The following is a 42,230-nucleotide window of genomic DNA, read 5'->3' as shown; positions in this document are numbered from 1 at the left end:
CACATCGGCGACATTCTGTATGCCAAATTCAAATCCGAGTTCCCGGCCATTGTCGACCGCGTGCAGGTGACCATCTACACCGACGAACAAAAAGTGCTGGAAATGCGCGAAGAGGCACGCAAAGCCTACAAACGCCGGGACGACCGCTTGAAGCAGCTTAAGGACGAAACAGTGGACACCTTCTATTCCTGCACGCTGTGCCAGTCCTTCGCCCCCACCCACGTCTGCGTGGTGGCCCCCGAACGGGTCGGTCTGTGCGGCGCGGTGAGCTGGCTGGACGCCAAGGCGGCCTATGAAATCAATCCGCACGGCTCCAACCAGCCCATTCCCAAGGACGGGCTGATCGATGGCGTCAAAGGACAGTGGAAGACGTTCAACGATTTCGTCTTCAACAACTCGCAGCGTACCATCGAAGCGGTTAACTTCTATACGATCATGGAATATCCGATGACCTCCTGCGGGTGCTTTGAAGCGATCCTGGCCATGGTGCCGGAATGCAACGGCTTTATGGTGGTCAACCGGGAGCATGGCGGCATGACCCCCTCGGGCATGACCTTCTCCACCATGGCCGGCACCATCGGCGGCGGCGCGCAGATGCCCGGCTTCATGGGCATCGGCAAATCCTACCTGGCTTCCCGCAAGTTTGTACCCGCCGACGGCGGACTGGGCCGGCTGATCTGGATGCCCAAATCGCTGAAGGAACAGCTGCGGCCGATGCTGGAGGAGGCGGCGGAGGAAGCCGGTCTGGGCAAGGACTTTGTGGACAAGATTGCCGATGAGACGGTAGGTGTCAGCGGCGAGGAAATCCTGCCCTTCCTGGAAGAGAAGGGACATCCGGCGTTGACCATGGATTCCCTGATCTAGCGCCGGGACCCGGACAGCACAGAAAAATACTTTGAGCACAAGCGCAAGTAGTTAACCGGAGGACACCGGGCATAATACAGGTGTCCTCCGGGATATGTCTTGCTCAAGGATCATAGAAAGGAGAACAGGAGAATGGGTTTAACAGGTTTGGAAATTTTTAAACGGCTGCCTAAAACAAACTGCAAAGACTGCGGGCAACCCACCTGCCTGGCTTTCGCCATGGCCATGGCCGCCGGCAAGGCCGGTCTGGATCAGTGCCCCCACGTCAGCGACGAAGCCAAGGAAGCCCTTGGCGCCGCTTCGGCCCCGCCGGTGGCGCTGGTTAAAATCGGAACCGGCGAGAAGCAATGGGAACTGGGCAATGAAACTGTATTATTCAGGCATGACAAGCGTTTCGAACATCCCACCGCAATAGCCATTTCCGTGTCCGACACCATGAGTGCCGATGAAATCTCCGCCAAAGTAGCAAAAATAAATAAACTGGTCTTCGACCGGGTCGGGCAGACCCACAGTGTCAACCTGGTCGCAGTGGAAAACGCCTCCGGCGAAGCGGATAAATTTGCCGCCGCTGTAAAAGTGGCTTTCGACAATACGGAATTACCGCTGTTACTGATCAGCGAAGACACCGCGGCCATGGAAAAGGCACTGGAGGTGGCCGGGAGCAAGAAACCGGTGATCTGCGGCGCCACTGCAGCCAATTACGAAGCGATGACCGCCCTGGCCAAAAAGTATGACACCGCCCTGGTGGTGAAGGGGACCAATTTGAGCGAACTGGCCGATCTGTCGGAAAAGGTGATCGCCCTTGGTCACAAGCAACTGCTGCTGGACTCCGGCGCCCGGGAAGTAAACAAGGTGCTGGCCGACCAAACCCAGATCCGCCGTCAGGCCTTGAAGCGCTTCCGCCCCTTCGGCTATCCCACCATCGCCTTTGTCACCAGCACCGATCCGTTCCAGTCCGTGGTGGACGCCGGCATCTACATCACCAAGTACGCCGGCCTGATGGTCATGTCCAGCGCCGACCCGGCGGACATCCTGCCGCTGGTCACCCTGCGCCTGAACATTTACACCGACCCGCAAAAACCAATCGCCGTGGAATCAAAGATTTACGAAATCGGCACCCCGGGGGCGGATGCGCCAGTATTCGTCACCACCAACTTCTCGCTGACTTACTTCTGCGTGGCCGGCGACGTGGAGTCGGCACGGGTGCCGGGTTATATTCTGCCTGTGGACACCGACGGCATTTCCGTACTCACCGGTTGGGCGGCCGGCAAATTCACACCGGAAAAGATCACCGAAATGCTGCAGGGCTGCGGCATTGCCGACAAGGTAAACCACCGCAAGGTAATCATCCCCGGCGGCGTAGCTGTCTTGAGCGGCAAGCTGCAGGAGCTTTCCGGCTGGGAAGTGCTGGTCGGACCGCGTGAATCCGCCGGCATCGCTTCTTTCTTGAAACAACGCTGGAGCGCGTAAACGCCCGGGTCCGGTATCACCTGGAGGCACAATCCTGCCAGTCCGCTCCCGCGGCAATAAACGCAATAACAAACGGAGAAGGAAGGGAATCCAATGGCCTTTACCATTGCCATCGCCGGCAAGGGTGGTACCGGGAAAACCACCCTGGCGGCGCTTCTAATCAAGCTACTGATCGAGGCGGGAAAAGGACCGGTGCTGGCCGTGGACGCCGATGCCAACGCCAATTTAAACGAAGCGATCGGGGTGGAAATCGAGGACACCATCGCCGATATGATGGCCCGGATCAATAACAACATCGAACCACTGCCCGCCGGCATGACCAAGGATCAGTACGTGGAATACAAAGTGCACCAGTCCCTGGCCGAAGGGGACGATGTAGATCTGCTGGTCATGGGCGGCCCAGAGGGGCCGGGCTGTTACTGTTACGTCAACAACCTGGTACGGGGATTTATGCAGGAGTTGAGCAACAACTACCCGTATGTGGTCATGGATAACGAAGCCGGGCTGGAACACCTGAGCCGGCGCACCACTTCAAACGTGGATATCCTGTTCGTAAGCAGCGACGCCAGCGCCCGGGGCATTCGTTCGGCCGGACGGGTCAAAGAACTGGTCGATTCGCTGCAACTGGATATCAAAAAACTGTATCTGGTGGTTTCCAAGGTCACCGAAGGAACACTGGAGGCATTGAAAGAGGAAATCGAGCGCACCGGACTGGAGTTGATCGGCAGCATACCGATGGACACCCAGGTCTTTCAGTACGATCTGGAAAGTAAGCCACTGATTGCACTGCCCGGTGATTCACCGGTGGTCGCCGCAGTCCGGGAAATCATGACCAAAACGGGCATCCTTTGAAGGCACTGATCCAAGGCACTGATCTATAGAAAGGAGCGGAAATTATGCCTGTCACCATCGCCAAGGAAAGATGGACCAGCAAAGTCGGTGAGCTGGTTCTCGGCACCGAGCCCAATACAGTTAAAATCGGGGGCGAAAGCACCCTGCCCTTCCTGCATTTTGAAGGAGAAATGCCCAACCGGCCGCAAGTGGCCCTGGAGGTTTGGGACATGGAACCCGCCGGTTGGCCGGAAATACTCACTGCGCCTTATGCGGGCGTGTTGAATGACCCGGTAGCCTGGGCCAAAAAATGTGTTGAATACGGCGCCGATCTGGTCTGCCTGACCATGATCAGCGCCCATCCGGACAACAAAAACACCAGCCCCGCGGAATGCGCCAAAACGGCCAAAGCGGTGGCCGACGCGGTGGACGTACCGCTGATTATACTCGGCTGCGGAGTGGAAGAGAAGGACGCTCAGGTCCTGGAAGCGGTGGCCGAAGCGCTGGCCGGCAAAAACTGCCTGCTCGGCTGCGCCACCCCGGAAAACTACAAGACGATCACGGCCGCCTGCATGGTGCACGGCCACAACATCATCGCCTCCAGCCCGCTGGATATCAACCTGGAAAAACAGTTAAACATCCTGATTACGGAAATGAACCTGTCCGCCGACCGCATTGTGATTGACCCGTCCGTAGGCGCCCTGGGCTACGGCATTGAATACGCCTATTCGATCATGGAGCGCACGCGCATCGGCGCCCTCACCGGCGACAAAATGATGGCCATGCCCGTAATCTGCCTGGTCGGCCAGGAAGTCTGGAAGACCAAGGAGGCCAAGAGCAGCGCGGAAGAAGCGCCCGAATGGGGCGAACAGGCCAAACGGGCCATTTTGTGGGAAGTTATCACATCGGCCACCTTCGCCCAGGCCGGCGGCTCACTTTTTGTGATGCGTCATCCCGATTCCCTGAAACAATTCCGGGTACACATCGACAAGATGATGGAATCCAACGCATATTAATTTACTTTTAATATAGAAGGAGGCAAATTGCATGATCCTGATTGGCGAGCGGATTAACGGCATGTTTAAAGACATCCGGGAAGCCATCCTGAACAAGGATCCCGAACCCGTCCGTTACTGGGCCAAACGTCAGTATGAAAACTGCGCGTCCTACCTGGATGTCAACACCGGTCCCACTGTAGAGGCCAAAGATCAGCCCGCGGTGATGGAATGGCTGGTCAAGATCGCCCAGGAGGCCGCCCCCCTGCCGTGCTGCATCGACTCCACCAACCCGGAGGCCATCGAAGCCGGGTTGGCGGCACACAAGGGCAAGGCGATGATCAACTCCACCAGCGCTGATCAGTGGAAAATGGATATTTACATGCCGATGGCCGCCAAATACAGCGCCGCGTTGATCGGCCTGGCCATGAACGAAAAGGGCGTCCCCAAAAGCGCCGCCGACCGGGCCGCGCTGGCCATGGAAATTGTGGTCAACGCCGACGCCAACGGCATTCCGATGGAAGATCTGTATATCGATCCGCTGGTACTGCCCTGCAACGTCGCCCAGGAGCACGGCCCGGAAGCGCTGGAGGCGCTACGCCAGATCAAAATGCTGGCTGATCCGTCCCCCCGGACCACCATGGGCCTGAGCAACATTTCACAGCGCTGCAACAACCGCCACCTGCTCAACCGCACCTTCCTGATCATGTCCATGGCCTGCGGGCTGGATTCAGCGATTGCCGATGTGGAGGATCAGGAACTGCTAGACGCCGTGGCTGCTGCCAACATCATGCTGAACAAGGATATCTATTGTGATTCCTTCCTGAAAACATTCAGACAGAGATAAAACCTTCCGGACGGAACGGTTACTTCCCGGTACCGGCCCGGACCGGTTTGAAAAGGCGGCAGTGCGCACCTGCCGCCTTTTTGCTAAAAGTCAAAATAATTGACAGTCCAGTTGATAAATATTATACTAGGGACAAGGTGCGCAACGATTGCAGTTGCCGTCAAATCCGGCTTTTAGAGTGCCCTTTTCTTTCCTGGGCGTCAGATCGGTAACTGTTTTGCCATCCATTCCCTTTCAAACGGAGGTGAATATGCCAACCTCTTTTGGAATGACACTGCTTCCCGGCCGACTATAGAAAATCACACAGGGAGAAGAGGAAGGTTAATTATTAGTGAACATTGCTCCCGCAACTTCAAGCAAACCAGTTGAAAACGCCGGCACACCGAAATTAGGAGGACGGATGTGATGCAAAGATGACAGCCAACAAACCCGGACAAGTCGGGGCAGTACTGGTCGTAGGAGCCGGCATCGCCGGCATTCAGGCCTCCCTGGATCTGGCGGAAAGCGGCTATTATGTCTATCTGGTGGAAAAATCCCCGGCCATCGGCGGCACCATGCCTATGCTGGATAAAACTTTTCCCACCAACGACTGCTCCATGTGTATACTTTCCCCCAAGCTGGTCGAATGCGGCCGGCACCTGAATATTGAAACCATCACCAATGCCGTGTTGGAAGACCTGCAAGGCGAACCGGGTCATTTCAAGGCCACTATCGTGAAAAAGGCCCGCTACGTAGATCCGGAAAAGTGCACCGGTTGCGGTTCCTGCGCCGAAGAGTGCCCCATGGAGACCAAAGATGAATTCAATCAAGGACTGGGTGAAAGAAAGGCCATTTACAAGCTTTATGCCCAGGCCTATCCCAATGCCTATGCCATCGACAAGGATTTGTGCATTGAATGCGGCGCCTGCGTTGATGCCTGCCAGGCCGGGGCAATCGACCACGATATGGCGGACGAAACCGTGGAAGTGGAAGTGGGCTCGGTTATTTTAAGCCCCGGCTTCCAGAAGTTTGACGCCTCGGCACTGGAATATTACGGCTACGGCAGATATGCCAATGTGCTGACCAGCCTGGAGTTCGAACGCATATTAAGTGCCTCCGGTCCCTTCGGCGGTCACCTGGTCCGTCCGTCGGACAAAAAGGAACCGCAAAGAATCGCCTGGATCCAGTGTGTCGGCTCCCGCAACTGCAAGATCGAACACGGCTATTGTTCTTCCGTTTGCTGCATGTACGCGATCAAGGAAGCCGTCATTGCCAAGGAACACGCCGGTCATCCGCTGGACGCCACCATCTTCTTCATGGATATGCGCACCTACGGCAAGGATTTTGAGAAATACTACGAGCGGGCGAAAAAAGAAAGCGGTGTCAACTTCATCCGTTCCCGCATCTATGACGTTAACGAGGCCAAAGACGGCAGCGGCAATCTGACCATCCGCTACGCCAATGAAGACGGCAGTATTTCCAACGCGGAATTTGACCTGGTAATTCTGTCCGTTGGTCTGGAACCATCCGCTGATGTGGTGGAGCTGGCCAACAAATTGAATATACAATTAAACCAGTTCAATTTTGCCGACGTGCCGGCACTTACCGGCGTGGGCACCTCCCGGCCGGGTGTTTATGTGGCCGGTGCCTTCAGCGGTCCGCGGGACATTCCGGAAACCGTGATGCAGGCCAGCGCGGCGGCGTCCGATTCGTCAGTGATTCTTTCCGCGGCGCGGGGCTCGCTGGTGAAGAAAAAGGAATATCCGCCGGAAAAAGATGTCACCGGTGAAATTCCGCGCATCGGCGTTTTTGTCTGCCACTGCGGCATCAACATCGGCAGTGTGGTCAATGTGCCAGAAGTAGTGGCCTATGCTCAAAAACTGCCCGGGGTGTCCCTGGCCGAAGAAAAGCTGTACGCCTGCTCACAGGATACCGCCGGTCAAATCAGGGAAGCAATTGAGAAATACAATCTGAACCGGATTGTAGTAGCCTCCTGCAGCCCGCGCACACATGAACCGCTGTTCCAGGAGACGCTGCGCGAAGCCGGTTTGAACTCCAACCTGTTTGAAATGGCCAACATCCGGGATCAGTGTTCCTGGGTGCATATGAACGAACCGGAAAAAGCGACGGCAAAGGCCAAGGATCTAGTTAAAATGGCCGTTTACAAAGCCTCCCTGCTTCAGCCCATCCAGAGCGTCAGCCTGGGCATGAATCACGACGCACTGGTCATCGGCGGCGGGGTGTCCGGCATGACGGCGGCCGTCAGTCTGGCCAAACAGGGCTACAAAGTGCACCTGGTGGAAAAGGAGCCCCAACTGGGCGGCACCGCCCGGCGCATCCATACCGGTATGCGCGGCGAGGATGTGCAGGCCTTCCTCGGTGACCTGATTGCACAGGTGAACGGCAATGAATTGATCAAGGTTTATACCGGTACGGAAGTGGCCGATGTCAACGGTTTTGTGGGCAACTTCGTCACCACACTGTCCAACGGTGAAGAGATTCAGCACGGCGTGGCCATCATCGCCACCGGCGCCGAGGAATACAAACCGGCGGAATATCTGTACGGACAAAACGACCGGGTGATGAGCCTATTGGATATCGAAGGCGCCCTGTCTGCCGGCGATGCCAGGGTAAGCGGCGCCAAAAACTTCGTTTTCATCCAGTGCGTGGGCTCACGGGATGATGAACGGCCCTACTGCAGCCGCATCTGCTGCACCAAGTCCGTCAAACTGGCCCTGAAGATCAAAGAAGCCAACCCCAAGGCGCAGGTTTACGTACTTTACCGCGACATCCGCACCTACGGCTTCTTCGAAGAAATGTACCGCGAAGCGCGGCGCAAAGGCGTTATTTTTATCCGCTACGCGGTGGACAACAAACCGGTGGTTGAGGCCGACGGGGAAAAGGTGAAAGTTACGGTCACCGACCATGTGCTGGGCGTGCCCGTGATCATCAAAGCCGATGTGGTCGGCCTGGCGGCTGCCATCGTACCCCCGGCCGGCAACGCCAAGCTGTCCAAGTTCTTCAAGGTGCCGTTGAACCAGGAGGGATTTTTCCTGGAAGCGCACATGAAACTGCGTCCGGTGGACTTTGGTACCGACGGCGTGTTCATGTGCGGGCTGGCCCACGGACCGAAGAACCTGGAGGAAAACATTTCCCAGGCCAAAGCGGCTGTAGCCCGCGCCTGCACCGTGCTGGCCAAGGAGTCCATTGCCGTGGAAGGCAAGTGTGCCTTTGTCGACAAGCGAAAATGCGTAGCCTGCGGCGTCTGCGAATCGGTCTGTCCGTCCAAGGCCGTATCCGTGGACATGAAAGAAAAAGTGGCCGTGGTCAACGAGGCCCTGTGCAAGGGATGCGGCGCCTGTGCTTCCTCTTGCCGCAGCGGAGCCATCAACATCAAGGGATGCACCAACGAACAAATCGTAGCCATGATTAACGCGCTTTAGCAACAGGGGGAGGGAATCAGGTTATGGATTGGGAACCAAAAATAGTTGCCTTCCTGTGCAACTGGTGTAGTTACGCGGGGGCCGACCTGGCCGGTGTCAGCCGGATCCAGTATCCCCCGAATATCCGGGTGGTCCGGGTGCCCTGCTCCGGACGCATCAATCCGTTGTTCATTTTGAGCGCCCTGCGCCACGGGGCGGACGGCGTGCTCACCTCCGGGTGACACCCGGGCGACTGCCACTATGTTAGTGGCAACCTGGTGGCCAGAAGAAAATTCGCCCTGTTAAAGAACCTGCTGGAATACATGGGCGTGGAAGAAGGACGGGTCAACTTCTCCTGGGTTTCCGCCGCCGAAGGCGGCCGGTTTGCCGAAGTTGTAAAGGAAGTAACGGATAAAGTGAAGGCACTGGGGCCCAACAAGGGTCGAGTCGAAGCGAAGAATGCGGGGTGTTGTGGATGCCAGAACTAGCCGGTGCCATCCAGGAAGCGGCCAGGAAGCTGCTGGAGGAAAAAAAGGTGGACGTGGTGATCGGTTTTGCGCCGGGCACCCTGCCGCTGCGCAGCACCCCCTGCTTTGTCCACCGGCCGGAGGATGCGGCCGGACTGACCTGGAACCGTAGTTGTGAAAACAACCTGGCCAATTATCTGCGCAAACGGACGGATAAAGTGGCCGTGGTGGCCAAGGGTTGTGACAGCCGTTCGATTATCGAACTGATCAAAGAAAACCAGATCAACCGGGAAAACCTGGTTATTATTGGTGTGCCCTGTGCCGGCATGATCGACCGCAAAAAAGTTGATCGCCGTCTGGCCGGCAAAGAACTGCTGGCCGCTGAAGAAAGCGGTGACTCCATTGTGCTCAAAGGCGACGGCTTCACCGAAACAATACCGGTGAACGAGCTGTTGCACGACTCCTGCCTGAGCTGCCGCCATCCCAACCCGGCGCTCTATGATCTGCTGGTGGGCGAACTGCTGCCGGAAAAGGGCGGAGATGACTTTGCCGATGTAGCTGCTTTCGAAGCCAAAGCACCAGCCGAGCGGCGTGCCATCCTGACGGAGGAGTTCAGCCGCTGCATCCGTTGCTACGCCTGCCGTCAGGCCTGCCCGATGTGCTATTGTGAAGAGTGCTTTGTGGATTGTTCCACGCCCCAGTGGATCGGTAAATCTTCCGACGCCCGGGACAACATGCTCTTTCAGGCGGTGCGGGTATTGCACAGCGCCGGCCGTTGCGCCGACTGCGGCGCCTGCGAGCGCGCCTGTCCGATGGGTCTTTCCCTGCGCAACCTGACACGCAAGATGGTCAAGGATGTACAGGAATTGTTCGGTTACGAGGCCGGGGCCAATCTGGAAGACAAACCGGCGCTGGCCGACTTCAAGGCCGAGGATCCGCAACCATTTCTAATCGAGGAGTGAGGTGAAAAGGATGCTCATCAACAAAAACGAACTGGCCGGCTTCCTGGATCAGCTGATGTCCCGGTATCAGGTGTTTGCCCCGGTAAAAGAGGCGGACTATACCAACTTCAAGCAAATCAGCAGCGGCACGGAAGCAACTCTGGACTACAGCAATACCAAAATCCCGCCCAAGGGAATCCTTTTCCCTCAAACCGAAAAACTGTTCAGCTACAGTTGCGGGACGGAAGGTGCGCAGGTACAGGAATGCATCGACCAGCAAAAGAAAGTGGTTTTCGGAATACGTCCCTGTGACGCCAAAAGCCTGGTTCTGCTGGATAACGTCTTCAATAACGACAAATACCAGGATCCCTATTACCTAACCCGGCGGGAAAACACCATCCTGGTCGGTCTGGGCTGCAACCGGCCGGCCGGCACCTGCTTCTGCACTTCCCTGGGCGGCGGTCCCTTTGACACCACCGGACTGGATGCGCTGCTGGTGGACACCGGCGACAAGTACGTAGTGGAAATATTGACCGAACGGGGACGGGAGCTGTTCAGCGGCACCACCCTGCCGGAAGCCGGCGAAGCTGATCGGGCGGCGGCCGCCGCAGTGAAGGAAACCGCCACTGTGTCCTGCACAGTCAACCTGGACGGGGTCAAAGCCAAACTGGACACTGATTTCTACGATCCAATCTGGGACGGCCTGCATGAAAAGTGTCTCGGCTGCGCCGTTTGCACCTACACCTGTCCTACCTGCCACTGCTTCGACATCGTTGATGATGCGGTGGACGCCAACGGATGCCGGGTCCGCAACTGGGACGCCTGCATGTTCCCCCTGTTCACACTGCACGGCTCGGGTCACAACCCGCGCCCCACGGGCAAGGAACGGTTCCGGCAACGGGTCATGCACAAGTTCAAATACTTTGTAGACAACTATAATGTAATGGCATGTGTCGGCTGCGGTAGGTGCATCAAAAACTGCCCCGTTAATCTGGATATCCGCGCGATATTGGCGGAAATTCAGGGGTCGGAAGCGAGGTTGGATAAATGATGAGAAACCCGTATCTACCGCTGCCCATGAAGTTGGTCAAAAACTTCACCGAAACCGACGACAAGCTGGTGCACACTTTCACCCTGGAGTATTTGAATGCAGCCGACGAAGCCGGATTTAAGTACTCCCCGGGCCAGTTCGCCGAGCTGTGCGTCTTTGGCAAGGGCGAAGCTCCCTTCGGTATCGCCTCCTCGCCCACCGAACCCGGCCACCTGAAGTTTTCCGTGGCCAAAGTGGGCGTGGTTTCCACCGCCCTGCACCTGATGGAAGAAGGCACTATGGTGGGCGTACGCGGTCCGCTGGGCAACAGCTTCCCGCTGGAAGACTTCAAGGGTAAAAACCTGGTCATCATCGGCGGCGGGTTTGCTTTCACCACCTTGCGGGCACTCACCGCCTACATCCTGAACCCGGCGAACCGGGGGGACTTCGGCAAACTGACGGTGATTTACGGCGCCCGTACGCCCGGACTGCTGCTCTATAAAGACGAACTGGCCGAATGGGAAAAACGTGACGACATCGATCTGGTCTGCACCATCGACCGGCCGGCGGAGGGCTGGAACGGCCGGGTGGGCTTCGTGCCGGCGGTGACCAAGGAAGTGGCTCCCGGCGCCGACAACGCCTACGCAGTAATCTGCGGCCCGCCGGTGATGATCAAATTCACCATGCCGGAACTGGAAGCCCTGGGCTTCCCGCCGGAGCGGATCATCATGTCCCTGGAAAACCGCATGAAATGCGGTATCGGTATGTGCGGCCGCTGCAATGTAGGCAACAAGTATGTGTGCAAGGACGGCCCGGTCTTTACCCGGGCGGAGTTGAACCAGTTACCCAACGAATATTGAAACCGGACCTGGTTGGGGGCGCCCGGCCGGGGGCGCTCCCAATTTGGCTTGCTTGGAGGCATTGCTTGATAGAAACAACACCCGCGAGGGGAGGAGACACCATTTATGGAGACTATCCTGGCCGAAAACCTGGATCCCGATTTCCGGGACGAACTGGCGGAAAGATTGAAAAGCCTGGATTTCGCCAATTGCCTGACCTGTGGTATGTGCACCGCCGGCTGCCCGTATTCCGATATCCATGAAAGCAACGACCCGCGCAAATTCCTGCGCAAGATCAACCTGGGTATGAAAAAGGAAGTATTCGAGGACCCCTATATCTGGTACTGCACCATGTGCGAACGTTGCACGATCGAATGCCCGATGCAGATAAACGTGGCCACCGTGGTCAGGTCGCTGCGCGGAACCTGGGACAAGGATAAAATTCCGGGCTACCTGCAGACCATTGCCAATGAGCACATTGCATCAGGCAACCAGATGAACGTATCCCAGATCGACTACGAAGAAACCCTGGAGTGGATTCAGGATGAACTGCGGGACGAACTGGGGGATCCGGAATACACCATTCCCCTGAACAAGCAGGGCGCAAAGTACTTCTATGGCTTCAATGCCCGGGATATCAAGATCTATGCCAACGAACTGCAAACTACGCTGAAATTATTCTATGCCGCCGGCATCGACTACACCATCAGCACCAAACGTTGGGATGCCACCAACATTGCTCTTTTTACGGGACAAAATGACGATTTTGTCGCCATCTCCATGCCCATTTGGGAAGAGTTCACCCGGTTGGGCTGCCAGGAATTCATCGTCACGGAATGCGGCCATGCCTTCCGTTCCATGAAGTGGGGCCAGCGGACCTTCTGGAAGGGTGAGATGTTTCCGATCCGCCATATACTCGAACTGCTCCTCGACCTGGTTAAGGATGGCAGTTTGAAGCTAGATCCGGATGCCGTTACAGAAGTGGTCACCTACCACGATCCATGCAACACAGCCCGCAAGGAGGGAGTTTGGGAAGCCCCCCGCGAATTGATCAGAAGCTTTGTCAAAAATTTCGTGGATATGAACCCCAACGGCCGCTGGAACTACTGCTGCGGAGCCGGCGGCGGCGGGATGGCCATGCCGGAGTACAATGAAATCAGGAAGGCCAAGGGCAAACGCAAGGTCGATCAAGTTGTCGCCACCGGAGCAGAAATTGTGATCGTTCCCTGCCACAACTGTATCGACCAGTTCAACGACCTGAACAAGTGGTATCCCGACACCAAGGGCAAATCCAAGAATATGCACATGTGCGACCTGATCGAACGGGCACTGATCATGCCGGAGAAGAAACCAAAAGCCTGAAGTCCCGGGGGATTCTGTTTCCCGGCCGGCCGGTTTGACGCCAACCGGCCGGCCGGGTGACCGTATTGTGGAAATATAAAAACGAGTCCCAAAATGGAGAGGACGGGTGTGAATTCTCATGAGCAAGGATAAAGTAGGGGCGGTAATGGTGGTGGGCGCCGGCATCGCCGGGATCCAGGCCTCCCTGGATCTGGCCGAGTCGGGATACTACGTTCACCTGGTGGAAAGCTCCCCGGCTATCGGCGGCACCATGCCCATGCTGGACAAGACTTTCCCCACCAACGACTGCTCCATGTGTATCCTGTCACCCAAACTGGTGGAATGCGGCCGTCACTTGAATATCAACACCCTTACCTGCGCACAGGTTGAACAGGTAACCGGCGAAGCAGGCGATTTTACTGTCACCGTAAGGCAAAAGCCGCGTTACGTGGATATAGACAAATGCAAGGGCTGCGGCGAGTGCGCCCAGGCCTGTCCGGTGGAAGTGAAAAGCGAATTCAACCAGGGCCTGGGTCCCCGCAAGGCCGTTTACAAGCCCTATGCCCAGGCCTATCCGAACGCCTTCGCCGTGGACAAAAAAGGGGTTTCCCCCTGCCGTGCCGCCTGTCCGGCCGGCGTCAACGCCCAGGGATACATCCAGTTGATCAAACTGGGCAAATTCAAGGAAGCATGGGAAACCATCTACCGGGATTTGCCCTTCCCGGCGGTCTGCGGCCGGGTGTGTACACACCCCTGTCAGAGCCAGTGCCACCGTTCAAAAGTGGATGAGCCGGTACAGATCATGAACCTCAAGCGGGTGGCCGCCGATTACGCCTACGCCAACCCGGACGAATTGCCCCTGCCCGCTCCCGCCGAGCCGCGGAAGGAAAAGGTGGCCGTCATCGGCGCCGGCCCGGCCGGGTTGTCCTGTGCTTATCAACTGCTTAAAAAGGGCTATCAGGTAACTGTTTTCGAGGCCCTGCCCGTGGCCGGCGGCATGATGCGGGTGGGTATTCCGGAATACCGTCTGCCCAAGAAATGGGTCCAGCTGGAAGTGGATCTGTTAACCAAAATGGGCGTGGAAATCAAGTACAACACCCGCCTGGGCACGGACATCACAGTGGACGGCCTGCTGGCCGGGGGCTATAAAGCGGTGTTCATCGGCATCGGCGCCCATAAGGGGACGGCCTTGAACGTGCCGGGCGAGGACCTGGACGGCGTGACCCACGGCCTGCCTTTCCTGCGCCGCATCGCGCTGGGCGAAAAGGTGGCTGTCGGCAAACGGGTGGCCGTCATCGGCGGCGGCAACACGGCCATGGACTGCGCACGCACGGCGGTACGCCTGGGCGCGGAAAAGGTGATGATCGTTTACCGGCGCACCGAGGGTGAGATTACCGCCCTGCCGGAGGAAATAGCCGAAGCCAGGGAAGAAGGCATCGAGTTTGTCATGCTCGCCAGCCCGAAGGCTTTTCACGGCAAAGACGGCCGGGTGGCCGGCATGGAATGCCTGCGCAACGAACTGGGTGAACCGGACGCCAGCGGCCGGCGCCGCCCGGTCCCGGTGGCGGGCAGCGAATTCAGACTTGAAGCGGATACAGTCATTCTGGCCGTGGGGCAAAAACCCGACCTGGACGGCCTTTCTTTGAACCAGGCCAGAGGCGGCACTCTTGAAGCGGACGCCGAATCCCTGGCCACGGCCGTACCGGGCGTGTTTGCCGGCGGCGACGCGGTGACCGGGCCGAAAACGGTGATTGCAGCGGTGGCGGCCGGCAAGGAAGCAGCCGAATCCATCCACCGCTACATCAACGGCATTGATCTCAAACTGAACCGGGAATTCCGGATACCGGAAGATAGAATCGCCCCCTTCCGCTTCAAAGACGGTGAAGTGCCGCCGGCAGCCGCGGAAAAGGCGGAGTTGGCGGGCGTGGAAACACGTACCGGCAGTTTTGGTGAAGTGGCTTTTGCCTTCACCCCCGAGCAGGCAAAAAGGGAAGCGGAGAGGTGCCTGAACTGCGGCGTCTGCTCCGAATGTATGGAATGTGTACGCGCCTGTACCGCCGACGCAATAAACCACTGCATGGGCGAAGAAACAGTGGAACTGCAGGTGGGCGCCATCGTGCTCAGTCCGGGCTTTGACAAATTCGAAGCCGGGGAACTGGAGTATTACGGTTATGGCAAATATCCCAACGTCCTGACCAGCCTGGAATTTGAACGCGTCCTGAGCGCCTCCGGCCCCTTCCAGGGCCACCTGGTACGTCCCTATGATCACCGGGAGCCGGAAAAAATCGCCTGGATTCAATGCGTCGGTTCGCGCAACTGTAAGATAGAGCATGGCTACTGCTCGTCGGTCTGCTGCATGTATGCGATCAAGGAAGCGGTAATTGCCAAGGAACACAGCCACGACCAACTGGACACCACCATCTTCTTCATGGACATGCGCACTTACGGCAAGGGCTTTGAAAAATACTACGACCGGGCCAAAGAGCAGGGGGTGCGCTTCGTGCGCTCCCGGATTTATGCCGTGGAGCAGGCGGACGATGAAAGCAGGAACCTGCGCATCCGTTATGCCAATGAAGACGGTTCGATCAGCACAGAGGAATTTGACCTGGTGGTGCTTTCGGTGGGCATGGAACCCGGCGCGGGCATAAAGGATCTGGCGCAGAAAATGGGCCTGGAGTTGAACCAGTTCGGCTTTGCCGAGCCGGCCGCCCTCACCGGCGTGGGCACCAACATACCGGGCATCTACGTGGCCGGCGCCATCAGCGGTCCCAAGGACATCCCGGAAACGGTGATGCAGGCCAGTGCCGCAGCCGGCGCCTCCGCCGCCATGCTGTCCGAATCCCGGGGCACACTGGTCAAGGAACGGGAATTCCCGCCCGAACGTGACGTTTCCGGCGAGGAACCGCGTATCGGTGTCTTTGTCTGTCACTGCGGGATCAATATCGGCGGCGTGGTGGACGTACCAGCGGTGGTGGAAATGGCTAAAACACTGCCGCATGTAGTTTTTGCCACCGACAGCCTGTATACCTGCTCACAGGACAGCCAGAACAACATGAAGGAAAAGATCCAGGAGTACAACCTGAACCGGGTAGTCGTAGCTTCCTGCAGCCCGCGCACCCACCGGCCGCTCTTCCAGGAAACCGTCCGGGAAGCGGGTTTGAACCGCGCACTGTTTGAAATGGCCAACATTCGCGACCAGTGTTCCTGGGTGCATATGCACGAACCGGCAAAAGCCACGGCCAAGGCCAAGGATCTGGTTAAAATGATTGTAGCCAAGGCCGCCCTGCTGCAGCCGATCCAGCAAGTATCGGTGGGCGTGACCAAAGCCGCCCTGGTCATCGGCGGCGGCGTTTCCGGCATGACTGCCGCTGAATCCCTGGCCGGACAGGGCTATAAAGTACACCTGGTGGAAAAATCGGACCGGTTGGGCGGTGTGGCCCGGCGTTTGAGGCAAGGGTTGTACGGGGAAGATATTCCGTCTTTTGTCAACGAACTGGTTGAACATGTGCAAAACAACGACCGGATCAACATATATACCGGCGCCGGGATCAAAGAGGTCAGCGGTTATGTGGGCAATTTTGTAACCACGTTGACCACCGGGGCGGAAATACAGCACGGTGTAACCATTGTCGCCACCGGCGGGGAGGAATACAAGCCGGCTGAATACCTGTACGGGCAACATGACCGGGTGATGACCCAGCTGGAACTGGAAGAATCACTGGCCGCCGGTGACGCCAAACTGCAGGGAGCCAAAAATTTCGTCCTGATCCAGTGCGTGGGCTCCCGCGAACCGGACCACCCCTATTGCAGCCGCGTATGCTGCGCCAAGTCGGTAAAACTGGCTCTCAAGCTAAAAGAGCAGGATCCGGCACGCAATGTGTTCGTGCTTTACCGGGATGTACGCACATACGGCTTCATGGAGGAAAAATACCGGGAAGCCAGACGCAAAGGCGTGATTTTTATCCGCTACAGTGTCGAAAACAAGCCGCAGGTGGAAGCAGCGGCTGACGGCCTGAATGTGACCGTCACCGACCATGTGCTCGGTGTGCCGGTGCAGATCCAGGCCGATGTGGTCGGGCTGGCCGCGGCCATTGTGGCGCCGGAAAGCAACAAACAGCTGTCCCAACTGTTCAAGGTGCCGCTCAATGAAGACGGCTTCTTCCTGGAAGCACACATGAAACTGCGTCCGGTCGACTTTGCTTCCGAGGGAACGTTCATGGCCGGACTGGCCCACAGTCCGAAAAACATGGATGAAAATATCGCCCAGGCCAAAGCGGCCGCCGGGCGCGCCGGCACTATTTTGAGCAAGACCAACCTGGAATCCCACGGTGTCACCGCCGTGGTGGACCCCAACAAGTGTGCGGCCTGTCTGACCTGCGTACGCTTGTGTCCTTTCAACGCGCCGCGTATCAGAAATTACGCGGCCAGTATCGAACCGGTGCTCTGCCAGGGCTGCGGCACCTGCGCCGGCGAGTGTCCGAACAAGGCCATTACACTGCAGGGCTACAATGACCGGATGTATATGAGTATGGTCCACGGTTTGTTCAAGGGGGTGTCGTAAATGGCCGAGGAATTCGAACCGAAAATCGTCGCCTTTTGCTGTCATTACTGTGCTTATTCGGCGGCGGACCTGGCCGGTTCCATGCGTCTGCAGTACCCTTCCAACATACGCATCGTGGAGATGACCTGCTCGGGCAACATTGACCACCGCGTGATTCTGAACGCCTTTGAAGAAGGGGCGGACGGCGTCTATGTGGCCGGTTGCATGGAAGGGGACTGCCATTTCCTGAAAGGCAATTACCGGGCAAAAAAACGGGTCAACCATGTGAAACAGATGCTGGACGAAATCGGTTTCGACAGCCGGCGGCTGGAGTTCTACAACCTGTCCGCCGCCATGGGGCCGCGCTTTGCCGAGATTGCCAATGAAATGACCCAGCGTATCAAGGAACTGGGACCCAGTCCACTGAACAAAAAAGAAGGTGACACAAAGTGATTATCGCCCAGCAAAAACCGATTCAGGAAATCGCCGAGATGGTCAAGGACTGCCGCAAGGTACTGGTGGTGGGTTGCGCCGGCTGTGTGACCGTCTGCCTGTCCGGCGGTGAAAAGGAAACTGAAATCCTGGCCTCGGAACTGCGCATCATGCGCCAGTTGCAGGAGAACCCGCTGGAAACGGTGACCTTCGTCTGCACCCGGCAGTGCGACCCGGAATACATCGCCATGCTGGACAACCTGGTGGAAGACGTGGACGCCGTTATTTCCCTGGCCTGCGGCGTGGGCGTGCAATATATCGCCGAGCGCTATCCATCCAAATGGGTGCTGCCGGCGCAAAACACCAATTTTATCGGCGGTTCCATTGAACACGGCGTCTGGGAAGAGCGGTGCGGCATGTGCGGCAACTGCATTCTGCACCTGACCGGCGGCATCTGCCCGATCATCCGTTGTTCCAAGAGTATTTTAAACGGCCCCTGCGGCGGTTCCCAGTACGGCAAGTGCGAGGTGAGCAAGGACACTCCTTGCGCCTGGCAGTTGATTTACGACCGTATGCAATCTCTCGGCAAGCTGGATAAATTGCTGGAATTGCAGCCGCCCAAGGACTGGTCCACGTCACGGGACGGCGGGCCGCGTAAAGCCGTCAGGGAGGATGTGATCATCGGGTGAAAACAGAAAGCAAATTGGAAAGCATTTTAAACAAAGGCGAATTTGCCGTCACGGCGGAAATAGGGCCGCCCAAACATTCATCGCCGGAAGCGATCAAGCATCATGCTGAAATGATGCGCGATTACGTCGACGCTACCAACATTACCGACTGTCAGACGGCCATCGTACGCATGTCCAGCATTGCGGCCGGACTGCACGTAATGAAAAACGGCATTGAACCGATTATTCAAATGACCTGCCGGGACAGGAACCGCATCGCCATGCAGAGCGACCTGCTGGGAGCCTACAGTCTGGGCGTGCGCAACGTGCTCTGCCTTTCCGGCGACCACCAGAAATTCGGCAACCATCCCACCGCCAAGAACGTGTACGACATCGACTCCATGCAGTTGATCAACATGGTGCGGCGGATGCGTGACGACAAGGTGTTCCTTTGCGGCGAGGAAATCAAACAGGCCGAACCGCGCTTCTTTATCGGCGCCGTGGCCAACCCGTTCGCGGATCCTTTTGAGTTCCGGGTGGTCCGGCTGGAGAAAAAGATCAACGCCGGGGCGGAATTCATCCAGACCCAGTGTATCTTTGACATGGAGCGTTTTGAGCGTTTCATGGAAATGGTCCGGCAGCGGGGGCTGCACGAGCGGGTGCACATCCTGGCCGGGGTCACGCCGCTGAAAAGCTGGCGGGCGGCCAAGTACATGCAGACCAGCGTGTCCGGCATGATTGTACCCGATGAAATCGTGGAACGGCTGAAGAAGGCGGAGGATCCGAAGAAAGAGGGGATTGAGATCTGCATTGAGCAGATCAAACACATTCGCAACATCCCCGGTGTGCACGGCGTACACATCATGGCCATCGCCTGGGAGGAGATTGTGCCGGAAATCGTCCAGCGGGCCGGTCTTTACCCGCGGCCGAAGGCGGAATAAAGGTTCCGGGGGGAATAAAAGCCGGGGTCAAACCAACCCCCGGCTTTTTTTTTACTGAAAAGCAACCGCACCGTATTTTGTTGCCGGGCCTACACCATCCGCCCTTCCGGTAAGGCAGTCACCTTCCAGAACGCCCATTAAAAAAACACACCGCAAGCGAAGCGACTGGCTCCGCCTGTGGTGCGCTTACTTGATCCGGAACCGGTGTCTCAAGGGATTTTAACCCACTTCCCTCAAAAACATGCCATGCACCCGGGCCATCTGCTGTTCATCGTTATAACCCATCAGCTCAATGGCCTTGTTCGGGCATTCGCCGGCGCAGGTGCCGCAGCCCTGGCACTGTACGGCCTCAATTTCCGCCCGGTGTGTTTCCGGATTGATATGCGGCGCATTGAAGGGGCACAGGCGCACACAGGTCAGGCAGGCGGCGCATTTTTCCTGGTCCACATGGGCGCGTACGCCCCGGGATTCCAGCCTGTCACGGCTTAATATGGTCCCCGCGCGTCCGGCAGCCGCCTTGGCCTGGTTGATGCTTTCCTCGATGTTCTTGGGCGCGTGGGCCAGACCGCACATATACACGCCCTCGGCCGGAAAGTCCACCGGCCGCAGTTTCATATGCGCCTCCAGGAAGAAACCGTCGGCGTTCAAAGGCACTTTATACAGCTGGGACAGCTTGCCGTTGTCCGGGGCCGGCACCACGGGCGGCGCCAGAACCAGCAGGTCGGCATCAATACAAACCGGCTGTCCCAGAATGGGATCGGTGAGCGAAACCTGCAACCGGTCATCTTGCCTGGTCACCACCGGTTTTTGTTCCACCTCGTAGCGAATGAATATGACACCCTGCTCCCGCGCCTGCCGGTACAGGTCTTCCAGGAAGGCGTAGGTACGCACGTCCCGGTAAAGGATGTAGATGTTGACCGCCGGGTTCTGTTCCTTCAGCCGCAAGGCCAGCTGGACCGATTTGCTGCAGCAGATGCGGCTGCAATAAGGACGGTTTTCCTCCCGGGAGCCGACGCACTGGATCATCACGATGTTCCGGGCGTTTTTCACCGCCGCATCGCCGGCCGCTATTTTTTCATCCATTTGCAGTTGGGTGAGCACGCGGCCGTCTTCCCCGAAAAGGTATTCTTCCGGCTGGTGCTCCTCGGCACCGGTGGCGATGATGGTGGCACCATGTTTGACTATTTCCCCGTTGCTCAATTTACTGGTAAAATTGCCCATATATCCGCTGACTTCCGTAATCTCACTGTTTAGGTGCAATTTAATCCGCGGATGGCCGCCCACCCGGGCGGTCAGGTCATTCAGGAAGGCGGTGATATCCTCGCCGTTCAACCCCTGCGGGATACGGCGGGCAATACCGCCCAACTGATCCGTCTTTTCAACTATTTCCACATTATAACCCTGTTCGGCCACGGAAAGGGCGGCCGTCAAGCCGGCCACGCCGCCGCCCGCCACCAGTGCGGTGGGTACAACGCCCACACTGACGGCATCGATCGGTTTCAACAACGCCGCTTTGTAAACGGCGGCCCGGGTTAGATCGATCGATTTGGCGGTGGCCTTCTCCGGCTCATGGCTGTGCACCCAGGAACACTGGTCGCGGATATTGGCCATTTCAAACAGATGCGGGTTCAATCCGGCGTCACGCAAGGTTTCCTGGAAAAGCGGCCGGTGGGTGCGCGGGCTGCAGGAAGCCACCACCACCCGGTTCAAGTTTTTCTCTTGAATGATTTCACGCATGGCGGCCTGGCTGTCCTGCGAGCAGGCATATAGGTTTTCCTGGGCGTGCACCACATAAGGCGCATTTTTGATGTCTTCCACCACGGCGGGCACATTCACCACACTACCAATGTTGATGCCGCAGTGGCAGACAAAAACGCCGATGCGCGGTTCCTCGCCGCCGGTTTCCCGTTCGGGCGGAAATTCCCGGGCAGCCACCAGCGTGTTGCGGGCCGGGGCGAGCAGTGCGGCGGCATCGCCGGCGGCGGCGCTGGCCTGCATGACAGTCTCCGGAATGTCCTTGGGACCACAAAAGGCGCCAGCCACATAAATCCCCGGCCGGGAAGTAATTACACCGGTCAGTGCACCCGGCTGGCAAAAGTTATACTGGTTCAGCTTTACACCCAGCGTTTCAGCCAGGGCGACGGCTTCAGCCTTTGGTTTCAAGCCGACGGAAAGCACAACCAGATCAAAATCCTCGTCTAGCAGGCCGTTGTCTTCGGCGCGGTAGCGCAAACGTAGTTTTTTGCTTTGCTGCAGTTCCTTGACGGTGGAGATCATACTGCGAATGTATTTAACCCCGTAATTGTCCTTGGCCCGGTTGTAATACTTCTCAAAATCCTTACCGTAGGCACGGATGTCCATATAGAAAATGCTCACGTCCAGATTTGGCTCGTGCTCCTTGGCAATGAGCGCCTCCTTGGTGGCGTACATACAGCAGACGCCGGAACAGTAACCGTTGCCCCGGGCAATGTCCCTCGAGCCAACGCACTGGATAAAAGCAATCCTTTGCGGCACAGCGCCGTCGGAAGGACGCTTGATGTGTCCGCCGTACGGACCGGAGGCGCTGAGCATGCGCTCGAACTGCAGGCTGGTGATCACATTTTCATAAACGCCATAGCCGAATTCCCCCCGCAGTTCGGCGTCAAAAAGCTCAAAACCGGGGCAGAGGATGACGGCGCCGACTTCAATGCTGACCTCTTCTTCCTCCATATCGTGGTCGATAGCCCCGGAAGGGCAGGCGTCCACGCAGGCCATACACTCCAGGCAATGTTCCTTGTCTACTACATAAGCGTTGGGATAGGCCTGGGCATATGGTTTGAAGATTACCTTGCGCGGGTTGAGACCCTGATTGAATTCATCGGGTATGTCTTCCGGACATTCGGCGGCACAGGCACCGCAACCCACGCATTTGGTGGTGTCCACATAGCGCGGGTGTTTTTTCACATCCACGGTGAAACGGCCCGGCTCACCGCTCAATCCGGTGACTTCACTCAAAGTAAGCACTTCGATATTCCGGTGGCGGCCGCACTCCACCAGTTTGGGCGACAGCGTACACATGGCGCAGTCGTTGGTGGGGAAGGTTTTATCCAGCATGGGCATGGTGCCGCCGATGGCCGGTGATCTTTCGATCAAATAAACCCTGTAGCCGCTTTCAGCCAGGTCCAGGGACGCCTGCATGCCGCTGATGCCGCCCCCGACGACCATTACCGCCCCGGTGGTTGATTGCTTTTTTTCTTTCATCAGCCTGTTAACCTCCATTCACGGTGAACAATCCTTATGCAAGCCGGCAATTCCGGTAAAGTTCCCCAGGCCCCGGCCACAGCCGGACAGTCATAGATTTTATCGGGCATATCAATATTTGCTCAGTGCACGGTTCATCCTGTGCAGCGGAATCTCAACCGGCCAGGGACAGGTTCTGCAATAGCGGGCCGGGGTCGACCAGGTGCTTGACAAACCAGTCTTTCCGTGCCGGTAGATCCAGGGCAATGCCAATCAATTCGGTAAAGTAAAAAACCGGGATGGTGATATCCGGGCTGCGGCGCATCTCCAGGGCGGTCTGACATAACGGGCAGGCGGTAACGACAGCGTCGGCGCCGGCCTCGGCGGCCATCCCCAAAATACGGTCCACCACCCGCCGGGCGATCCCGGCATTGACCAGGCCCTGATTGGAACTGCAACAATCGGTCTTGTAAGACCAGGGCCGGGCTTCCGCACCCAGGGCATTAACCAGCCCGTCCATGATCATGGGGTTTTCCGGCCGTGCAAAACCGGTTACCTCAGGCGGCCGCACAATCAGACAGCCATAATAACAGGCTGCTTTCAAACCGGCAAGCGGCTTTTTTACCTGGGCGGCAATATTGGCAGTGCCAAATTTTACGGTCAGCGCCTCCAGCAGGTGATAGACCTGAACGCTGCCGTCAAATTTAAAACCCAGCGCCTGTTCTATTTCCCGGCGTTTTTCCTCGTTATTGCGCAGCACATAGTCGGTTTTTTTCAACCGGCTGTAGCAGGCGGAGCAGGGTACGGCGATATCGTAACCCATTCGCTGGGCGATGAAAAGGTTACGGGCGGGCAGCAGTTCAGCCAGCAGCCGGTTGGTATTGTGGGCTGAAGTGGCTCCGCAACAACTCCAGTCTTCCAGTTCCAGCAGTTCTATGCCCAATCCCCGGCAAACCGACTGTGCCGACAGGTTGTATTCCTTGGCGCTGGATTCCAAAGAACAACCCGGGTAATAGGTAAATTTCATCTCCCGCTCTCCTTTTGACTTTATTTGCCGCTGGCGCGGTGGAATATTTTTTTAACTTCCCCTTTATTCTTGATGCTACGGGAAAGAATGGGCAGCTTACCCTTCTGAAACATTTTAAGACCCACATCTAAATCAGAAAAAAGATCGCCGCTTTTAAGTTTATAATTCATCATCATTAATGTTTCATGGACGCGTCCGCGGTTTTTAACCGAGTTCAAGAACGCCTGGTGGAATATGGGAGCGTTTTTAATCCCGGGCGGCACTTTTTCGGCCAAAGCCATTTCCCGCAATGTATCCATTACTTCAGCAATGTTAATATCGTTGGGGCAGCGTGCACCGCATGTTTCGCAGCTGAAGCACAGCCAGATACCCTTGCTTTTTAATACTTCTTCCTTCCGCCCGAACTGGATTAACCGTAAGATCTGATTAGGATAATAATCGGTAAATTCACCCATCGGGCAGCCTGCCGCGCATTTCTGGCACTGGTAACATAACTGAATGGACTGACCGCTTTTTTCGCCCACTTCCCGGGCAAACCCGTTAAGGCCGCTTAATGTTGTGCATTCAGCCGCTGCGCTCATTATAATCCCTCCGCGATCTAATTGGTTAACTCTTTTGAAAATTATATATCCTAATTACACTTGCACTATTTATTGGCCTATGTGCAAAAACTAGACAGCATGGACATCTTTGTTTTACGATTTATTATAAACGCTACCATTCATATATTCAATAGCTGATTAACATTTAGTGCGCGGGTATTAAAATAAAAAAGCCCTGCGCAGCGGCGGGGCTTTGAAAGCAGGCCTTCTGCTTTTATATTCCTTTACTGGCAACGTAATTTATGGTGTCCACCACCCGGTTGGAATATCCCCATTCATTATCATACCAGGAAATGACTTTGGCCATAATGCCGTCAATGACCATGGTCGAAAGGGCGTCGATAATGGATGAATGCGGGTTGCCGTTGAAGTCCCGGGAAACCAGCGGCGCCTCGCAATAGTCCAGGATGCCTTTTAATTCCCCCTGCGCGGCTTCCTTGAGCACGCCGTTGATTTCTTCCCGGCTGACGGGCCGGGCCAGTTCGGCCACCAAATCGACCACGGAAACATTTGGGGTGGGCACGCGCATGGCCATACCATGCAGCTTGCCCTGCAATTCGGGCAGCACCAGGGCCACCGCCCTGGCCGCGCCGGTGGTGGTAGGAATGATGGACAGTGCGGCCGCCCGCGCCCGGCGCAGATCCTTGTGCGGCAGATCCAGGATCTGCTGATCATTGGTGTATGAATGCACAGTGGTCATCATGCCGCGTACAATGCCGAAACGGTTGTGCAGCACCTTGGCGAAGGGAGCCAGGCAGTTGGTGGTGCAGGAAGCGCAGGAGATAACGTGGTGGTTTGCCGGGTCATATCTGTCCTGGTTTACTCCCATGACAATAGTGATATCTTCATTTTTAGCCGGTGCGCTGATCAACACCTTTTTGGCACCGGCGGCCAGATGGCCAGCAGCGCCTTCCCGGGAGGTGAAACGCCCGGTCGATTCCACCACTACCTGCACACCCAGTTCCGCCCAGGGCAGTTTGGCCGGATCCTTTTCGGCCAGTACCCGCACCTGCTTGCCGTTGACGGAAAAACTGTGCTCGTGGGCGGCCACTTCCCCCCGGCAAATACCATGTACCGAGTCGTATTTAAGCAAGTGGGCCAGTGTTTTGGCATCGGTAAGATCATTCACCGCCACCACTTCCAGTTCCGGGTGGCTCAAGGCGGCACGGTAAACATTGCGGCCGATGCGTCCGAAACCGTTGATGCCGATTTTCATAATCCATTCACCCCTTAGTTATGCTTTATCGTTATTTTCCCACTTCCTCCTTCAACCCATACGGTAAAAAGTAGCATATGGAAGGCATTGGTGCCACGTGAAAATAGTAGCATATTTTTTTATTCCGGGCAACCGGCTAATGTAACATATTGCCCGGCGCCAAATCCGGTGAACAAAAATATTTGCTAACTTTTTTCAAAAACAGTGTTAAAATAAACACGAAGTGCAACAACAAATCAGCAGGCAAAAAAGTTACAACCAGTAATGGGGGCAATGATTAAAACGGCATGAAAAAAAATCTGGACTATCACGTTCACCCAGGCTTCTCCATCGACGCGGAACCATGCAGCATTGATGAATACTGCCGGCAGGCGCTGGCCGCCGGCGTGGATGAAATTTGCTTCACTCCCCATCTGGAAGTGGATCCGGTCCGTCGTCACCGGGACTGGTTTGTGCGGATGAACGGAGAGCGTCACCCGATGAACGATTTACGCTGGCTGAACCGTTATTTTGCGGAAATTGACCGGGCCAGGTACCGTTACGCATCCACCGGTCCGGTGATCAAGGCCGGATTGGAGGTGGGCTTTGACCGGGGTCTGGAGCGGACCATAGAAAACATAACCACTGCCTTTCCCTTTGACTTTGTTCTCGGCTCTGTTCACTGCCTGGAGCATCATGCCATTTCATCATGGGAAGAAAGCAGGGCTTATTTCCCCACCCGAACACTGGCCCAGGTTACCCGGGAATATTTTACAACCCTGGACGAAGCCGTACAAAGCAGGCTTTTTGATTGCATCGGCCATCTGGATCTATACTGCCGCTACGGCCACCGCTTTTTCGGCCCGGCCGTGTTCAGCGCCTACCGGGGTCAAGTGGAACCAATTTTCAAACAAATGGCTCTTTGCGGCACCGGCCTGGAGATCAATACATCCAGCCTGCGCCGGGGTCTGCAGGATTTCCATCCGGCCCGGGAAATCCTGATCCTGGCCCGGGATCAGGGCATCCGGACATTTACCGTCGGTTCCGACGCCCATCGCCCGGCGGATCTGGGCGATCACACCGTGGCGGCACTGGATCTGTTGCATAACCTGCATCTGCAAGCCGCTATTTTCTCCGCCCGCCGTCCGGTAGCGGCCGTCTGAAGAAACTTTCCGGCTTGGTCTGCAGCGGCCGGACAAACATGGACATTTTTACTCCTGGACAAACTTCCTCCCTTACCATAAAATATAGTGGAAGGCGGGAGGGAGGCCGGGGTGAATACAAAAACCTCAAAAACAGTGAAAAAAAACCGGGAAGGAAACATCACGGCCGCTTTCGGGGCGGATATGCTTCTGCAGGGACAGACCTGCATCCCCAACCTGTTGTTGCGTTTTTACAAGCAAATCGGGATCACTGATGAAGAGATGATGGTCATAATCCAAATCCTGCGTTTACGCGGGGAGGCAAAGGATCTCTTTCCGTCGTCAGCCGCTCTGGCCAGGTATTTGTCCGCTGACGGCACACAGGTGGAAGTAATAGTCTCTTCCCTGATCGACAAAGAATTACTCACGGTCAGCCAGTATTACGAAGAATCGCGCGATGAGATTTTAATGGGGTTTGACTTTGAACCGCTATTTGAAAAACTTTCCGAAGCCTGGGCCTGCGCCAAAGTGAAAGAAATAGAAAGAACGCGCGCCCTGCTGGACAAAAAACCGGCCATCCCGCCGGTTTCCGGCAGCGAGGGTGCCTTGCTCCGCTCCTTTGAGCAGGAATTCGGGCGGCCGCTTTCACCGATGGAAATCGAACAAGTCCAGCAGTGGACGGGGGAAATGGATGTTTCCCTGGTTCAGGAAGCATTGCGCCGGGCCGTGTTAATGGGCAAGCACAACTTTAAATACATCGGCGGTATATTACTGGAATGGAAAAAGAACAACCTGCGCACATTACATGAAGTTGGCGCCTATGATCAGCAGTTTCAAAAAAATAAGGCCGGCCGGCCGGCCAGGGAAAAAACGGCTGAAAACGGACCCGACGAAAGTAAAAAAGCAATGTTGAAGGCACTTTATCTTCGTTAGTTAAAAGGTGAGCAAGTTGGAATTCTGCCCGATTTGTCACGACCGGGGCGTAATCATACGCGGTGAGGCCGCCGTACCCTGCCGTTGCCGGCGGCAGAGGGCACTGGCCAACCGTTTCCGGGATTCCGGACTGCCGGCCGGATTGTGCGAACATAAATTTGAACAGTTTAATTTTGAATACTATGATCATCTCAAAACCGGCGGCGCGTCCGGCGAACCAACGGGTTTTGAGCTGGCCCGCCGGACTTTTCAAGCCGCCCGTGATTTTGCCAACAACTTTCCCGGCAATCCACACCAGGACGGACTGCTGATCAGCGGGCCGGTGGGCAGCGGCAAAACATTTTTGGCCGCCTGTGTGGCCAATTTCCTGCTGCAGGCGGGATATGCCGTTTTGTTCGCCGTTGTACCGGATTTGCTTGACCGTTTACGGGCCACCTATGATCCGGGCCGGCAGGATACGGCCTACCGGGAACAGGATATCATGGACGCGGCCAGGGAAGCGCCCCTGTTGGTGCTGGATGATCTGGGGGCGCACAACTACACCGACTGGACGCGCAACCGGATTTATTCCATCTTAAATTACCGGTTAAACCACCGTTTACCGGTGATTATCACCACCAACATCAATCTGGAGGATCTGGAAGCCTGCCTGGGTGAGCGCACCACTTCCCGGATCTGCCAGATGTGCTGGAGCTGCCGGTTGGCTGTACACATGGATATCCGGGTAATACAACGCCGGGAAAAGCTGAAATACAACTGAAAAACAGGGGACAGGTCCCGTCAACGGGGTAAAAGGGAAGTCCGGAAGGCAGCTGATTTTTGCCGTGCCGGCGCGGTCCCGCCACTGTGACCGGGGAGGAAACCGCCACAAGCCACTGGGCAAGGCCCGGGAAGGCGCGGCAATCCAATGAACCGGGAGCCAGGAAACCTGCCTGTTCCGTCGTCCCGCCCTGTCTTCGCGTGAGAGATATGCGGATGTGTCTTAACCGGACACCTCTCTTTCCGGAAGAAGGAGGGGTGTCTTTTTTACCGGGAGGTTGAAATGTCAAAAAAGAAAAAAGAGTTGCGCAGTGGCATCACCACCGGGGCATCGGCGGCGGCGGCAGCCAAGGCCGCCACGGCATTGCTTTTTGAAGAGCAGTTTCCCGCTGTGGTCACCGTATTCAATCCGGCCGGACAGGCCATTGCCGTACCTGTCGCCCGCCTGGAAAAGACAGCCGCCGGTACACGCGCGGTGGTGATCAAAGACGGCGGCGACGACCCGGATGTGACCCACGGCATGGAAATAGTGGTGAACGCCCGCCCGGCCGGGGAAGGGATAGACATCCGGGGCGGAACCGGAGTGGGCCGGATGACCAGGCCCGGCCTGCAGGTACCGGTGGGGGAGGCCGCTATCAATCCGGTACCGCGGCGGATGATCATGGCGGCCGCCGCCGCACACTTGCCGGCGGACCGGGGGGTAACTCTGACTGTAAGCATTCCCGGCGGGGAGGAGGCGGCCCGGCGCACATTGAACCCCCGCCTGGGCATCACCGGCGGTCTGTCCATCCTGGGCACCACCGGTATTGTCCGCCCCATGTCCGAAGAAGCCTTCAAGGATTCCCTGGTGCCACTGGTGCGTTTGGCCGTGGCCCACGGCCACCGGCAGGTGCTGCTCACCCCGGGGCGCCTGGGTGAGCGCATGGCGGTGGAAGGTTACGGCTTTCCGGCGGAGGCGGTGGTGGAAATGAGCAACTTTGTGGGCTTCATGCTGGACACCTGCGTGGAACAAGGTATAAAGGAAGTTTTACTCTGGGGCCACCACGGTAAACTGATTAAGGTGGCGGCGGGCATTTTTCACACCCACAGCCGCCTGGCCGACGGCCGCCGGGAAACACTGGCCAGTCACGCCGCCCTTTTGGGCGCCGGACCGGACCTGGTGGCATGCATTCTGGAGGCAAACACAGTAGAAAGCGTGATCGAGGAATTAAAACAGCACCAATTGATGGATGTTTTCAAGCACCTGGCCGGACGGGCCAGCCGGCGGGCGGAAGAATACGTCCGCGGCCGGTTGAAAGTGGGCACGGTTATGTTGAGTATGGACGGCCGGGTACTCGGTCTGGACGAAACTGCATTGATGATAGGGAGGGAACTGGGATGCCGGCAATTGGCGTGATTGGCATCGGCCCCGGTCCGGCGGATTACCTGCCACCGGCGGCCGCCCGGATGCTGGCGGAGGCCCGGGCCGTAGTGGGAGGCGAACGCCACCTGAATACTTTTGCCCGCCCCGGCCAGGAAACCTTTGTTTTAAAAAACAACATGCCGGCCGCGGTGGAGTTTATCCGCAGCCGGCGGGACAGGGGAGTGGCCGTGCTGGCTTCGGGCGATCCCGGCTTGTACGGGGTGCTCTCTTATTTGCGCCGCCATTTCCCGCCCGCCGCCTTAAAAGTGTTTCCGGGGATCAGTTCCGTACAGGTGGCCTTTGCCCGGCTGGCCATGCCCTGGCAGGACGCGGTCATTCTCAGCGCACACGGCCGGGACCTGGCCGGCATGATCGCACTGATCGCCCGTCATCACAAAGTGGCCCTGCTCACCGATCAACACTCCACGCCATCCCTGGTGGCGCGGCAAATGGCCGCTGCAAGCCTCGGCCACCGGCGCCTGTACTGCTGCTGCAATCTGGGTTACCCGGACGAAACAATCACCACCGGGACCGCGGACGAATTGAGCGGCCGGAACGCGGACAGCCCTGCCAATTGTGTGCTGGTGATTACAGATGAATAGCCGCTGGCCGTTTTTGACGCCGGGCATACCGGACGACTTGTTTGTCCGGAATAAAGTGCCCATGACCAAGGAGGAAATCCGGGTGGTCACCCTGGCCAAGGCCAGACTGGCTCCGGACCAGATTGTCTGGGATGTGGGCAGCGGCACTGGATCGCTGGCCGTGGAAGCGGCCCGGTTGATTGGCAATGGCATGGTCTGCGCGGTGGAAAGAAACCCGGACGGGGTAAAGCTGATTGAAGCAAACGCCCGCCGCTTCGAGCTGCACAACATCCGGGTGGTTGCCGGCGCCGCCCCGCAGGCGCTGCACGGTTTGCCCGCCCCCGACCGGGTGCTGGTGGGCGGATCGGGCGGGCAGCTGGCCGCCATCGTCACTGTTGTGGATCAGGTGCTCCATCCCGGCGGCCGGCTGGTCATAAACGCAGTCACCCTGGAAACACTGGCCGGCGCCCTGGCCTGTCTAAACCAGCCCTGGCGGGTGGAAGTGGTGCAGGTGAGCGCGGCCCGGGCGGAACAGACCGGGAAAAGTCATCTGCTCCGCGCCCTGAACCCGGTTTTCATTATCAGTGCCTGGAAAGGAGATGCATAAATGCCCGGCAAATTTTACGGCATCGGTGTCGGTCCGGGTGATCCAGAGTTGCTCACCCTAAAAGCCCGGCGCATTTTGGAGTCGGCAGACCTGGTCTGTGTACCGCGTTCGGCGGCGGACCGGGAGAGCCTGGCCCTCTTTGTAGTCAGCAGGGCATTGCAGAAGGAGGTACCCGTGCTGGAACTGTCCTTCCCCATGACCAAAGACCGGTCGACACTGCTGGACAGCTGGGCGCGGGCCGGGGAGACAGTGGCCGCCCGGGTGAGGGAGGGAAAGCAGGTGGCCTTCATCACCATTGGCGATCCGATGTTTTACAGTACCTACGGCTACCTGCTGCGCCACCTGCAAAGGCATCATCCGGACATGGAAACAGAAACCGTACCGGGGGTTACCGCCATGAGCGCCTGCGCGGCCGCATTACAGGAACCGCTGACCGAAGGGGAGGAAACGCTGGCCGTCATTCCCGCTGCTTATGGTGTGGAACAATTGTCCCCGGTGCTGGAGCGGTTTGACAATGTGGTGCTGATGAAAGTGCACCGGCATTTTGATCAGGTGTTGTCCCAGTTGGAATCGCAGGGCCTGGCCGCCGGCGCGGTGCTGGTCAGCCGGTGCGGTTACCCGGATCAAACGGTGCACCGGGAGTTGTCTGCCTTAAAAGGACAAAAGCTGGATTACATGTCCCTGCTCATGATCCGCAAGAGAAAGGGGGAAGCCAGGTGATTTATTTTATCGGCGCCGGTCCCGGCGATCCGGAGCTGATCACAATCAAGGGGGCGCGTTTGCTGGCCGCGTCGGATGTGGTCATTTATACCGGTTCTCTGGTCAGCCCGCGCATTCTGGAGTACTGCCGCCCCGGCGCAGCAGTGCATAACAGCGCCGCCATGACCCTGGAGGAAGTAATGGCGACGATGCGCCGGGCACATACCGCCGGTTTGACAGTGGCCCGGGTACATACGGGGGACCCGGCACTGTACGGAGCCATCCAGGAGCAGATGGACGCCCTGGACAATGAACAGATCCCGTACACCGTGGTGCCCGGGGTAAGCTCCTTCCTGGCGGCAGCGGCGGCCATACCCCATGAACTGACCCTGCCCGGGGTCAGCCAGACAGTGATCCTGACCCGTCTGGAAGGCCGTACCGCGGTGCCGGAAGAAGAAAAATTGAGCGCCCTGGCCCGGCACGGGGCGACCATGTGCATTTTTTTAAGCGTCGGGCAAATGGAGCGGCTGGTGGCGGAATTGCTTGCCGGCGGATACACACCCCAAACCGCCGCGGTGGTGGTGGAGAGGGCCTCCTGGCCGGAAGAGCGGGTCATCCGCGGGACACTGGCGGACATCGCCGGACGCGTAAAGGCGGCAGGTATCACACGCACGGCACAGGTGCTGGTGGGGGATGTTTTTGCCGCCCCCTATCAGCTCTCCCGGCTCTACGATCCGCAGTTCGCCCACAGCTACCGGGGATGCCGGGAATGAGACTGTCGGTGATCGCCGTCACCCGCCACGGCGCCGCCCTGGGCCGCCGGGCGGCCGGATGCCTACGGCAGCAGGGCCATCCGGTGCGCCTGCTGGTGCCGGCACGCTTCCGGGACGGTACCCCGGGGGAGGAGGCCTTCTCCGGACCGCTGGCAGGGGTAATCGCCGCTGAATTTGAACGGGCGCAAGGGCTGGTTTTAATCATGGCCCTGGGCATTGTAATCCGCCTGCTCGCCCCGCTGGTCCGGGACAAGCGCACGGACCCCGCGGTGGTGACGCTGGATGAAAAGGGACAGTTTGTGATCAGCACATTGAGCGGCCACCTGGGCGGGGCCAACGATCTGGCCCGTAGCCTGGCCGCCGGACTGGGGGCGGCGGCGGTGATCACCACCGCCACCGATGTCCGGGGCCGGCCGGCGGTGGACGTGCTGGCCCGGCAATACGACCTGGCCATGGAACCGTTTGCCGCCGTGCGGACGGTGAACGCGGCGCTGGTCAACGGTGAACCGGTCACTTTCTGCAGCCAGTTTACCCTGCCTTTGCCGCAGGCGGACGGCATACACCGCCTGCCGTGGGAGCAGTTACGCACTGGACGGATCAATGGCTGGCTTGTGCTGATTACCAACCGGACGATTGCACCCCCGGCGGCAAATACACTTTTCCTGCGTCCGCGCAATCTGGTGGCCGGCATCGGCTGCCGCCGGGGTATTGACGCACAGCCGGTCCGGGAGGCGCTGGAACGGGCGCTGGCCCTGGCCGGATGCAGTCCGCTCAGTTTGCAGGCGCTGGCCACCGTGGACCTGCGGGCGGAGGAAGCGGCGTTGCAAATTGTGGCCGGGGAAAGGGCGGTCCCCCTGTTCAGTTTTTCCCGGGCGGCAATCCAATCTGTTTATGACCGGAAGGAACATAATTTAAATTTTTCCCACTTCGTTTACGAAAAGATAGGAGTTGGTGGCGTATGCGAACCGGTTTCCCTGCTCACGGCACCGCGGGCCGTGCTGATTCTGCCGAAAACCAGTCACCGGGGGGTCACCGTGGCCCTGGCGGAGGTAAACTCTGGGTGGTGGGAACCGGCCCGGGCGATGCCGCGGACTTAAGCCCCCGGGCTTTACAGGCACTGCAGGAAGCCCGGGTGATTGTGGGCTATAAAACATATATTCAACTGCTCGCCCCCCTGCTGACCCCGGAAAAGGAAGTAATCAGTACGGGCATGACCGGGGAGGTGGACCGCTGCCGGCAGGCCATTGACCGGGCGCGTGCCGGAAACAGCGTGGCCCTGGTGTCCAGCGGGGATCCGGGTGTGTACGGCATGGCCGGGCTGGCCCTGGAACTGCTGGAGCAGGAAGGTTTACTGGAAACGCTGGCGGTGGAAATCATTCCCGGCATCACCTCCGCCACCGCCGCCGCGGCCCGGCTGGGGGCTCCCCTGATGCATGATTTTGTTGTGATCAGTTTGAGTGATCTGCTCACGCCCTGGGATCTGATCGAAAAACGCCTGGCACTGGCTGCGGCCGGGGACTTCGTGATTGTGCTCTACAATCCGGCCAGCCATAAAAGAACGGGGCAGCTGGCCCGGGCCAGGGAAATCATGCTGCAGCACAAACGTCCGGACACCCCGGCCGGCATTGTGCGCAACGCCTACCGGGCGGAGGAAAGTGTCACCGTCACCAACCTGGAACACCTGCTGGAATGTCCGGTGGACATGCTCAGCATCGTCATTATCGGCAACCGGGAAACACGGCGGGCGGGCCGCTTCCTGGTCACCCCGCGGGGATACCGCCTATGATCCTGGTGCTGTGCGGAACGGCCGACGGACGGGAGATAGCAGCCGCCCTGGCCGGGAAAGGTTATTCCGTGCTGGCTTCGGCGGCCACCGCTTACGGCGGTCAATTGCTGGCCGGATACGGCGGGGAGGTAATCACCGGGCGCCTGACGGCGGAGGAAATGCTTGATTTAATGCGGCAAAGAAAGGTGCGCCTGCTGGTGGACGCCACCCATCCTTATGCGGAAACGGCCTCCGCCGTGGCGGCAAAAGCCTGCCGGCTGGCACAGGTACCCTATATCCGTTACCAGCGTCCGCCCGCACCGCTGCCCCGGCACCCGCTGATTCAAAAGGCCGGCGGCTATCAAACGGCGGCAGCGCTGGCCGCCCGGCTGGGTGAAACCATTTTCCTGACCACGGGCAGCAAGACCCTGCCCGTATTTATCAAGGCAGCCCGGGAACTGGGACGGCGGGTGGTGGCCCGGGTGCTGCCGGAACCGGCGATCATCGAAAACTGCCGCCGGTTGGGACTGACGCCGGCCGACATCATCGCCCTGCAGGGACCCTGCAGCGAGGAATTAAACCGCGCCCTGCTGGTGCAATACAAGGCCGCCGTGCTGGTGACCAAGGAAAGCGGCGCCCCCGGCGGCACCACCGCCAAAATCGCCGCCGCCTTGAGCCTGGCTGTGCCCGTGGTGGTCGTTGAACGGCCGCCGGCGCCCCCGGCGGCGGTGGATACATTAAGCGGGCTGCTGCAACGGATTACCGCCATAAGAAATGCGAGGTGAATAATAAATGAAAACGGGCATTATTTTGTTAAGCCACGGCAGCCGCCTGCCGGAAGCACAAATCACCCTGCGCCAGATTAAAGAACAAATTATTCAAAGCGGCAATTACGAACTGGTGGAAGGTGCCTCCCTGCAATTCAACCAGCCCGACCTGCCCACCGTACTGTGCGCCATGGCAAGATGCGGCATGCAGCGGGTCGTGGTGGTTCCGATCTTCATCTATCAGGGCATGCATATGAAAAGGGATATTCCGGCCGTCCTGGCCGCCGAACAGTCCAGGTACCCGGAGATGGAGATCGTGCTGGCCAAGAATATCGGCGCCGACCGCAAACTGGCTGAAATCATCATGGACCGCATCCAGGAGGTGAGCTGAAATGTCCATTGTCGTGGACCCCGCGGCGATCGAACAAAAAAGTATGCATATCATCGAGTGCAGCCTGCCGGAACTGGCCGGCCTGCCTGCGGGTGAAAAAGCGATTGTCAAAAGGGTGGTGCACACCACCGGCGATTTGAGCTGCGCCGCTCTGGTCCGCTTTCACCCCCGGGCGGTGGAAGCCGGACTGGCGGCCATCCGCGCCGGCCGGCCCATTCTCACCGATGTGAACATGGTCCGTACCGGTTTGATTAAAAGCCGCTTACAGGCTTTCGGCATTGAATCTCGCTGTTTAATCAATGATCCGGAAATCGCGGCCGCTTCCCGTACGGAGGGAGTAACCCGTGCCATGCTGGCCATGAAACGGGGGGCACCCGCGGCAACCGGCGGCATTATCGCCATCGGCAACGCTCCCACCGCCCTTTTCACCCTTTGCGACTTGATTGACCGGGGCGAAGCCCGGCCGGCGCTGGTGGTCGGCACGCCGGTCGGTTTTGTTGGTGCGGCCGAATCCAAAGAAACGTTGACCGAATGTGCCGTACCTTACATCACCATGCCCGGCACCCGCGGCGGAAGCACCATTGCCGCAGCAATCATCAATGCCTTGTTACTTATGGCCTGACGTTTTATTACGCAAATTATGTATAACTGCTCCTCCTGCCGGTCAAAAATATTAATCGAGCCAGAAAGGAGGCTAGCATGAACAAGTTGGTCAAATTCGCCGGCCTTTTGACCGCGGTCCTGCTTTTGACGGGCGGGGCGGCGGTAAACCGGGTGGAGGCGGGCGAAAAAAACCCCGCGCAATATGCGGAATTATCCGCATACCGGCACATGATTTGCTATACCGTATCGGCGGGAGATACCCTGGACGGCATTGCCCGTCAGATGAATGTCCCCCTGGTCAGTCTGCTAGAATATAACAAGCTGCATTCAACGCTGATCAGGCCCGGTGATATTTTAATCATTCCGGGCCGGAGCAGCGGGGATGTGCCGGCGGCGTTGTCCCGGGGCGGTATTGACCGGGAGGATTTAATGCTGCTGGCCAGATTGATCCATGCCGAAGCGCGGGGCGAAAGCTTTACCGGACAGGTGGCGGTGGGGGCGGTTATTCTGAACCGTCTGGCCAGTCCCGGATTTCCCAAGACCATCCGGGAGGTCATTTTCCAAAGCAACGGTCACGTCTGCCAGTTCAGTCCGGTAAAGGACGGTTCAATCAATTTGCAACCGGATGAAAAAGCAATCAATGCGGCATTACAGGCATTGCTGGGCCTGGATCCGACCGGGGGAGCGCTGTTCTTTTACAATCCCCAAACCGCTTCCGACCGCTGGATCCGCACCCTGCCGGTGATCACCCGCATCGGCAACCATGTATTTGCCGATAAAGTCTGAGCGCAAGAGTCCCAATATAATAATAGAGCCGGTACTAACCAGTACCGGCTTCGTTTTGCCGGCGTGGATCCAAACTGATGTCCTTGACCAGAATGTGCACCGCCACCACCTGTAAACCGGTCATTTCCTCGACCCGCCGGCGCACCGACTCCTGCACCAGACGACTGACCTGATACATAACCTGCCCGTAATAAATGGTCAAACTTAAATCGATGACCACCCCGTCGTTGCGGCGCAGAATGTTGATCCGCCCGGCGTCTTTCACCCCGGGCACTTCTTTTGCCGCCCGGGCCGCAATGGCTGCCAGGGCGCCTTGGGCGATAGATATTTTTCCGTAATAAGTAAAGGTCGGACGGACCACCGATTGCTCCAGCCAGCCGCGCGCCCCCTGGGGTTCCTTGCGGCGCATGAACACCTGCAAGGGATCGATGATCGTGTCCGGAAAGCTTTTCTTGACCTCCACCGTTGGGGCCGGAATAACGTGTTTGCTGTACTGGGTGCGCATGATCCGGGCCTTGCGTATTTCCCGGGGGGAAGCCAGTTCTTCGATGGCAATATATTTTTTCACCGGCGGCAAACCAAGCCGCCCGGTGATTTTTTCGGCCATCTCATGGGAAGTGGCCAGCACCAGCACCCGCTCCGGCTTCAAGGCGGCCAGCGCGTCCCGCGCCTGCTGCACATGCCCCGGCTCCATAAAGAGGGCGGTTTTGATCGCCCCGATGCGGGTGGGCTGCCGCTTGGCGGACTGGCCGGCCAGAATGCGGTTGCCGTTAATCAGCAAACCGTCGTCAATAATTACTTCGGCCTGATACTCGTGCGCCGTATTAATCGCCCGGAAACTTTTGCCGGTGCCGCTCGGACCGACCAGAGCCAAAACTTCCACCGTACTCCCTCCAAATCATAACCCAGTATATTCGCCGCCGCGGTCCGGGTTTCCTGTTTTCCGGGCTGGACAATCCATATAAAATGGCCAGAATCTGGTACAATAATATTATTACCGCCCGCGCCCCATGCCAAAAAAGGATTTTGCCTGGAAAGCGGCGAAATTATGGCATTGTGGAATTATTTTTTCCCATCCGGGCAAAGAAAGGGGGCAGTATTGTGTCCACCCGCTTTGCAGCCATATTGACGGAAAAATTTCAACTTCCGGCGGAGGAATCAAAATTGTTGGGCAAGACCACCCGGCAGTTGTCCCGGCTGGAACGGCGCCTGTATTTTGAAAAAATAAAGCCCCGCTGCCGGGAATTCAAGCTGTTTTTACAGGGCGAGTATGCTTTGCTCAATGAAACGGAACGCGCCGGCTGGCGGGAAATTACCGCCGGCAGCCTGCTGGAGAAAGGCGGCGAGCCGGATCTGGCCGACAGCCTGGTCATGGACGTGGCCGGCCGGCTGGAAGTGTACCGCCGTTTGCGGGAAAGGGCGGAAAGCGAGGGTGTCCGGCTGAAAGCAATGACCAGCTTCGGCGGACTGTCCATGGTATTGTTTCTGGTGGTGGTTGTCACTGCAGCGGTTTTATACTTGATCAACCATTGACCGGGGAAGCGGCATCATAACTGAAACTGCACGGCATTTCCGTGGCTGGTGCTATCCCCAAAATGACCGCAACAGCCCGGCCGGGGCGAGCCTGTCATCCGTTTCTGCCGGGCAGGCTGTCCGTCCGGCGAAAACGGCCCGGAACCGGCTCCGTCCGGTCATATACCGTCAAGCGGGTAACGGCCGGCTCATCAACTGATAAGGGGGAAAACAGGTTGTGCAATATAATCAACGCCTGCGGTGAAGCGGCCCGGCAACTGGCGGCACTGGAACCGGAAGACGTGGTCATGCGCTCCGGCGCCGCATACGATGAGAAGCGGAAAACCTACCGGCTCAAGTATTTCGGCGCCTGGTATGAAATAGACTGCCAGGGGCGGGTGAGCCTGCCCGGACATGGCGAAGAAATTCCTTATAACGACCGCACCCTGATTATGCAATACCTGTGCTCGGCCAGCGGCCTGCCGCCGCGCAACCGCTGGCTGTCCTTCCTGGAATTGCCCGAAGGCGCCCACCACCACGGACCATTTCATGTAGACGCGCTCAATCCGCTGGCGGCCGCTTTTTCCTCCCTCCCCGATCAATTTTTACGGGCGGCCACAACGCTTGACGGCGAACCGCTGCCCATGGGAGATGCGGCGGCACGCTTTATGGCCTTTCCCCGGCTGCCCCTGGCCGCTGTTTTATGGGTACAGGACGAAGAATTTCCTGCCCGCGCGAACATCCTTTTCGATGCAGTTTCGCCCACCCATCTTAGTACGGCTTCGCTGTGGGTACTGGGAGTGGAACTGGCCACCAAACTCCGGACCTGTTTAAACCCGGCCGTCACCGGAGCGGTCAACTGGCTGGGCAAAGAACAGCGAAAGGAAGGCTGACGGTGAAAAAACATTTCAATCCGCTAGTGACCAAATTCCTGCTCTTCGCCCCGGTAATGGGTATTTTACTGCCTGCGTTCAGCAAAATGAGCCTGGCCGAGGCAGTTGTCACCGCCGTTATTTCCGTACCCGTTGTTTATGTGCTGGCCGATCTGCTGGTCCTGCCCAGAAACGGCACCTGGGCGGCAATCAGTGTGGACGCACTGGCCACCGTGCTGATTACATGGGAGGCATCCTCCTTTCTGCACGGACAGGTACCCGCCCCCCTGGGCACGGTGCTGGTGGCCGCCACTATCGCCACCGGCGAGTGGTATTTTCACGAATACTTGATGCGCACGCTGTTCAAAAAAGGAGGCCGGGGCTGAGCAGCGCGTCCGGCCGTAAAAGCAGGGTTCCGCCCCGGCGCATATATGTATGCTGTATCCTTCAAAGCCTGCGTGCAGTATTCCGGAAAGCCGGGCGGATGCGTGCAGGGAAGGCCGCCCGCGGAGCACCCCGGCAGCAGAAGGGGGCCTCGCGCGCTTCGCCGCATCCCGCTTACAGGGTGATAACATCAAGTCCGCCGGCACACACATAATTATGTTCTTGACTTTTCACCGCAATTGTAGGATAATACTTGTTGCAGCCGGGATGTAGCTCAGTTTGGCTAGAGCGCACGGTTCGGGACCGTGAGGTCGCAGGTGCGAATCCACGCATAATACCCGTAAGCTCAATAAAAAAATGTTTGGATCAATGTCGGGGCATAGCTCAGTTTGGTAGAGCGCACGGTTCGGGACCGTGAGGTCGCACGTTCAAGTCGTGTTGCCCCGACCATTTTATTTTTAAAAGAACATTACGTGGTCGGTAGAGTAAATGGGATAAATCTCCCGGGTAAAAAAATTGCCATCCAATGTTAAGTGATCCTCGTGCACGAGGATCTTTTTTATCACAGCCCGGAGGGCGGCCCGGCTTTCAACCAAGTCCAACTCCTGCCACGCTTCGGCCAGGTTTTGTATAGTTGCCTGGAAGGTATCAATGTTGGCTAAAACCTCCACCTCCGGAGTATCCATAGTAATCAATTTTCTCTTCAATTCCTCTAGATCGGCAAGGTACTGCTTATTCAGACGGGCGAATTGTTCAGCGCTGATTACCTGCTTCCGGTAGCGGTCGTCCTCCAGTTGGTGCAATGCCTGTTCGAGGGTTTTTATTTCCTTTTCCATGCGTTTTCTGTCCAGCGTTGGAGCAGCCTCCCTGGACAGGGCCAGATATTGCGATCTTATTTCACCCCAGAAATCATCGTCCTGGGCAAGGGTAAGAACCTCTGTAACAATGCGTTTTTCTACACTTCCCCCATCCAGCATCTTTGAGTTACATGCTGTTGGGCCACGCAATTTGCGGATTTTGTTAATGTACCGGGGCGGATGATCTTGGTCTTGCGTCTTAACCTGATAGGGCGCACCGTTACGAGCGTCGCAAATTAAGCCGGAAAGTAAATGGGGACTGCTTTTAACCCGGCTGTGCCGGGCTTTGTCCGCCAGTATGACACGCTGTGCCTGGTTCCACAATGACAACGGAACAATCGGGGAGGGTATTGCCCAGTAATCACGTTTAAGTGCTCCCTCCACTTGCGCCCGGGCATCTTCTGGCGATAACTCATGTTTTCTAATCAGATAATCTTCCCAGTTACTGTACTCTGTTCCGTCCAGGATGACAGGGCAATTTATTCTTTCACCGCCGTAATATAACCCGCCTCGTTGCAGCAACCCAATGTATTTAACATTTGACAAAAGGTAGGCCACTGATGTGCCGTCCCACCATTCACCGCCCGCCGGAGATGGCACCGAACTGAAACAACCGAACACTTCCGGGGAATTATGAAGCATCTTAACCAGTAATTCCCGTCCGTAACCATCAACCCGCTTTTTAAATAAAGTCAGAACTACCCGGGCATTCACGGGATCTTTCTCAAATACTTTTTGTTCCGGGTTCCAAACCGCTCCATAAAATTCACGACCGCCATTAAATCGTCCATTTAATATATTTGTTTCCTGACTATCTGTTATCCACTCACTGGTATCCTCGCTGTAAAACTGATTGATTACTCCAATCATGTTTCGAAACATCCGCCCGGCCGGTGTAGAGATGTCAATATCCTCCCGGACCGATACCACATCACAGCCGGCTTCTTCAAACTTATCCACCAACTCTTGAAAGTACTTCCGGCCAAAACGGGAAAACTTATAAACAAGGAGTTTTTTAATTTTTCCCCGTTGAGCCATTTCAAGAAGTTCCATCAGCCCTTTGCGCCTGCTATAGTGGATACGGAACGCTGACTTGTTCAGGTCGTACTTTATGTGCTCTGGCGGGAGGATCCACCCTTTATGCTCGGCGTAACGGGTAAATTCTTTTTCCTGCATTTCGGGGCTGACTTTTTCTTCGTCCCGTTCCACCCGGGAACTGCGTACATACCCACCGCAAACAATTGCCGGTTCCTGTAATGGTGCGATCTTCTTTAACGTTCTGGCCATGTACTCATCTCCTAAAAAAAATAGAGACCCCTGGGTTAACAGGGGCCTCTTGGGCCTCGAAAGTATATGTATGGCTCTCTGGCGCTCAATGGCGCTCCGGTGCTCTTGCGATATGTTAATTCTACGTTGGAGTCTTTATTCCTTTTTTTGATTCGGATCTCACTGCTCACGCCATACTGGGTCCGGTTATACCTGGCCAGGTATGCAAACGGCGACCGCCAGGCATGGCCGTCTTTCTGTGGAATAAGAATTGATATTTGCCGCAGCTTGTTTTACAATATTTTGGGAAGGAGGCGACAAAGGTGAGTTTCCTGGACGGCCTGGATAACGACATTCGCAATAACCTAATAGCCCAGATCCGCGACCTTTGGACGCATGCTTCTACCGCAATCGAAGGGAACTCTCTTACATTGGGGGACACGGCTTTCGTCCTTGGAGAGGGTCTAGTTAGCAGTTGACT

The 42,230-nt window shown here is 57.4% G+C and carries 37 protein-coding genes, 2 tRNA genes, 1 pseudogene and 1 riboswitch; of the genes and pseudogenes, 34 read left to right on the top strand and 6 right to left on the bottom strand.

Translation table 11 applies throughout. The features are described 5' to 3' along the window. From A6M21_RS14490 to A6M21_RS14420, 15 genes and pseudogenes are all read left to right on the top strand, one after another. Window positions 1-864 (top strand): annotated as a pseudogene (locus A6M21_RS14490) (acetyl-CoA decarbonylase/synthase complex subunit alpha/beta); the annotation flags it as partial. A 132-nt stretch (window positions 865-996) separates the two neighbouring features. Next, entirely contained in the window at window positions 997-2,334 is a 1,338-nt protein-coding gene (acsC, locus tag A6M21_RS14485) for an acetyl-CoA decarbonylase/synthase complex subunit gamma (protein WP_066670175.1), read from the top strand. A gap of 93 nt (window positions 2,335-2,427) precedes the next feature. Continuing rightward, the gene (locus A6M21_RS14480; RefSeq protein ID WP_066670172.1) at window positions 2,428-3,186 is read left to right on the top strand and encodes an ATP-binding protein; all 759 of its coding nucleotides are present in this window, start codon (window positions 2,428-2,430) and stop codon (window positions 3,184-3,186) included. A 44-nt stretch (window positions 3,187-3,230) separates the two neighbouring features. Further along, the gene (locus A6M21_RS14475) at window positions 3,231-4,181 is read left to right on the top strand and encodes an acetyl-CoA decarbonylase/synthase complex subunit delta (RefSeq protein WP_066670165.1); all 951 of its coding nucleotides are present in this window, start codon (window positions 3,231-3,233) and stop codon (window positions 4,179-4,181) included. 31 nt (window positions 4,182-4,212) lie between these two features. Further along, window positions 4,213-5,007 carry a methyltetrahydrofolate cobalamin methyltransferase gene (locus A6M21_RS14470; protein WP_066670162.1) on the top strand — a complete coding sequence of 265 codons (795 nt, stop codon included), beginning with the start codon at window positions 4,213-4,215 and terminating at the stop codon, window positions 5,005-5,007. A 413-nt stretch (window positions 5,008-5,420) separates the two neighbouring features. Continuing rightward, window positions 5,421-8,429, top strand: coding sequence for a CoB--CoM heterodisulfide reductase iron-sulfur subunit A family protein (locus A6M21_RS14465; RefSeq protein ID WP_066670160.1), 3,009 nt, complete (start codon window positions 5,421-5,423; stop codon window positions 8,427-8,429). A gap of 23 nt (window positions 8,430-8,452) precedes the next feature. After that, window positions 8,453-8,896 carry a hydrogenase iron-sulfur subunit gene (locus tag A6M21_RS14460; RefSeq protein WP_161486087.1) on the top strand — a complete coding sequence of 148 codons (444 nt, stop codon included), beginning with the start codon at window positions 8,453-8,455 and terminating at the stop codon, window positions 8,894-8,896. After that, window positions 8,884-9,837 carry a Coenzyme F420 hydrogenase/dehydrogenase, beta subunit C-terminal domain gene (locus tag A6M21_RS14455; RefSeq protein WP_066670158.1) on the top strand — a complete coding sequence of 318 codons (954 nt, stop codon included), beginning with the start codon at window positions 8,884-8,886 and terminating at the stop codon, window positions 9,835-9,837. Before A6M21_RS14460 ends, A6M21_RS14455 begins: the two co-directional genes overlap by 13 nt. A gap of 10 nt (window positions 9,838-9,847) precedes the next feature. After that, complete coding sequence (locus A6M21_RS14450; protein WP_066670156.1) at window positions 9,848-10,867, top strand: 4Fe-4S dicluster domain-containing protein; 1,020 nt, start codon at window positions 9,848-9,850, stop codon at window positions 10,865-10,867. Beyond that, window positions 10,867-11,706: an FAD/NAD(P)-binding protein gene (locus tag A6M21_RS14445; protein WP_066670179.1), complete on the top strand. Its 840-nt coding sequence runs from the start codon at window positions 10,867-10,869 to the stop codon at window positions 11,704-11,706. Before A6M21_RS14450 ends, A6M21_RS14445 begins: the two co-directional genes overlap by 1 nt. 105 nt (window positions 11,707-11,811) lie before the next feature. Next, on the top strand, window positions 11,812-13,047 hold the full coding sequence (locus tag A6M21_RS14440) for a (Fe-S)-binding protein (RefSeq protein WP_066670154.1): 1,236 nt from the start codon (window positions 11,812-11,814) through the stop codon (window positions 13,045-13,047). Window positions 13,048-13,165: 118 nt separating this feature from the next. After that, window positions 13,166-17,587 (top strand): NAD(P)-binding protein, encoded by a 4,422-nt coding sequence (locus tag A6M21_RS14435; protein ID WP_066670151.1) that lies wholly within the window; start codon window positions 13,166-13,168, stop codon window positions 17,585-17,587. Next, entirely contained in the window at window positions 17,588-18,019 is a 432-nt protein-coding gene (locus A6M21_RS14430) for a hydrogenase iron-sulfur subunit (RefSeq protein WP_066670146.1), read from the top strand. Further along, window positions 18,016-18,687 (top strand): methylenetetrahydrofolate reductase C-terminal domain-containing protein, encoded by a 672-nt coding sequence (locus A6M21_RS14425; protein WP_066670134.1) that lies wholly within the window; start codon window positions 18,016-18,018, stop codon window positions 18,685-18,687. Before A6M21_RS14430 ends, A6M21_RS14425 begins: the two co-directional genes overlap by 4 nt. After that, on the top strand, window positions 18,684-19,607 hold the full coding sequence (locus tag A6M21_RS14420; protein WP_066670130.1) for a methylenetetrahydrofolate reductase: 924 nt from the start codon (window positions 18,684-18,686) through the stop codon (window positions 19,605-19,607). The genes A6M21_RS14425 and A6M21_RS14420 overlap by 4 nt, the downstream gene beginning before the upstream one ends. 219 nt (window positions 19,608-19,826) lie before the next feature. On the opposite strand, the gene A6M21_RS14415 is transcribed toward A6M21_RS14420, so the two are convergent. From A6M21_RS14415 to gap, 4 genes are all read right to left on the bottom strand, one after another. Next, window positions 19,827-22,847, bottom strand: a complete 3,021-nt coding sequence (locus A6M21_RS14415) for an FAD-dependent oxidoreductase (RefSeq protein ID WP_151191959.1) — start codon at window positions 22,845-22,847, stop codon at window positions 19,827-19,829. Between the two features lie 154 nt (window positions 22,848-23,001). Next, entirely contained in the window at window positions 23,002-23,853 is an 852-nt protein-coding gene (locus tag A6M21_RS14410) for a CoB--CoM heterodisulfide reductase iron-sulfur subunit B family protein (RefSeq protein WP_066670122.1), read from the bottom strand. A 20-nt stretch (window positions 23,854-23,873) separates the two neighbouring features. Continuing rightward, window positions 23,874-24,434: a 4Fe-4S dicluster domain-containing protein gene (locus tag A6M21_RS14405; protein ID WP_066670116.1), complete on the bottom strand. Its 561-nt coding sequence runs from the start codon at window positions 24,432-24,434 to the stop codon at window positions 23,874-23,876. Between the two features lie 235 nt (window positions 24,435-24,669). Next, complete coding sequence (gene gap / locus A6M21_RS14400; RefSeq protein ID WP_066670107.1) at window positions 24,670-25,671, bottom strand: type I glyceraldehyde-3-phosphate dehydrogenase; 1,002 nt, start codon at window positions 25,669-25,671, stop codon at window positions 24,670-24,672. 287 nt (window positions 25,672-25,958) lie between these two features. Between gap and A6M21_RS14395 the strand changes: the two genes are divergently transcribed. The 14 genes from A6M21_RS14395 to A6M21_RS14330 all read left to right on the top strand — a co-directional run bounded on the left by A6M21_RS14395 (window position 25,959) and on the right by A6M21_RS14330 (window position 36,858). Next, window positions 25,959-26,813 carry a histidinol-phosphatase gene (locus tag A6M21_RS14395; RefSeq protein WP_066670105.1) on the top strand — a complete coding sequence of 285 codons (855 nt, stop codon included), beginning with the start codon at window positions 25,959-25,961 and terminating at the stop codon, window positions 26,811-26,813. A 111-nt stretch (window positions 26,814-26,924) separates the two neighbouring features. Beyond that, a complete protein-coding gene (locus A6M21_RS14390; protein ID WP_066670103.1) occupies window positions 26,925-27,725 on the top strand; it encodes a DnaD domain-containing protein in 801 nt (266 codons plus the stop codon). Between the two features lie 7 nt (window positions 27,726-27,732). Next, window positions 27,733-28,485 (top strand): ATP-binding protein, encoded by a 753-nt coding sequence (locus tag A6M21_RS14385; protein ID WP_427854631.1) that lies wholly within the window; start codon window positions 27,733-27,735, stop codon window positions 28,483-28,485. Beyond that, window positions 28,481-28,675: riboswitch (cobalamin riboswitch) on the top strand. Its footprint overlaps the gene before it by 5 nt. Window positions 28,676-28,767: 92 nt before the next feature. Beyond that, entirely contained in the window at window positions 28,768-29,880 is a 1,113-nt protein-coding gene (gene cbiD / locus A6M21_RS14380; protein ID WP_066670100.1) for a cobalt-precorrin-5B (C(1))-methyltransferase CbiD, read from the top strand. Beyond that, window positions 29,862-30,488, top strand: a complete 627-nt coding sequence (cbiE, locus tag A6M21_RS14375) for a precorrin-6y C5,15-methyltransferase (decarboxylating) subunit CbiE (protein ID WP_066670097.1) — start codon at window positions 29,862-29,864, stop codon at window positions 30,486-30,488. Before cbiD ends, cbiE begins: the two co-directional genes overlap by 19 nt. Then, the gene (gene cbiT, locus A6M21_RS14370; RefSeq protein ID WP_066670095.1) at window positions 30,481-31,074 is read left to right on the top strand and encodes a precorrin-6Y C5,15-methyltransferase (decarboxylating) subunit CbiT; all 594 of its coding nucleotides are present in this window, start codon (window positions 30,481-30,483) and stop codon (window positions 31,072-31,074) included. The genes cbiE and cbiT overlap by 8 nt, the downstream gene beginning before the upstream one ends. Further along, window positions 31,075-31,794, top strand: a complete 720-nt coding sequence (gene cobI / locus A6M21_RS14365; RefSeq protein ID WP_066670093.1) for a precorrin-2 C(20)-methyltransferase — start codon at window positions 31,075-31,077, stop codon at window positions 31,792-31,794. Then, window positions 31,791-32,546, top strand: a complete 756-nt coding sequence (gene cobM / locus A6M21_RS14360; protein WP_066670090.1) for a precorrin-4 C(11)-methyltransferase — start codon at window positions 31,791-31,793, stop codon at window positions 32,544-32,546. Before cobI ends, cobM begins: the two co-directional genes overlap by 4 nt. Beyond that, on the top strand, window positions 32,543-33,643 hold the full coding sequence (locus tag A6M21_RS14355; protein ID WP_161486086.1) for a cobalt-precorrin 5A hydrolase: 1,101 nt from the start codon (window positions 32,543-32,545) through the stop codon (window positions 33,641-33,643). Before cobM ends, A6M21_RS14355 begins: the two co-directional genes overlap by 4 nt. After that, window positions 33,607-34,332, top strand: a complete 726-nt coding sequence (gene cobJ / locus A6M21_RS14350) for a precorrin-3B C(17)-methyltransferase (RefSeq protein WP_066670083.1) — start codon at window positions 33,607-33,609, stop codon at window positions 34,330-34,332. Before A6M21_RS14355 ends, cobJ begins: the two co-directional genes overlap by 37 nt. Beyond that, on the top strand, window positions 34,329-35,096 hold the full coding sequence (gene cobK, locus A6M21_RS14345) for a precorrin-6A reductase (protein WP_066670079.1): 768 nt from the start codon (window positions 34,329-34,331) through the stop codon (window positions 35,094-35,096). The genes cobJ and cobK overlap by 4 nt, the downstream gene beginning before the upstream one ends. 7 nt (window positions 35,097-35,103) lie before the next feature. After that, on the top strand, window positions 35,104-35,469 hold the full coding sequence (locus A6M21_RS14340) for a sirohydrochlorin chelatase (protein WP_066670076.1): 366 nt from the start codon (window positions 35,104-35,106) through the stop codon (window positions 35,467-35,469). Window position 35,470: 1 nt separating this feature from the next. Beyond that, complete coding sequence (locus A6M21_RS14335; RefSeq protein WP_066670066.1) at window positions 35,471-36,091, top strand: precorrin-8X methylmutase; 621 nt, start codon at window positions 35,471-35,473, stop codon at window positions 36,089-36,091. A 77-nt stretch (window positions 36,092-36,168) separates the two neighbouring features. Beyond that, on the top strand, window positions 36,169-36,858 hold the full coding sequence (locus A6M21_RS14330) for a cell wall hydrolase (RefSeq protein ID WP_066670064.1): 690 nt from the start codon (window positions 36,169-36,171) through the stop codon (window positions 36,856-36,858). Window positions 36,859-36,892: 34 nt separating this feature from the next. Here A6M21_RS14330 and A6M21_RS14325 read toward each other — a convergent pair whose 3' ends face one another. Further along, window positions 36,893-37,741, bottom strand: a complete 849-nt coding sequence (locus A6M21_RS14325) for an Asp23/Gls24 family envelope stress response protein (protein ID WP_066670061.1) — start codon at window positions 37,739-37,741, stop codon at window positions 36,893-36,895. A 218-nt stretch (window positions 37,742-37,959) separates the two neighbouring features. On the opposite strand from A6M21_RS14325, the gene A6M21_RS14320 reads away from it, so the two are divergent. From A6M21_RS14320 to A6M21_RS14300, 5 genes are all read left to right on the top strand, one after another. After that, window positions 37,960-38,391, top strand: a complete 432-nt coding sequence (locus tag A6M21_RS14320) for a hypothetical protein (RefSeq protein WP_066670177.1) — start codon at window positions 37,960-37,962, stop codon at window positions 38,389-38,391. A gap of 215 nt (window positions 38,392-38,606) precedes the next feature. Further along, the gene (locus A6M21_RS14315; RefSeq protein WP_066670058.1) at window positions 38,607-39,263 is read left to right on the top strand and encodes a DUF3786 domain-containing protein; all 657 of its coding nucleotides are present in this window, start codon (window positions 38,607-38,609) and stop codon (window positions 39,261-39,263) included. Between the two features lie 2 nt (window positions 39,264-39,265). Beyond that, window positions 39,266-39,628 carry a DUF2512 family protein gene (locus tag A6M21_RS14310; RefSeq protein WP_066670055.1) on the top strand — a complete coding sequence of 121 codons (363 nt, stop codon included), beginning with the start codon at window positions 39,266-39,268 and terminating at the stop codon, window positions 39,626-39,628. 262 nt (window positions 39,629-39,890) lie between these two features. Beyond that, a tRNA-Pro gene (locus A6M21_RS14305) sits at window positions 39,891-39,967 on the top strand. Between the two features lie 32 nt (window positions 39,968-39,999). Continuing rightward, a tRNA-Pro gene (locus tag A6M21_RS14300) sits at window positions 40,000-40,076 on the top strand. Window positions 40,077-40,084: 8 nt separating this feature from the next. Here A6M21_RS14300 and A6M21_RS14295 read toward each other — a convergent pair. Continuing rightward, window positions 40,085-41,770, bottom strand: a complete 1,686-nt coding sequence (locus A6M21_RS14295; RefSeq protein ID WP_066670052.1) for a recombinase family protein — start codon at window positions 41,768-41,770, stop codon at window positions 40,085-40,087. Between the last annotated feature and the right edge of the window lie 460 nt (window positions 41,771-42,230).

Origin of the sequence: Desulfotomaculum copahuensis (assembly GCF_001655685.1) — a bacterium.
Lineage (GTDB): Bacteria > Bacillota > Desulfotomaculia > Desulfotomaculales > Desulfovirgulaceae > Desulfotomaculum_G > Desulfotomaculum_G copahuensis.
This window is presented reverse-complemented; position numbering and strand designations above follow the sequence as displayed.

What these genes read in the sequence shown, in the direction of transcription:
- A6M21_RS14335 (WP_066670066.1), top strand. Translation starts at nt 35,471, where the DNA reads ATGTCCATTGTCGTGGACCCCGCGGCGATCGAACAAAAAAGTATGCAT.
- A6M21_RS14450 (WP_066670156.1), top strand. Translation starts at nt 9,848, where the DNA reads ATGCTCATCAACAAAAACGAACTGGCCGGCTTCCTGGATCAGCTGATG.
- A6M21_RS14445 (WP_066670179.1), top strand. Translation starts at nt 10,867, where the DNA reads ATGAGAAACCCGTATCTACCGCTGCCCATGAAGTTGGTCAAAAACTTC.
- A6M21_RS14415 (WP_151191959.1), bottom strand. Translation starts at nt 22,847, where the DNA reads ATGAAAGAAAAAAAGCAATCAACCACCGGGGCGGTAATGGTCGTCGGG.
- cobK (WP_066670079.1), top strand. Translation starts at nt 34,329, where the DNA reads ATGATCCTGGTGCTGTGCGGAACGGCCGACGGACGGGAGATAGCAGCC.
- cbiD (WP_066670100.1), top strand. Translation starts at nt 28,768, where the DNA reads ATGTCAAAAAAGAAAAAAGAGTTGCGCAGTGGCATCACCACCGGGGCA.
- A6M21_RS14405 (WP_066670116.1), bottom strand. Translation starts at nt 24,434, where the DNA reads ATGAGCGCAGCGGCTGAATGCACAACATTAAGCGGCCTTAACGGGTTT.
- A6M21_RS14440 (WP_066670154.1), top strand. Translation starts at nt 11,812, where the DNA reads ATGGAGACTATCCTGGCCGAAAACCTGGATCCCGATTTCCGGGACGAA.
- gap (WP_066670107.1), bottom strand. Translation starts at nt 25,671, where the DNA reads ATGAAAATCGGCATCAACGGTTTCGGACGCATCGGCCGCAATGTTTAC.
- A6M21_RS14470 (WP_066670162.1), top strand. Translation starts at nt 4,213, where the DNA reads ATGATCCTGATTGGCGAGCGGATTAACGGCATGTTTAAAGACATCCGG.
- cbiE (WP_066670097.1), top strand. Translation starts at nt 29,862, where the DNA reads ATGCCGGCAATTGGCGTGATTGGCATCGGCCCCGGTCCGGCGGATTAC.
- A6M21_RS14410 (WP_066670122.1), bottom strand. Translation starts at nt 23,853, where the DNA reads ATGAAATTTACCTATTACCCGGGTTGTTCTTTGGAATCCAGCGCCAAG.
- cobI (WP_066670093.1), top strand. Translation starts at nt 31,075, where the DNA reads ATGCCCGGCAAATTTTACGGCATCGGTGTCGGTCCGGGTGATCCAGAG.
- A6M21_RS14330 (WP_066670064.1), top strand. Translation starts at nt 36,169, where the DNA reads ATGAACAAGTTGGTCAAATTCGCCGGCCTTTTGACCGCGGTCCTGCTT.
- A6M21_RS14340 (WP_066670076.1), top strand. Translation starts at nt 35,104, where the DNA reads ATGAAAACGGGCATTATTTTGTTAAGCCACGGCAGCCGCCTGCCGGAA.
- A6M21_RS14455 (WP_066670158.1), top strand. Translation starts at nt 8,884, where the DNA reads ATGCCAGAACTAGCCGGTGCCATCCAGGAAGCGGCCAGGAAGCTGCTG.
- A6M21_RS14480 (WP_066670172.1), top strand. Translation starts at nt 2,428, where the DNA reads ATGGCCTTTACCATTGCCATCGCCGGCAAGGGTGGTACCGGGAAAACC.
- A6M21_RS14295 (WP_066670052.1), bottom strand. Translation starts at nt 41,770, where the DNA reads ATGGCCAGAACGTTAAAGAAGATCGCACCATTACAGGAACCGGCAATT.
- A6M21_RS14465 (WP_066670160.1), top strand. Translation starts at nt 5,421, where the DNA reads ATGACAGCCAACAAACCCGGACAAGTCGGGGCAGTACTGGTCGTAGGA.
- A6M21_RS14430 (WP_066670146.1), top strand. Translation starts at nt 17,588, where the DNA reads ATGGCCGAGGAATTCGAACCGAAAATCGTCGCCTTTTGCTGTCATTAC.
- A6M21_RS14475 (WP_066670165.1), top strand. Translation starts at nt 3,231, where the DNA reads ATGCCTGTCACCATCGCCAAGGAAAGATGGACCAGCAAAGTCGGTGAG.
- A6M21_RS14435 (WP_066670151.1), top strand. Translation starts at nt 13,166, where the DNA reads ATGAGCAAGGATAAAGTAGGGGCGGTAATGGTGGTGGGCGCCGGCATC.
- A6M21_RS14395 (WP_066670105.1), top strand. Translation starts at nt 25,959, where the DNA reads ATGAAAAAAAATCTGGACTATCACGTTCACCCAGGCTTCTCCATCGAC.
- cbiT (WP_066670095.1), top strand. Translation starts at nt 30,481, where the DNA reads ATGAATAGCCGCTGGCCGTTTTTGACGCCGGGCATACCGGACGACTTG.
- A6M21_RS14355 (WP_161486086.1), top strand. Translation starts at nt 32,543, where the DNA reads ATGAGACTGTCGGTGATCGCCGTCACCCGCCACGGCGCCGCCCTGGGC.
- acsC (WP_066670175.1), top strand. Translation starts at nt 997, where the DNA reads ATGGGTTTAACAGGTTTGGAAATTTTTAAACGGCTGCCTAAAACAAAC.